Below are 57119 nucleotides of genomic sequence, written 5' to 3'. Positions count from 1 at the left end.
CATGCCCGCGGCGAGGCCGTCCAGGCCGTCCACGAAGTTGACGGCGTTGATGGTGATGACGACCAGCGCCACCGTCAGCAGGGTGCCCTGCCACTGGGTCAGCGCGACCGTGCCGACCAGCGGGATGGGCAGCCACAGGATCGTCAGACCCTGCATGACCATGACGCCGGCGGCGATCATCTGGCCGCCCAGCTTGATCAGCGCGTCGATCTCGAACTTGTCGTCCAGGACGCCGATCAGCCAGATCAGCGCCGCCCCGGAAAGCAGGGCGCGCGGCTCGTTCGACTTCTCGAAGACCTCGTTGAGGTTGGTGAGATGGTCGGCGACCAGCAGTCCGGCGCACAGGCCGAAGAACATCGCGATCCCGCCGAGCCGCGGAGTCGGTTCCCGGTGCACGTCACGGGCCCTGATCTCCGGCATCGCTCCGGCCACGATCGCGAACTTACGTACCGGCCCTGTCAGCAGATACGTCACCGCGGCCGTGATGCAGAGCGTCAGCAGGTATTCACGCACGGGCTTCCCCACAGGTCTCGCTGGCCATCTCAGTCCCACACCCTAGCGATCGACTCCTACTCAGCGCATATGTCTCGCATATGTGTGAGGACTTCCGGGTAGTGACGATGGTTTCACGTGAGGCTGTGCGGAGCGGCGCGAGGGGGGTACGCGCCGGGGCGCGTACGGGGTACGCCTGCCCCGGTTCGGACCGGACAGGGCGGGAATGGTCACGCCGGACAGGGCGGGAACGCCAGGGTCAGCTCACGCACTTCCTCGCGGGCCTTCTTGCCCTCGATCTCCTCCCGCAGCACCCCCGCGAGCAGCGCCGCGATCCGCCTCATCTCCTCCTCCCGCATGCCCTGGGTGGTGACCGCGGCGGTGCCCAGGCGCAGGCCACGGGTGTGTGCGGCCGTGACGTATACGGCTCCGCCGTGTGGCAGGGCGCAGCAGTCCAGCACCATCCCGGCGGCCGCGAGCAGCCCGCGCGCGGTGCGCCCGTCCACGCCTAGGGGCGCCGGGTCGGCGGTGATGAGATGGGTGTCGGTGCCGCCGGTCGTGACGACCAGCCCCGCCGCCTCCAGAGCGGCCGCCAGAACCCTCGCATTGGCGACCACCTGATGGGCGTACACGCCGAACGCCGGCGTCGCCGCCTCGCCGAACGCGACGGCCTTCGCGGCGATGGTGTGCATCTGCGCGCCGCCCTGGGTGAACGGGAAGACGGCCCGGTCCACCCGTTCGGCGAGGTCGGCGCCGCAGAGGATCATCCCGCCGCGCGGCCCGCGCAGCACCTTGTGCGTCGTGGCGCAGACGATGTCGGCGTACGGCACCGGGCTGGGCGCCGCTCCCCCGGCGACGAGCCCGATGGGGTGGGCGGCGTCGGCGATGAGATAGGCGCCGACCTCGTCGGCGACCTCCCGGAAGAAGGCGTGGTCGAAGTGGCGGGGGTAGGCGATGGACCCGCACACGATCGCCTTGGGCTGGTGGCTGCGGGCCAGGGCGCGGACCTGCTCGTGGTCGACGAGCCCGGTCTCGGCGTCCACCCCGTAGGGGACGAAGTCGAACCAGCGCCCGGAGAAGTTCGCCGGCGAGCCGTGGGTGAGATGGCCCCCGTAGGGGAGCCCCAGCGCGAGGACGGTGTCGCCGGGCCGCAGCAGGGCGGCGTAGGCGGCCAGCACCGCCGAGGAGCCCGAGTGGGACTGCACATTGGCGTGCTCGGCGCCGAACAGCGCCTTGGCGCGGTCCACGGCGATGCGCTCGGCGACGTCGACGATCTCGCAGCCGCCGTGGTGTCTGGCCCCCGGATACCCCTCCGCGTACTTGTTGGCGAGCGGCGAGCCCAGTGCGGCCAGCACGGCGGGCGAGGTGAAGTTCTCGGCGGCGATCAGCTGGAGCGTGGTGGCCTGCCGCTCCCGTTCCCCGAGCAGGATCTCGGCCAGCTCGGGGTCCTGCCGGCGCAGGACATCGGCCTCGGGGACATGGGTGACCGACATGATGCGCTCCGGGCGTCGACGATGACGTACGTCCAATGTAGGCCCGGCACGGAAGCGGCGCTCCGCTGAGCGCTGCGCTGGTAGTGCCGCGATGTGACGTCGTTCGGCTGCGGCGCCGTCGTGGCTGGTCGCGCCCGCGCGGCGGAGCCGCACATGTCAGCGCCGCGCGCCTCTTTGGGGCGCTGCCGCGTCACATGCGCGCGGGCACACCCGTAAGGGCCGTGACCACCGGGTCCAGGGCCTCGTGTATCTCGTCGCCGATCGAGCGGAAGAAGGGGAGGGGCGCGCCGTAGGGGTCGTAGACCTCGTCCGCCTCCAGGGTGGGGGCCAGGAGCCACCCGCGGAGCGCCGCCGCGGCGCGGACCAGGGCGCGGGCGCGCATGACCACGCCCTCGTCGAGCGGCGGGAGCGTGGTGGTGTCGATGGCGTTCACCAGGCGGGTGAACTCCTTCAGGGTGAAGGTGCGCAGGCCCGCCGAGTGGCCCATGGAGATGACCTGGGCGCGGTGGTCACGGGTCGCCGTCAGGACCAGGTCGGCCATGATGACGTGCTCGTCGAGGAGCTCGCGGCCGATGAAGCCGGTCGCGTCCGCGCCGAAGTCGGCCAGCACGGTCTCCGCGTTGGCCTCCATCGGCGCGCCCTCGTGGCCCCAGGTGCCCGCGCTCTCCACGATCAGCCCGCCGCCCAGCAGGCCGAGCCGCTGGGACACGAAATGCCGGGTCAGCCGCTCGGTGATGGGCGAGCGGCAGACGTTTCCGGTGCTGACGTGGAGGATGCGGAAGGTGTCGCGCGGAAACCCGAACGTCGTGGTCTGTTCCGCGGCACGTTCCCCGTTGCCTATGCCACGCCCCGCGTCAGGGGCTGTCAATTCGCCACCTCGAGGTCGGGTACGACCTTCCGCAGCTCGTCGACGGTGATCGCGCCCTCACGCAGCAGCAGCGGCACCTCTCGGCTGACGTCGACGATCGAGGAGGGGACGTTGCCGGGGGTCGGGCCGCCGTCGAGGTAGACGGAGACGGAGTCGCCGAGCATCTCCTGCGCGTAGTCGCAGTTCTCCGGCGCGGGGTGGCCGGTCAGGTTGGCGGAGGAGACCGCCATCGGGCCGACCTCCGTCAGCAGCTCGATGGCGACCGGGTGCAGGGGCATGCGCACGGCGACCGTGCCCCGGGTGTCCCCCAGGTCCCACTGCAGGGACGGCTGGTGCTTGGCGACGAGCGTCAGCGCGCCCGGCCAGAAGGCGTCGACCAGCTCCCAGGCCAGCTCGGAGAAGTCCGTGACGAGGCCGTGCAGGGTGTTCGGGGAGCCGATGAGGACCGGAGTGGGCATGTTGCGGCCCCGCCCCTTGGCCGCGAGGAGGTCGACGACGGCGTCCGAGGAGAACGCGTCGGCGCCGATCCCGTACACCGTGTCGGTCGGCAGGACCACGAGCTCGCCACGGCGGACGGCGGACGCGGCCTCGCGCAGACCGGTCACTCGGTCGGTCGCGTCGTTGGTGTCGTATCGCCGAGCCATTTAGCGGGCCTCCTCGTACACGTACTGCTGCGGGTCACCAGTGTGGGGCGCGCTCACGGCATCGCCCGGCGGGCGGTGGCGAAGCGCGGACGGTTGTTGAGGTCGGGGTGGTCGGCCGCGTCGGCCCACCCCCGTTCCTCGGTGAAGATCCACGGCACCTGGCCGCCCTGGGTGTCGGCGTGCTCGATGACGACGACACCGCCCGGACGGAGGAGCCGGTGCGCGGTGCGTTCGATGCCCCGGATCAGGTCGAGGCCGTCCTCGCCGGAGAACAGGGCGAGTTCGGGGTCGTAGTCCCGTGCCTCGGGAGCGACGTACTCCCATTCGGTGAGCGGGATGTACGGGGGGTTGGAGACGACCAGGTCGACCTGGCCGTCGAGGTCGCGGAAGGCGTCCAGGGCGTCGCCCTGACGCAGGTCGACCCTGGACCCCTGCATGTTCTTGCGCGTCCAGCGCAGGGCGTCCTCGGACAGCTCCACGGCGTGCACGGCGGAGCGCGGGACCTCCTGGGCGAGGGCGAGCGCGATGGCGCCGCTGCCGGTGCACAGGTCGACGATCCGCGGCTCGACGACGTCCATGGCGCGTACGGCGTCTATGGCCCAGCCCACGACGGACTCGGTCTCGGGGCGCGGCACGAAGACCCCGGGGCCGACCTGGAGCTCCAGATACCGGAAGAAGGCCCGCCCGGTGATGTGCTGCAGCGGCTCGCGCTGCTCGCGCCGGGCGATGGTCTCCCAGTAGCGGGCGTCGAAGTCGGAGTCCTTGACGGAGTGGAGCTCACCGCGCTTCACGGCGTGCACGAACGCGGCGAGCTCCTCCGCGTCGTTGCGCGGCGAGGGCACGCCGGCGTCGGCCAGCCGCTGGGTGGCCTGGGCCACCTCTGCGAGCAGCAGGTTCACGCAAGTCCTCCGTGTCGTACTGGTGCGTGCGTTGCCTTACGCGGCCGCGAGCTTGGCGGCCGAGTCCGCGTCGACGCAGGCCTGGATCACCGCGTCGAGGTCGCCGTCCAGGACCTGGTCCAGGTTGTACGACTTGAAGCCCACGCGGTGGTCCGAGATGCGGTTCTCCGGGAAGTTGTACGTGCGGATCTTCTCGGAGCGGTCGACGGTGCGGACCTGGCTGCGACGGGCGTCCGCGGCCTCCCGCTCCGCTTCCTCCTGCGCCGCTGCGAGCAGCCTGGAGCGCAGGATACGCATCGCCTGCTCCTTGTTCTGCAGCTGGCTCTTCTCGTTCTGGCAGGAGGCGACGACTCCGGTGGGAATGTGCGTGATGCGCACCGCGGAGTCGGTGGTGTTGACGGACTGGCCGCCGGGGCCGGAGGACCGGTACACGTCGATGCGCAGATCGTTGGCGTTGATCTCGACGTCGACCTCCTCGGCCTCGGGCGTGACGAGCACGCCGGCGGCGGAGGTGTGGATCCGCCCCTGCGACTCGGTCGCGGGCACCCGCTGCACCCGGTGCACGCCGCCCTCGTACTTCAGCCGCGCCCAGACGCCCTGTCCGGGCTCGGTGGCGCCCTGGCCGCCCTTGGTCTTCACCGCGACCTGGACGTCCTTGTAGCCGCCCAGCTCGGACTCGGTGGCGTCGATGATCTCGGTCTTCCACCCCACGCGCTCGGCGTAGCGCAGGTACATCCGCAGCAGATCGCCGGCGAACAGCGCCGACTCGTCGCCGCCCGCGCCGGCCTTGACCTCGAGGATGACGTCCTTGTCGTCGTTGGGGTCCCGCGGGACGAGCAGCAGGCGCAGCTTCTCGGTGAGTTCCTCGCGCTGCTTCTCCAGCTCCTTGACCTCGGCCACGAAGTCGGGGTCGTCGGCGGCGAACTCGCGCGCGGTCTCGATGTCGTCGCCGGTCTGCTTCCAGGAGCGGTAGGTGCCGACGATGGGGGTCAGCTCGGCGTAACGCTTGTTCAGTTTGCGCGCGTTGGCCTGGTCGGCGAAGACCGACGGATCGGCCAGCTTCGTCTCCAGGTCGGCGTGCTCACCGAGCAACTCCTCGACGGCCTCGAACATGGTGGGCTCCTAGACGTGCGTGGGGGAAGGCGGGCGACCAAAAACGCCGGTCCCGGCGTGCCCCCGGGGCGGGGACACGACCGTGGACCGGCGAAAAGGGGCTCGCTACTTCTTGGAGCCGGCGGAAGCCTTGCCGAAGCGGGCCTCGAAGCGGGCCACACGGCCACCGGTGTCGAGGATCTTCTGCTTGCCCGTGTAGAACGGGTGGCACTCGGAGCAGACGTCGGCGCGGATGGAACCGCTCTCGATCGTGCTGCGGGTGGTGAACGACGCGCCACAGGTGCAGCTGACCTGCGTCTCGACGTACTCGGGGTGGATGTCGCGCTTCAAGGTGTCTCCTAGTTTCGGGAGGGCGCCGGGTCGCTGTCGCGGGACACGACCAGCGTGAACCGGGGCCGACGTACCAGTCTGCCAGGACTGGCCGCATCCCCCAAAACCGGGGGTTGCCCCGATCTATTCCCCGCGGGCCTGCGGGGGCCTGTCGCGCACCCCTACGACGCCGTCACGACCCCTGCCGCCTCGCCCTTCGCATTGCCCTCGACGGCCGCCTTCGGGATCGGCCGGTCGTTCTTCAGCGCCGTCCAGACCTGCTGCGCCTTCGCCTCGGCGACGAGGACCCGGTTGGGGTTGGCCGGGTCGTACACGACCGGCATCGTCACCATGTTCATGTTCGCCGCGCTGATGCCCTTGAGGCCGTTGGCGAAGGACATCAGGGAGTTCAGCGAGCCGAGGTCGGAGTCGGTCGTGACGGCCTTGGTCGCGGTGTCGGCGAGGTTGTACAGCTTCGTGCCACCGGTGAACAGGCCGACGTGCTTGACCTGCTCGACGAGGGCCTTGATGAAGGCCTGCTGGAGCTGGATGCGGCCGAGGTCCGAGCCGTCGCCGACGCCGTGCCGGGTGCGGACCAGGCCGAGCGCCTGCTCGCCGGTGAGCGTGTGGGTGCCCGCCTTGAGCTTCAGATGGCTGTCGGGGTCGTCGATGGCCTTGGTCGTGGTGACCTCGACCCCGCCGAGTTCGTCGACGAGCTTCTCGAAGCCGGCGAAGTCGACCTCGAGGTAGTGGTCCATCCGGACGCCGCTGATCGACTCGACCGTCTTCACCGCGCAGGCGGCGCCGCCCGTGGAGTACGCCGAGTTGAACATGACGTCGGACGCGGCGTCGTGGCTGACGCCCTGCGTGTCCGTGCAGACGGGGCGGTCGACGAGGGTGTCGCGCGGGATGGAGACCACGCTGGCCTGCTTGTGGCCCTCGTACACGTGGATGATCATCGCGGTGTCGGAGCGGGCGCTGCCGTCGTCGGCGCCGCCGCCTAGCTTCTTGTTGGCGCCGGAGCGGGTGTCCGAGCCGAGGACGAGGATGTTCTCGGAGCCGTTGTCGACCTTGACGGGCCGGTTGGTGCCCAGCGCGTGGTCGATGTCGACGCTCTCGATGTTCCCGTTGAGCTTGAAGTACAGGTAGCCCACACCGGTGCCGCCCAGTACGAGGATGCCCGCGGCGGTCCACGCGGCGATCAGCAGCCCCTTGCGCCTGCCTCGCTGCTTGCGATGGCGCGGCCCGTTGCTGCCGGCCGCGCCGCTCGTCGTTCCGGCCTCACCCGGTATGCCGGGCTCCGGCGTGCTGTCGGCGGACATGTGCTCCTCTGTTCTCGTGCATCCTCACCATCGTCGCTCCGCCGGGTCAGACGGGGAAACTCGGGACAGGGTTGCACAAACGCCCCGTGCCCGATCCGCTGCGGACCGAACACGGGGCGTTTCGCAAGTGGGCGGGGAGCACACCGCTCACCTGCGTCTTCGGCCTGACTCAGCCGAGAATGTCGTACTGCTTGAACGACGTGCCGAGGGACAGCGCTGCGGAAAAGATCACATTTGTGGCGCCGCCGTTGCCCCGGTACAGGACCAGCTTGCCGGCGGGCGTGCGGGCCAGCAGGTCGGCCTTTCCGTCGCCGTTGACGTCGCCGACCGTGGCGAACGCGTTGTACGTGCTGTTGCTCCAGGTCGCCACCTTGAGACCGGGCGCGAAGGCGCCCGTGCCGGTGACGCCGCGACCCCGGTACAGGTAGACCGCGCCGCTGGTCTTGTTGCGGGCGAGCAGGTCGGCCCGGCCGTCGTTGTTGAGGTCGCCGTGGCCGCGCACGAAGTTGAAGCTGTTCCAGCCCGTGCCGGCCTTCGAGACGGCGCCGAAGCTGCCGTTGCCCTTGCCCGGGTAGATCCACAGCGCGCCGGCGGCGTCGACGGAGACCAGGTCGGGCAGGTAGTCGCCGGTGACGTCACCGGGGGCGACGATCGCCAGGCGGGTCTTCCAGTTGTCGCCGATGAGCTTGTTCGCCCAGGTTCCGCTGGCGGGCACGAAGTGCTTCCAGAAGACGTCCCCGTCGGACGTGCGGCGCACGATCAGGTCCTGGTAGCCGTCACGGTCCAGGTCGGCCTGCACGATGAGGTTGTAGCCGCTCCAGTTGCCCCAGGACAGCCGCGCGGCCAGCGAGGTGCCCTTGGAGTCCAGCTCGTAGCCGGTCTGGCTGCTGGAGTTGCGCACGAACAGGTCCGCGTTGTGGTCACCGCTGAGGTTGGTGTCGTCGATGCGCGGATAGACCGTGCCGACGTACGAGGTGACCTTGCTGAAGACGCTGTACGCGCCGCTCGCGACGCAGTCCGTCACGCCCCAGGAGACGACGCCCACGAGCCGGCCGCCGTAGACCAGCGGACCGCCGGAGTCGCCGTTGCATGCGGAGGTGGTGCCCTCGTCGCTGCCGGTGGCGGGGGTGCCCGCACACACCATGTGGCCCTTGACGAAGTCGGCGCTGTAGTAGTTCGAGCAGGTGCTGTCCGACTGGATCGGCAGCGTGGCCGTCTTCAGCGTGTCGGAGATGTCCTGGCTGGTGGAGCTGGTGCGGCCCCAGCCGTAGACGGTGGCCTTGTTGCCCGCCACGTACGACCCGGTGTTGGCCGCCGGGATCATCGGGATGGGCGTGGCCTTGATCGGGTTCGGCAGGGTCAGCACGGCGATGTCGTTGTCCAGCGACGACGCGCTGTACGACCAGTGGTTCCACTGGAGCCACACGCCGCTGACGGTGCCACCGTGCACATCGCCCTCGGACGGCAGCTGCGACGTGCCGGTGACGATCGCGCCGTTGGCCTTCCAGTCGTAGCCCTTGACGCAGTGCGCGGCGGTGAGGATCTTCGTCGGCGACACGACCGCGCCGCCGCAGAAGAAGCCGATGTCGTCGTTGGTGTTGTCGGGGGTGCCGCGATCGTCCCCGTACCAGAGCTGCGCCATCCAGGGCGCCTTGGCGATCGTGGTGGTCGTACCGCCGATGATCTTCGGGTCGATCGTGGTGGCGGCCGTGCTCGCGCTCAGGGACGCCTTCGACGTCTTGCCCGCGATGTCGTCACCGGCCACGGCGATGTCGAGCCGCTTCTGCAGCTCCTTCGCCGACGGCGCGCTGGCCTTGGGCGTCGGCGGCGCCTCGGCCGCCTGCGCCGACGAGGTCAGCAGCGCACCGGCCACCGCGGCGGCGAGGCCGGCCGCGGCGACCGGCAGAACAATCCGCATCCGACGTCTGTGACGCCGTCCCCCGGACGTGGGTGTACCCACTCAAGTCCCCCCTCGGGATCTGAAGTTGGTGGTCGAAAATATGACCGAAGGCGAGATAGTACCCCGTCGAGAAACAGCGGAAAGGGCCGCCTCCCGAGAACGGGGGGCGACCCTTCCTTTCCAGCCTTTTGCGGACCGATGTCAGTCGTTGTTGCCCGACGTCGGCGTCGTCTTCTGGATCTGCATCAGGAACTCGATGTTCGACTTCGTCTGCTTCATCTTGTCCAGGAGCAGTTCGATCGCCTGCTGCTGGTCGAGCGCGTGCAGCACCCGGCGCAGCTTCCAGGTGACCGCCAGCTCCTCGTTGCCGAGCAGGATCTCTTCCTTACGGGTGCCGGACGCGTCGACGTCCACCGCCGGGAAGATGCGCTTGTCGGCAAGCTTGCGGTCGAGCTTGAGCTCCATGTTGCCGGTGCCCTTGAACTCCTCGAAGATCACCTCGTCCATGCGGGACCCGGTGTCGACCAGCGCGGTCGCGAGGATGGTCAGCGAGCCGCCGTCCTCGATGTTGCGGGCCGCACCGAAGAAGCGCTTCGGCGGGTAGAGGGCCGTCGAGTCGACACCACCGGACAGGATGCGGCCGGAGGCCGGGGCGGCGAGGTTGTACGCACGGCCCAGACGGGTGATCGAGTCGAGCAGCACGACCACGTCGTGGCCCAGCTCCACCAGCCGCTTGGCGCGCTCGATGGCGAGCTCGGCGACCGTGGTGTGGTCCTCGGCGGGGCGGTCGAAGGTCGAGGAGATGACCTCGCCCTTCACCGACCGCTGCATGTCGGTGACCTCTTCCGGACGCTCGTCGACCAGGACGACCATCAGGTGGCACTCGGGGTTGTTGTGCGTGATCGCGTTGGCGATCGCCTGCATGATCATGGTCTTGCCGGTCTTCGGCGGGGCCACGATCAGACCGCGCTGGCCCTTGCCGATCGGCGACACGAGGTCGATGATCCGCGTGGTCAGCACGCCCGGGTCCGTCTCCAGCCGGAGGCGGTCCTGCGGGTAGAGCGGGGTCAGCTTGTTGAACTCCGGGCGGCCACGGCCGTGTTCGGGCGCCATGCCGTTGACGGAGTCGAGGCGGACCAGCGCGTTGAACTTCTCGCGCCGCTCGCCTTCCTTGGGCTGCCGGACCGCACCGGTGACGTGGTCGCCCTTGCGCAGGCCGTTCTTGCGGACCTGGGCGAGGGAGACGTACACGTCGTTGGGGCCCGGCAGGTAGCCCGACGTACGGATGAAGGCGTAGTTGTCGAGGATGTCCAGGATGCCCGCGACGGGGATCAGGACGTCGTCGTCCGTCAGCTGCGGCTCGGCCGTGCCGATCTCGTCACGCCCACGACGGCCACGGCGGTCGCGGTAACGGCCGCGCCGGCCACGCCGGCCGCCCTCGAAGTCGTCGTCGTCCTGCGGCCCGTTGTCGCGCTGCTGACGGTCCTGACGCTCCTGGCGGTCCTGACGGCCACCGCTCTGCTGCGAGCCCTGCTGCTGGCCGCCGCGCTGCGGCTGGCCGCCCTGCTGGTCCTCGCTCTTGCGGCGGTCGCCACGCTCACCGCGGTCGGTGCGCTCGGTGCGCTCGCCACGGTCGCGGCCACGCTCACGGCGGTCGCGGCGGCGGCCCTCGCCACCGTCGGCGTCGCCCTGCGGCTGCGCGGGGGCCTCGGTCTGCACCGCGGCGGGCGTCTCGGCCTTCGGGGCGCTCTTCGCCTCGGCGACGACCGTCTCGGGGCTGCCCGCCTCGGCGGTGGCGCGGCGGCGACGGCGCTCGGTGGGGGCGTCGTTCCCGCCGGCCGGCTGGCCGGGGATCTCGATCTGCTGCTGGGCCGTGGCCTTCTCGGCGGGGGCCTCGGCCGGAGCGGCGGCTTCCGCCTTCTTCTCGGCGGCTTCGCCCGTACGGCTCTTCGAGGTGGCGCGGCGCTTGGGCTTGGTCTCGGCGACCTCCCCGGCGGGGGCGGCGGCCGCCTTGGGGGCCGCGGAGCCCCCTCCCGCCTGCGCCTCCTTGATGACCTCGATCAGCTGGCTCTTGCGCATACGCGCCGTGCCCTTGATGCCGAGGCCCGATGCGACCTGCTGCAGCTCGGCCAGCACCATGCCCTCGAGGCCGGTACCGCGGCGCCGCCTGGAGCCGGCACCGCTGGCAGGCGCGGAGGCGTCCGTGGCGGGCGCGGCAGCTGTCTCCTCGACACGTGCGCCCATCAGATCGGTGGTGTCGCTCACGAAGGGTCCTTCCCTGGAGCGGACGTCGGCCTGTCTGGCTCGGCGACCGGTTGTGCTGTCCGACTTCGGTCCTTGCTGAGGCGAAGCCGGGGCGGTTGTCCGCCGGAGCGGCGGAAGAGTTTTCTGGTGATGGCGCTTCCTCGACGAGCCGTGACACCCAGTGTCACGTGGCGTGGTCGCACCGATTCCGGAGCGTGCCCCGCGGACCGCTCAGCGCCGTTGCACGGCGTACTGCCCAGGTACGACATGCGGAACGCAGTGCGGCTTGGGGAGCTCCCGGAAGAATGTCTGTCCCTGACGGGGACACGAAGCACCTCGCCATGGTGGGGTCGGGTGCAGACTTGAGGTTAACACTACCGGATCCAACAAACATTCCCCCTCTCGAAATCCGGCAACCGTGTGCTTGTTAAATGTCGCCGGAGGGTGCACCGGAGGGTGCGAGAGGCAGCACGCACGCCCCCTGCACGTCCATGGCCAGGCGGTTCGCGGCCCAGTCCGCACCGGCCGAGGCCTCGACCTTGTCGGCCGTGGCCGCGTCGGCCAGCGCCATCACGGTGGGTCCCGCGCCGGAGATCACCGCGGGAATGCCGTCGGCGCGCAGCCGTTCCACGAGCGCCGCGCTCTCCGGCATCGCCGGTGCGCGGTACTCCTGGTGCAGCCGGTCCTCGGTGGCGGGCAGCAGCAGTTCGGGGCGCCGGGTGAGGGCCTCGACGAGTAGTGCGGCCCGGCCCGCGTTGGCCGCGGCGTCGACGTGCGGGACGGAGCGCGGGAGCAGTCCGCGCGCGGTCTCGGTGAGAACCGGCTTCCCGGGCACGAAAACCACCGGAACGATGGAATCGGCAGGGTCCATCCTGATCGCCCGCGCGGCGCCCGACTCCATCCAGGACAGGGTGAACCCGCCCAGCAGACAGGCCGCGACGTTGTCCGGGTGCCCCTCGATCTCGGTGGCGAGTTCCAGCAGCGCGGCGTCGTCGAGCTTGCTCTCGCCGCCTATGGTCACCGCGCGCGCGGCGACGATGCCGGCGCAGATCGCGGCGGAGGAGGAACCGAGGCCCCGGCCGTGCGGGATGCGGTTGGCGCAGACGATCTCGAGCCCGCGCGGCTGGCCGCCCAGGACGTCGAACGCGGTGCGCAGGGAACGGACGAGAAGATGCTTCTCGTCACGCGGCAGCGTCTGACTGCCCTCCCCCGCGATGTCGATGTGCAGCCCGGAGTCGGCCACCCGGACGACGACGTCGTCGTAGAGCCCCAGCGCGAGGCCGAAGGCGTCGAAGCCCGGGCCGAGGTTGGCGCTGGTGGCGGGGACGCGCACCCGGACGGGGGCGGCTCGGAAGGCGGGACCGGCCATCTCGCGATGACTCTCCTTGAGCTGCGGGAGTGTCGAATGACATTCGATGCGTATGGGAGAACCCTGGAACCGCGACGGCGACTGGCGACGGCCACTGGCTGGCGGCGACGCGACTCTGCGGCATATGCGGCGGGCGGGTTCAGTACAGCCTATCGAAGGAAGGTTCCGCGGCGACATAGGGCGCACAGGAGGCGCACGATGCGTGTCGCAAGCCCCCCGTGCACCCCCACTACGCAAAGCCCCCGGCGGGTCGCCTTCCCAAACCGGAAGCCCACCCGTCGGGGACTCAATCACGCGTCGACGGTCACGCGCAGGCGGTCACGCTTCGGCCGTCATGCGTGGCCCGTCATGCGTGGGCCGTCATGCGTGGGCCGTCATGCGTGGCCCGTCATGCGTGGGCCGCTGACGCGTCGACGGTCACGCGTCGGCCGTCGTGCGTTGGTCGCTGACGCGTCGGCGGTCGCGTGTCGGCCGCTGTGGTGTCGGCGTCACGCGTCGGTTGCCCGGGCGCCGGTCGTCGTGCGTCGGCCGCTGCGGCGTCGGCGGTCGCGCGTCGGCCGCCCGGGCGTCGGTCGTCATGCGTCGGCTGCCCGGGCGTCCGTCGTCATGCGTCGGCCGTCATGCCTCGGCCGCTGAGGCGACGGCGTCACGCGTCCGCTGCCCGGGCGTCGGACGTCATGCGTCGGCTGGTCGGGCGTCCGTCGCCCAGGCGGAGCCGAGACGCGTCCGTCGCCCAGGCGGAGCCGAGACGCGTCCGTCGCTCAGGCGAGGCCGAGGCGCTGGGCTGCCGTGGCCGCGTCGACCGGGACGGTGACCGGCTGCGGGGCGCCGGCGACGGCCCAGTCGGGGTCCTTCAGACCGTTGCCGGTGACCGTGCAGACGATCCGCTGCCCCGGGTCGACCTTGCCCTGCTCGGCGGCCTTCAGCAGACCGGCCACGGACGCGGCGGACGCGGGCTCCACGAAGACGCCCTCCTGAGCGGCCAACAGCCGGTAGGCGCGCAGGATCTCACGGTCCGTCACCTCGTCGATGAAGCCGCCGGACTCCTCCTGCGCCGCCAGCGCGAACTTCCAGGAGGCGGGGTTGCCGATGCGGATCGCGGTGGCGATGGTCGACGGGTCCTTGACGATCTCGCCGCGCACGATCGGGGCGCTGCCGGACGCCTGGAAGCCCCACATCCGGGGCGTCTGCGCGGCGATGCCGTCGGCGGCGTACTCCCGGTAGCCCTTCCAGTACGCGGTGATGTTGCCCGCGTTGCCGACCGGCAGGACATGGATGTCGGGGGCGTTCCCGAGCATGTCCACGATCTCGAAAGCGGCCGTCTTCTGGCCCTCTATGCGCACCGGGTTGACCGAATTGACCAGCGCCACCGGGTAGTTGTCGCTGAGCTCGCGGGCGAGCGTGAGGCAGTCGTCGAAGTTGCCGTCGACCTGGAGGATCTTCGCGCCGTGGACGAGCGCCTGCCCCATCTTGCCGAGCGCGATCTTGCCGCGTGGCACGAGGACGGCCGAGACCATGCCGGCGCGCACCGCGTAGGCGGCGGCGGAGGCAGACGTGTTGCCCGTAGAGGCACAGATGACGGCCTGCGCCCCTTCCTCCTTGGCCCGCGTGATCGCCATGGTCATGCCGCGGTCCTTGAAGGACCCGGTGGGATTCGCGCCCTCCACCTTGAGGTGGACCTCGCAGCCCGTGCGCTCGGAGAGCACCTGCGCGGGCACGAGGGGCGTGCCGCCCTCACGGAGCGTCACGACGGGCGTGCTGTCGGATACCGGCAGCCGGTCCCGGTACTCCTCGATGATTCCGCGCCACTGGTGGGTCATTGCTGGTTACTCTCCTTCAACCCGCATGATGCTGGCGACACCCCGCACGGTGTCGAGCTTGCGCAGCGCCTCGACGGTCCCGGTCAGGGAGGCGTCGGACGCGCGATGGGTGACGACGACGAGAGAGGCCTCGCCGTCCTTGCCCTGCTGGCGAACCGTATCGATGGACACTCCGTGCTCGGCGAACACGGTCGCCACCTGGGCGAGAACGCCCGGTTTGTCGGCGACGTCCAAGCTGATGTGGTAGCGCGTGACGACATCGCCCATCGGCGACACCGGCAGGGCGGCATACGCCGACTCGCCGGGCCCCGTCGCCCCGCTGAGCCGGTTGCGGCAGACGGCGACGAGGTCGCCGAGCACGGCGGAGGCGGTGGGAGCACCGCCGGCGCCGGGACCGTAGAACATGAGCTGCCCGGCCGCGTCCGACTCGACGAACACGGCGTTGTAGGCGCCGCGCACCGAGGCGAGCGGGTGGGTGAGCGGGATCATCGCCGGGTGCACGCGCGCGGTGACGGAGCCCCCGTCGGCGGCCCGCTCGCAGATGGCGAGCAGCTTGATGGTGCAGCCCATCGCCCGCGCCGAGGCGAAGTCGGCGGCGGTGACCTCGGTCATGCCCTCGCGGTAGACGTCGTCGAGGCGCACGCGCGTGTGGAAGGCGATCCCGGCGAGGATGGCGGCCTTGGCGGCGGCGTCGAACGCCTCGACGTCGGCGGTCGGATCGGCCTCGGCGTAGCCGAGGGCGGTGGCCTCGTCGAGGGCCTCCTGATAGCCGGCGCCGGTGCTGTCCATCTTGTCGAGGATGAAGTTGGTGGTGCCGTTGACGATCCCGAGCACCCGGTTCACCTTGTCCCCGGCGAGGGACTCGCGCAGCGGGCGGATCAGCGGGATGGCGCCGGCGACGGCGGCCTCGTAGTAGAGGTCCTCGCCGTGCTCCTCGGCGGCGGCGTGCAGCGCGGCGCCGTCCTGCGCGAGCAGCGCCTTGTTCGCGGAGACGACGGACGCGCCGTACTCGAAGGCGGTGGTGATGAGCGTACGAGCGGGCTCGATGCCGCCGATGACCTCGACGACGACGTCGATGTCGCCGCGCTTGACGAGCGCGGTGGCGTCGGTGGTGACGAGGGAGGGATCGATGCCGTCCCGGACCTTCGAGGGCCGCCGCACGGCCACGCCCGCCAGTTCGACGGGGGCACCGATCCTCGCGGCGAGGTCGTCGGCGTGCGTCGTCATGATGCGCGCCACCTCTGAGCCGACCACTCCACAGCCCAGCAGCGCCACCTTCAGCGGACGCGTACGCATCATCCGACCTCGTTTCCTCATACCGTCTACGGTTGTTTCCGGTTGACCCAGTCTCACCCACCGGACCGGAGTTTCTATCCCCGGTCCGGATCGTGAGACATCTATTTCATTTTCGCAGGGGCGGCAGACAGAAGATTCTCCGCCCACGCTTTCCGTTTCTTTTTGTTCCCCTGCGGCGTTCACCAACGGGCTCAGCCGACGTCGAGCCGCAGCAGATCCTCCTCGGTCTCCCGCCGCACGACGACCCGCGAGGCCCCCTCGTGCACGGCGACGACGGGCGGCCGCAGCACATGGTTGTAGTTGCTGGCCATGGACCGGCAGTAGGCGCCGGTGGCGGGCACGGCGATGAGATCGCCGGGCGCCAGGTCGGAGGGCAGAAACGCGTCCTTGACGACGATGTCCCCACTCTCGCAGTGCTTGCCGACGACACGGCTGAGCATCGGCGCGGCATCGCTGGTCCGGGAGACGAGCGCGACGCTGTACTCGGCGTCGTACAACGCGGTGCGGATGTTGTCCGACATGCCGCCGTCGACGGAGACGTACGTCCGCAGCCCGTCGAGGGGCTTGATGGTGCCGACCTCGTAGAGGGTGAAGGCGGTCGGCCCGACGATGGCCCGCCCGGGCTCGACGGAGATGCGCGGCGTCCGCAGCCGGGCGGACTCACACTCCCGGGTGACGATCTCGGTGAGCGCCTTGGCGATCTCGTGCGGTTCCCGCGGATCGTCGTCACTCGTGTAGGCGATGCCGAGCCCGCCGCCGAGGTCGATCTCGGGCAGTTCGACGCCGTGCTCGTCGCGGACGTCCTTCAGCAGCCCGACCACCCGGTGCGCGGCGACCTCGAACCCCGACATGTCGAAGATCTGCGACCCGATGTGGGAGTGGATCCCGACCAGCTCCAGCGCGTCGAGCTGAAGCGCGCGCCGCACGGCCTCCGCGGCCTGCCCGCCGGCGAGCGGAATCCCGAACTTCTGGTCCTCGTGGGCGGTGGCGATGAACTCGTGCGTGTGGGCCTCGACCCCGACGGTGATCCGGATCTGAACCCGCTGCCGCTTCCCGAGCTCCTGCGCGATGTGCGCGACCCGGACGATCTCCTGGAACGAGTCGAGGACGATGCGCCCGACACCGGCGTCGACAGCCCGCCGGATCTCTTCCTTCGACTTGTTGTTGCCGTGGAAGGCGATGCGATCGGCGGGCATCCCGGCGGAGAGCGCGGTGGCCAGCTCCCCACCGCTGCACACATCAAGATTCAGCCCCTCTTCATGCAGCCACCGCACGACGGCCCGGGAGAGGAACGCCTTGCCGGCGTAGAAGACGTCGGCGTCGGCCCCGAAGGCGGTACGCCAGGCACGGGCGCGGTCGCGGAAGTCGGCCTCGTCGAGGATGTAGGCCGGGGTGCCGTGCTGCTCGGCGAGGCTGAGGACGTCGACCCCGCCGACGGTCACGACACCGTCGGCGTTGCGCGCGACGGTCTGCGCCCAGACCTTCGCGTCGAGGACGTTGAGATCGGCGGGCGGCGCGGAGTAGTGCCCTTCGGGGAGGACGTCGGCGTGGCGGGGCCCGGCGGGGTGGGCGGAACGGCTCATCTGTACGTGCTCTTTCAGAAGTCTCAGAGATGTCAGAGATGTCAGAGATGTCAGAGATTCGGAGATGTCAGAGGTGTCGGAGGTTTTAAGGGCGCGGTGTCGGAGGTTTTTGAAGGCGCGGTGTCAGAGATGGTCGGGTGCGTCGATGCCGAGCAGGGACAGGCCGCCGGCCAGCACCACCCCGGCAGCTTCGGCAAGCGCCAGCCGGGCACGGTGGGCGGCCGAGGGTTTCTCCTCACCGAGCGGAAGCACATCGGAAAGGAGAGGAAGAACGGCATCGGCGACCGCGACGAGCTGACGACTGACCCGGGAGACAGCGCAGACGTCAGGGACGGGGAGGGGGGCAACGGCGGGAACGGCGGGAACGGCTGTCGCGAGGACGCGGGGGTAGTCCGCGAGAAGGGCGACGAGATCACGTCCGTCCACGGGACCGGGGTGGGGGTGCGGGTCGGGATCGGCGGCAAACCCGAGGTCGGCGGCGTTACGACGTACGGCCTGGACACGGGCGTGGGCGTAGCGAACCCGGAAGAGAGGGTTGCTCTCGCGCTGGACCAGGTGGTCGGCGGTGATCCGGGGCCGATCATGCGGCGCAGGATGAAGCAGAGCCCACCGAGCGGCATCGAGCCCGAGGAAGGCGGGATCCTCGGGAGCGGGGACGGCGTGAAGGGCGAGGACGGAAGGGGCGAGGACGGGAGGGGCGCCGGCCCGTTCACCCCCGACTTCAGGCGGGAATGAATCCAGGAATCCATGCGGGACTCCGTGCCGAACGTCGACACGACCGCCTTGCGCCCCGACGATCCGCGCAAGCACATCAGCAAGAACCTCGGCCCGCACCTCGTAGGGCACCCGCACCTCGAACACCCGCCCGGCGAGACGATCGCCGTGCCCGTACCGCATTCCCTCGCCAAGGATCCGCCGGACGAGGTCGGAGACGGCAGAACCGTCGAGGCTGATGTTGAGGAACCCGGGCCCGGTGATCTCGACTCCGGCGACGCCTTCGGCACGCGCAAGATACGAACGCAGCACCTCGGCGACCCGCAGCGGGGGCTGCCCGGCGTACCGGGCGAGCTGCAGGGCGATGCCGGTCGCGTAGTCCCCCCGCCCGCCGCCCCCCGGCGGCCCGACCACGGCCCGCGCAGGAACAGCCACGCTGAGCTCCCCGTCGTCGACAGCACAACGCACCGCGCGCAGCACGGTCCGAGACAGCTCGACGGGAGTCACGGCACAAGCGTATGGGAGGAGGGGGGTGGGTAGGCGAGCCGGTTTAGGGAGGGTCCGGGATACGGACGGACGATCGGACCAAAACCCCGCGAACGAGACAACCGCGCCACGCAGCCCGCACCAAGCGCGACACACCAGCAGACGCAACGGCGGACCGGTTCAGCAGACGACGGCAACGCTACTCGGCGCCCGAGGCCCCGCCACCCGACCCGTTCCCAGCCCCAACACCTTCGCCCACGCCTTCCCCCGCCCCAAGCCCATTCTCAAGCCCCAACCCAAGCCCAAGCCGAAGTCCAAGCCCCAGATCCAACGCGCCGGCAACCGCACTCCCCTCCTCACCACCCACGCCCCTCGCCCTCTCCATCAACGTCTTGACGACGGAGATGAGTTCGTCGGGCTCGAAGGGCTTGGCGAGGAAGGCGTCGACGCCGACGTCGAGGCCGGCCTCGACCTCGTACTGCGTACAGGCGCTGATGATGACAAGGGGAAGATCACGCGTCCGCGGATCGGCACGCAACCGAGCGGCGGTCCGCAGCCCGTCCAGCCGGGGCATGACGACATCGAGGGTCACAAGATCGGGCCGCACCTGATGAACGACATCCAGACACTCGGCACCATCGGAGGCGGTCACGACCTCGAGGCCCTCCAGCTCGAGATTGACCCTGATCAGCTGCCGGATGACCTTGTTGTCGTCCACAACAAGCACCCGGCCCGACGCGCCTGACACAAGTCGAGAGTAGGTCGGGACCGGCCACCGCGTCCGGGTTTTCCCCACTTCCACCCCGTGCGGGCGACCCACACACCCTCATCCACCCCCACAGAAACCCGTTCATGAACACCCCGAACGAGCTGGTAGTGTTCTACCCGTCGCCGCGAGCAACACCCTCCCGGCCGATACGCCCCCGTAGCTCAGGGGATAGAGCAACGGCCTCCGGAGCCGTGTGCGCAGGTTCGAATCCTGCCGGGGGCACCTTGTACGAGGTGCCCAAAGACCCCGCCACCAGCACTTTCGCTGAGGACGGGGTCTTGGCGTATGTGCAGCCGTGTGCCGCTCGGAGCGGCCGTATGTCGGAGCCCGCGGCCTATTCGCGGCCAGGCCGCAGGGCATAAATCCGCAGGTAGAACCCCGAAAACGACGAGGCCCCCGGACAGGAAGTCCAGGGGCCATCATGCCGCGTGTGGGCGGTCGTAGGTGTGTCGGGATCAGGTCTCGTCGCCGGGCTCGCCCTCCTGGTCGCCATGCTCCTCCAGGAGCTCAGCAATCCGACGGTTGGCGACGTCCTGCCGACCGTCGAGGCACTTGGCGTAGCGACTCAGAAGCACCTCGACGCTGTTGCCCGCCCGCTCGGCGACCTCGGTCGGATCCACGCCAGCGTTGAGCCACGAGGAGAGCGCGGCGTGCCTCAGGTCGTACGGCCGAGCCGCCAGCGGTGACGCCGCCTGCTCGGGCGTGAGCGCCAAGTGCCGCGCCTCATCCCAGACACGCCAATACGTAGTGGAGGCGACCACTCCCCCACGTTCGTTGGCGAACAGCCGGCCATCCTTGGCGGTGCCGAACTCCTCGATGTGCGCGAGGAGCATGCGCACGAGGCGGGACGGAATCGGAACGATGCGGGTCTCATTCGCCGCCCGGTTCTTCAAGCCGCGGTCGTCGTGAACGGCACCAGTCCCGGTCCAGCGCTTACCGACGGTCGGGCGGCTCTTCTCCAGGATCAACGAGCCCCACCCACTGTCCGGCAGCGCGCAGTCCTGACGACGCAACGCCACCGCTTCAGCCGGACGCAGGCCGCCGAAGTACATGCAGGCGAACAGCGCGACCAGCCGACGCCCACGAGCCCGGCCGTACCCACCCACATACGAGACAGCGGCCAGGAGCTCCCCGGCCTGCCGGGGGTTCACGACGACACGGCGGTCCACTTCCTTGGTCACCTTGGGCGGCTTCCACTTCACCAGCGTGACCGGGTTCTCGGGGAGCTCCCCCAGCTCGACCGCATAGGCGAGGGCGTTGAAGAGGACAGCCCGCTTGCGCCGTACCGTCTCGGCGGCGGCCGTGGCACCGGACAGCGTGAGCTTGAGCGAGTCGAGGATGCGTCGGATGTCCGCCGGGTTCTTGAGCGTCGCCAGCGGCAGCGATGCCTTGGCCACCCAGCGCAGGGCATTCGCGATGTCGACGGGCGGCGGTTCCTCGTCCGCGCCCTGGACGACGAAGGCCCAGCCTCGCAACGCACGTCGGAGCACGTCATCAGCCGGCCGACCCGGCCTGTCGTCGAGCAGCTGTGTCGTGACGAGCGTCATCGTCTCGTTGGCACTGTCACGGGAGTTCGGCGCGGCATGCGGCCACTTCATGGCGATGTACGCCCGTGCGAAGTCGTACCAAGTGAGGGACGGTTTGGCCGTCGCCATCGAGTCCGGCAGACCGCTTTCCGAATCGAATGCCTCCCCGTTCTGCACGGCCCTGAGCAGTTGCGCGCGAAAGTTGTCGGCAAGTGCCTTGGTCCGGAAGGTCTCGGAGAACGGCAGCGTGCTGGCGACCCTCCAGCGCACCTCATACGAAGCCTTCTTTGTCGGCCTCTTGCGGATGCTCCAGATCCGCACGTCGTAGGACTTCACGCCGCCTCCCCAAGTCCGTGAAGCCAAGAGGTGAAGTCACTGCGCCAGAAGCGGAGTTCACCGTTCGGAAGCTTGATCGCTTCTGGGGCATGCCCCAGTTCGCGCCATCGGTAGAAAGTGCGGCGGGAGACTCCGCCCAGCTCGGCGAGGATCTGCGGGACGGTCATCAGTTCGTCTCGTCGGCGGTCCACGACGAGTCTCCTTCCGTGTCCGGGGTGTCGGGTCGCCGTGAGGTGGCGAGCCAGGATTCGGCGGCGGTCAGCCCGGTACCGGCGAAGCGCCAGTGCGAGAGAACGAGGACGGTGTCCGGGTCGGGCAGCGGGTGACCCGCAACGGCCGCACGCTCGCGGGTGAGCGCTTCGTTGTGGTCGGAGCGTTCCTGGCGGAGGGCGCCGAGGGTGACGGAATATGCGCGGGACTTGGTGGAGAAGTGGCCGCGGAAGCCGAGCATGTGAGCCCACTTACGCAGGCGCAGGTCTTCGAGTTCGGGGAGCGCCCCGAGGTGCCAGCAGGTGAGGATCATCTGTCGGGCGTGGTCGGTGACATCGGTGCCAATGAGATCGATGACGGGGTTGCGGATCGGACGGTCGAGAGTGCCCGTCGCGCTCTCCGCGCCTTTGGTGGCGTACTTGGCGATGTAGGCGGCGACAGCTCGACTGGTCAGGTTGGTGGGCCCGGTGAAGTCGGCCGAGGCGATGGGGCGGATGTCAAGCTGTTCGCCGAAGCGGAAGGTGTGGGCGCGGCCATCGAGGGTCGGGCCGGGTGCCTCGGCGAGCCGGGCTGCAGAGCGGATCGAGTCGCTGAGGAGTTCTGTCGTGGCCCAGACCGGCGGGGTGTCCTCGGCACCGTCCGGACCGTCGAGCCGGATCACAGCGTGAAAGTGGACGGCCCCGCGCCGCTGATACTCGGCGACCTTGGCGTACGACACCTTGAGGCAGTCGCGCAGCGCCGAGCGGCCGATGCCCGCGCGGGAGGCGAGCTGTTGGCGCAGGTAGGTGGTGAACCGGGCCCAGAGGGCACCTGCGCGCGCGTTCCAGAGGACGGCCGCGCGGTAGTCGTAGCGCTCCGGGTTCAGCGGAGTGCCGAGTGCGGGGTCGTCGTCCGGGTGACTACGTCCGCAGCGGCAGCGACCACCGCCGGGCCGGTTGTGGACAGGCCCGAAGGAGGGAGCGGTGAAGGTGGCGAAGACGCGAGGGTGTCCGGCGACGGCCGGGCCGATTCCCTTGCCGCCGCTCAGGCCGGCTGTGACGAGGTGGAAGGTGTCCTTGCGGTAGACCTCGGCGCAGGCCGCGCACCGAGTGGCCCGACGGTTGTTGCAACGGATGAGGAGCTGTCCGGCAGGAAGGTCGCGGTCGAAGATCTCGCGGACGATCTCGCCGGTTGCCGCGTGGACGTCGAGGCGGTGGCCCTCCATCCGCACGGGCCGCTCGCAACCGCCGAGGCGCTGAACCTGGTGTGCGTAGGTGCTGAGGTCGCCGTACTGGGCGAGGGTGGCCAGTTGGCGGATGGCTCCAGCAGGAGCCTGGGGGCGCATGTGCGGGTTCCTCCTTGGAGGGGTGGGAGTTCGGGACGGACACCCCGGCTCGTCCAGGGGGCTAGACAGTGTGGGCAAGCCGGGATGCAGAGCAGTTGAGTTCAGCGGCGGTCGCTCTTGAGGATCGAGCGGATGACAACGGCGCAGACGGCCACGGAAGCGGCGGTGATAGCGACGGCGAGGAGCATAGAGACCAGGACCGCGCCGACGACCAGGACCAGGGCTCCCCCACCGGCGGCGAGGGTGAGCACGCTGCCCGGGGTGAGTTGGACCGTCGGCCGGTTGGAGGCGGGGGCCGCCGGAACCGGGGCCGGGGCATAGGCGGTGGGGTTGTAGACCGACGGGCTGTAGGTCACCGGAGGCGGGCTGACGGCCATCGGTGCGGTGTCCGGGCGGGGGTACTTGGGGGTGAACACAGGACAGTCCCTTCTGTGGTCAGTCGAGGAGCGAGGCGACTGCAGGGGCGAGAACGCTGTTGGCGACGAGGTAGCCGCCGAGGATGAGCAGGGCGACCAGCCACCACGGCGGACGGGCGAGTTGGATGCCGAGGACGGCGACGACGAGCACGGCGAACCAGAGCGGGACGGTCATGGCAGCGGTCTCCTGTCAGGCCTTGCAGCGGTGGGTGCGGGCGGCGAGTTCGGCGGCGGCGCGGCTGTCGTATTCGGCGGAGAAGTCGCAGCGGGGTGCGGTGCAGGTGGCGAGGTGGCGGTTGCGGCCGCGGGCGATGTAGGAGGCGACCTGTACGGGGCCGATGCGGCGGACGTTGCGGAAGCGCGGAGACATGCCAGACGGTCCTTTCTCAGAGGTGGGCGGCGACGGACGCGGTCATGGACGGAGGCAGGCCCAGCCGCACGCGGACGTGGTCGGGGTCGGCCGGGCGGCCGGTGGTGGCGCGGTGTTCCTCGGCGAGGCCTCGGACGCGGTCGACCAGGGCGGGTGGCAGGGAGACGGCAGGAGCAGAGGGCCGGACGGGAACGGTGATCGGTTCGGCAGCGGGCTGCGAAGTCGGCTCCGGGATGGGGGAAGGCACCGGGAGGGCATCACGGTGGTCTTCATCGACGGCGGCCGGGGGCGTCTCCGGTACCGATGTCACCGCGGGCGCCGGGGTTCGGGGTGTGTGGGCGAGCAGTGTTCCGCCGAAGAAGGCGACGGCGGGCCAGCCGGCCACCACGACGCGGAGCGACGCGGGGACGTCGTCCAGGTCGAGGAGTCCGGCGGTCGCGACGTTCGCGCCGAGGGATGCGGCCAGCGCGACCAGGAACCACAGCCGCGCTCCCCCGGCGGGTTGTCCAGCGCGCTGCTGTTCGCGCATCCGACGCCAGGCGGCGACCAGCAGCAGGTCGACGGATACGGGGTAGGCCCATGCCTTCCAGCCGCCCTGTCCGGCCGCCTCCGCCAGGTCGTGAAGGTGCGCGAAGGACAGGGCACCGGCAATGACGGCTTGGACGATTACGGCGTCCACACGGGCCAGTTGGGCGCGCATCGGTTCGACTTCCTTCCTGTTCGAGGCATGGGAGGGGTAGGGACTCGGCGCGAGGCGGTCACGCCGGCCGTGGGGAGAGGGGGTGCGGCTACTCGGTCAGCGGGCGAGCGACAGGCACGGCGGTCACCGAAGAGACCGGCCCAGCAGATTCGACGGCGGCGACGGGCCGGAAGGAGTCGAGGCTGGGCAGTTCCGGCACGAGGGCGGAGGTGGCGCGGCAGACGGCCGCCGCTTCGTCGAGGGTGAGGTGTGGCGAGCGGGCGCGGGACCAGCCGCCGGAGGAGTCGCCGACGATCGCGACACCGGGCCGTTCGGCCGGGATGGACGTTGCGGCGAGCGCCGCTTCCGGAGAGATGTCGGCCAGCGCCATGTTCGCCGAGGACTCGTCGTTGACCCGGTGGCAGATGCGGCCGGTGAGCTGGGCGCGGAGCATGGTCGCGCCCTTGCCTAGTTCGGAGCCGAAGCGCTGCCCGCACACTTCGAGATAGATGCCGGCCGCGCGACCGAGCTGGGCGATACGGATGAGCTTGGTGACCATGGCGTCGCGTCGCTTCTCGTCGTCCCGGCTCGCGGCGAGGAAGAGTTCAGCCACCTCGTCGACGACAACCACGACCGGCACCGGCCGCACCGCCTCAGGCAGTCCCCACACGTCCGAGGTGAGGACGGCATCCGCACCCGCCCCGGACCGGAGACCGATCAGCCGGAACCGTGCCTCCATCTCTTCCAGCAGGACGTCGAGGAGTTCGTTTGCCCGGTCCGAGGTGTCGGCGAGCGCGGACAGCCGGGGTGCGAACGGGGCGAGTTCGACGCCCCATTTGCAGTCGATTCCGACGAGGACGACCCGTTGCCGGGCCAGGCCGCACAGCAGGTTCCGCAGGTACACGGACTTGCCGGACTGCGTTGCCCCGAGGATGAGTTCATGCGGCACGGCACGGAAGTCCCGTACGTGCCAGCGGCCGTCATCGCGAAGCGCCAGGGGCAGGGCGAGAGGGCCGCTCTTGTGCTGCCGCCGGGCGGGCCGCACGTCGGCGAGCACGTCCCAGCCGATCAGCCGCAGTTCGAGCCAGCCCGGCTTGGTCGGGCGGATGTGCACGGCGTGCGCGGCCCAGGCGTGCCGCAGCCGGTCAGCCGACGCCATGAAGTCTTCAGGAGCCTGGCCGGTAGCCATGCGCAGCCGCATCACGAGCCCGGACCCCGTCGGCCACGGCAGCGACCGCCGAGGCGGGACGGGGGCGGCCTCCCGTCCGATCACCCGGGCCGTGGCCCGACGGACAGCCGAGGCCGGAACCGTCAGACCACAGGCGTCCATCGTGGCCCGGTAGGTGGTGAGCACGCGCAGCGCGACGAACGGATAGCCCACGAGCCACCAGAACGCGACCGGCAGACGACGGCGGAGAACCAGCAGCGCAGCCACGGCGAGCAGGCATACCACCAGTGCCCAGAGGGAGTCGGTCATGGTGATCAGCCCTGCACCGGAGCGGGGGCGTTGACCATGACGGCGTCCGCCCGGTAGGCGATGCCATGACGCACCCGCCCGCCGAACTCGCTCTCCCAGGGCCGGGCGATGAGGCCGGACATGATGACCGGAGCACCCATCACCAAGCCCTCGCCGATGCCCTGCTCGGGGACGGTCACCTTGATCATGTCCGAACCGCCCTGCGCGATGAACACCAGCTCCAGCACCATGAGCCGCTGGTTGGTGACCGGGTCCACGGCGACCTCACCGGTCTGACGGTCCTTCACCTTGACCTCAGGCAGCTTGGTGACGAGCAGCGTCGCGGTAGAGACGTCTACGGGGATGACACGCATTTCTTGAACCTCACTTATTGGCAACGCGTTCGGTCCGCGCCGCTTCGGTTTGAATACCCCCCTAGACAGCACGGGGAGCGACCCGCCCTAACTGTCTAGGGGGGTTGACGATTACGTTAGACCGACGACCCGTCAACTGTCTAGGGGGGTATGCAAGTCGAGTTCCGGGCTGCCGTTTCTCCAGCGCCTCAACCAGCCGTACCGGGTAGCGTCCGCCTGGTGAATCCGCACCCCTACAACGACGTCTCCGGTGGACTGACCCAAAGAGCCCGCACCTTTGTCAGTTGTCACGGCATCAAGGTCGACATCAAGTCGGTCAACAGGCAGTGGTGGCTTGAGCGAAACATACCCGCCGCAGTGATCGACCGGATGGCGGCCTACCAGCAACGATGGGGCGGCCTGGTCTTGCCGCCCGCACCGCAGTACGACGGGGGTCCCAAGTACTTTTACCCTGACGTGCCGGAATGCTCGCCCTCTGGAGGGTGGTCGTTCGAGGCAGGGGATCAGCGGAGCGCCGTCCCCTACTCGTTCATGATCGGGCCGGCAGACGAGTTCGGCATCCACTCACATCAGTGGACACCCCTTCATGCAACCGTCGAAGGGTGGGTAGAGTCGCTCGCCCTGACCCACCATGCATCCATGTTTGCGAAGCAGATCACCAAGATCACCGGCGACGACGTCGACAGCATTGCGCTGGACGATTACGAGCCCGTGCGAGAAGTGAAGGGGCTGGCAGACACCTGGTGGCGAGGAGCCGACTCGCTGGTGGCGGTCTATGCAGGGGAGGCCGAATGTCTGTCCTTCCCAGCAGCTCGCACTGCCCTGATCTACTCCGGCCTTGACCAGTGGGGGTTGGGAGGATGAGTCGCGGACACAGGCGACTCAAAGCGCTGGAGAGCGCTCCCCGACTCCTCGCCGATCTCGCTTCAAGCGTGCCAAGCTGCTTCGCTTCAGCTGGCCACCCCGCGTCCGCATGAGGCAACCACAGGCCTAGGACAACACCCATTGCAGGACCGTGGCGTCGTCCTGCGCCTTACCCCGGGGCCAACGCCGACCGTCAGGATCGTCAGCCTCCGCCGCTCGTACGCGGCGGATCAATTCATCAGGCCCGGACGAGCCGAGAACTGCCAATACCCCTTCCCAGGTGACAAGTTCGAAGGAGTCGACGAGTCTCGTCGCACCATCGCTCAGCAGCGTCACGGACGCCAGCGATTCCAGCGGCACAGTCCCGGTAAGGGCATGTTCGGCCGCTTGCAGATCGGGCCCGGCGATCCAGAAGCCGCGCGGCCGGTTGCGGAGCCCCGTCAGGGCGTCGCGGTACCGCGCCAGCGCAGCAGCGTGCTCGGGCGTGCCGGTGGGCAGTTCGTCGACCGGTGCGCGCAGTCGCTTGCCGGCCTCGTCCAGGCGCTGGTCGGTGACGGCGGTCGTCTTCCCGTCCTGGTCGGCGAGGAGAAGCGTCGAGTCACCGAGCACGAGGTATTCCAGAGCTCCCGTGCTGGCCCGGACAACGACGACCGTACTCGTCGGACTGGCCCGATGGGTCAGGTCGCAACTGCCCTCGTGCAGGGACCGAACGACGCGGATCGCGTCGGCAAGGCAGTCGGCGAGCGACCGGGCGGGATGCGCGGTGATGGTGCTCAGCAGCAGCCCGCCCAACGTCGAGGAGAACCAGGCGATGCCGTGCGTGCACCCGGTGTCGGCCCCGGCCACGCCGGCCCCGTCCAGGAGAACGGCCGCCCCAGCCGCAGCAGCGGCGAAGTCCTCGTTCTGCTGGCCGGTTTCGGAGGGAAGCGAGGCGAGGGCGACGTTCACGCCGTCGTCTCCTCGTCGTGCAGGTAGAGGGGTGTGAGCAGTTCGACGGACTGCGGTTCGTCGGTCCCAGGGTCGCACTCGACGCCCACCAGTGCGGAGAAGTTGCGCTCCCCCACCTGTCCCCACAGCGCGCTGAGGTCGGAGGCGAGCAGCTGCACGACGCCGAGGGAGCCCGCGGTGTGGATTCCCGCGATGGCGAGCACCGAGCCGTTGCCGTCCGGGCGGGGCAGCCGGCCGAGGTATCCGACGTCGTGCGGGCGGTACGGCTCCGTGTCCGCTCCCGCGCGGTACGACGTGCCGGTACGCCGGTCCGCCAGAGCCCATGGCTCACCCTCCGGGTGTTCCCAGCCGAGTACCGGGTCCTGGGCGTACAGGTCGCTCATGGCCTGGGACATGCCGGGCCCGCAGACGACGACCAGGCCGTCCCGGTTGAGGTCGACCTCACCACTCACCTGGACGTGGCCGGAGCTGACGTCGAGCCCGTACGACTTGGCCAGCTCTTCGAGCCGCTTCCCGGAGTTGACGTCGGCCATGGCGACGACCGGCCGCTTCTTCTCGCCGTCCCAGCGCAGCGGGGTGACGATCGTGACGGCCCCCGCGCCGAGGAACGCCCCTTCGGGCGCCGGACCGGTGTGCCGGATCTGATGGATCCGCCCGCGGCTCAGGCCGGCCTTTTCGGCGATCTGCGCGTACGACAGCCCTTGGGCGTGGAGGTCCTGGACCACACGGCGACGGAGCCGGGCGAGTTCGGTCACCTCCTGCTGCGCGTCGGCCAACCGCGTCGTGACCTCACGCAGGAGCAGGTACGGATCATCGATCGCCATGATCCGCTGCAACTCGTCCGACATGACCACACCTCCTAGAAGTACCCAGGAGTCTAGGGCCCTAGACGGAATGGGCGGGAGTCGCCTGCCCGAATGAACTCCGATCACATAGAAGCCAGCCCGCCGCCGAGGCACCCCACGAGGACTCACCCTCCGCTGCCCGCGAGGCAGCCACGGCCACGGATCACCACCGGAGAGGAGGTCATGCCGCTCCATTCCGCGGCAGCTCTGCCCAGACGCAACGCCCACCGGCGGGCCGGTCCTTCACGCCCCAGTCCTTGGCGCAGGCGGCGACCATCATCAGCCCACGGCCACCTTCCTCCACCTGGCTGTTGACGCTGCGGAGCAGGGGCTCCTCGTCGCCGCCCTGGTCGGTCACCTCGATGCGGACCATGTCGTCGTCGAAGCAGACGACGACGAGGAACCATCCGCGGTACCAGCCGCTTCGCGTGTGCCGGACGGCATTCGCCGCCATCTCGCCGACTACCAGGACTGCGTCATCCACCAGGCCTGAACCCTCATCCTCAAGCAGGGCGGCGACGAAGTGTCGGGCCTCCGCGACCTGCCAGGCCAGGCCGGGAAAGATGCGGCACCACTTTTTGGGCATGGAAACTCTCCTCTACGTCTAGGGGGCTAGACAGCATTGCGAGCAGCGTATTCCTACGCACGACCGATGAGCCAGGCATCTAGAGGAATTATTCCTCTAACGGGTGGTGAAGTCCGCCAACTCCCGGAACTCCTGCATCACCCGGAGCAGCATCTCCCGCGCCTCGATCCCGAAGATCGCAGCCTCTTCGAACCGGGCGAAGGTCTCCTCGTACGCGGCAACCTCAGCGGAGTCGTCCAGGACCCGCTCACCTCGGAAGGTCTCGACGACGACCGCCCGCCGGTCGCACAAGGTGAACCCGTGACGAGGCATGACCGGCACCGCCCGACGCCACGGGATGACCCCGAGGCGCACGGTGCTGAGACTCTCGACGGCCAGGAGCCGGTCGAACTGAGCGAGCATCAGCGAAGGGTTCCCGGGCCAGGTCCGCAACACGGCTTCCGTCAGCACGAACACTGACTCCCGCCCAGGCTCATACAGGAGGCTCTGCCGCTCCACACGGGCAGCGACAGCCCGGCCGACGGCCTCAGGGGTGGAGTTCGGCGCGCTGTCGAAGACGTGCCGGGCGTACTCCGCGGTCTGGAGCATGGCGGGCAGCACGACGCATTGGAACGAACGCACCAGCCGTGCGGACCGCACCGCGTCATCGAGGGTCGCCCCCACGGGGGCCTCATCGCTGGCTGCCTCGTCGACATCCGGAGCAGTCTCGACAGCAACCAGGAGGTCAAGCACGCCACGAGTGCTCGACTCGTCGAGGTCGAGGGCAACCGTCAAGCGCCGCAGGACGTCGAGGCTGGGAACCATGCGCCCGTTCTCGACCTTGGACACGGTCGGTTGTCCCACCCCAGCACGCTGCGCCAACACGGCACCCGTCAAGCCGGCCTCTGTACGAAGTCCCCGAAGACGCACCCCAAGCGCCTTCATCTGCTGCTGCCGCTCACTCCCCATACCCAGGGTTCTACACCACGAGGCAGCAGACACCGGGCACGCCAAGTGACCGCCTCTCAGACCATGACTAGACAGCGTCGTCTTCCGACCGCACCCAAGCCAGTTGAGCATCGCTGAGAGGAGGGGCGAATCCCTCGGGAAACATCAGCATGAGGGGTTGGGGCCACATGCTCTCAGGCCCGTGCTCTTCGCAGTGCAGGGCGATGAGATGTTTCCCTTCCCCGCAAGCCTCGTGTTGGTAGTGACGGTCATGGGTCTGGCAGAAGTACCAGAACGTCCAGCAGTCGTCCTCTTCGGCCGGCTCGTAGAAGCCGGGATCACGGACGATCAGCGTCACTGGCTCCTGCCGGTTGAAACGGGGGATGGGCCGGGGATCACACCACAGGAGTCGCGAAGGAAGCACGCGACCATCTTCCCTCCAAGGCCGGTGCTGCCACGATGCTCCACTTGACCAACCGAGACAGGAAAGACCCGGCAGTCGGAGCATGATTCAAACTTTCTCTACTGGTTCAAGCCGGCTCGCTCCGCTCCCCGCACGCGGCCCGACCCCCGGCCGGGCCTGCGCTCCTGTCTCCGCCCCGCTCCAGCCCGGCCGGCGCCCGTGCCGCGCGCACAGCAATCAGCCACCCAACGTCAGAGAAGGGGTACGCCGTGGCTGGGGCGGTCGGCTCCGCGGCTTTACGGAGCCACTTTGGCGCGAGCCTCGAAGATCATGGCCCCAACGTCGTGCTTTACCGGGCAGGTCCACAGACTGCCCGACGCGCCGGAAGCTTACGGGGCCATGATCACTCGCGCCAAAGCAGCGCCACCCCAAAGCCGCTCCGCCGACCTTCGCGTGATCCTTTTGCCGACAGGCACAGCTCCTCTTACCCTCAAACACACAGATGCAGCAGCAGAAACCCCCACCAATCACTGCACAGATCGTACGATCGTCACGAGGTGAGGGGGCTCGTGGACATCTCCAAGGTGCGCAATCCATACGACTACCGGAATCCGGTACGTGAGGCCGCTGTCTTCGCTGGTCGGGACAGAGAAGCCGCAACCATTGCGTATGAACTCGACCAGGCTGGCGTCGACCGGCCATCTGTCTGCGTCGTCTTGCACGGTCCGCGGGCTGTCGGAAAGACAAGCCTGCTCTACGCCGCCGAACGGATGGCTGCAACACGCGGCCTTACGACCGTGCGCGTAGACCTTGTCGAAGGCGACGGGGAGCCGATCATTTTCTTCCGCAAGTTGTACGACGAGTTGGTATCAACGATTGCGGAGGAGGCCTCCCGAGTAGGGAAGGAGCTTCCCTTCGTCGTGTCCGACGTCCGTCGTGTGATGGCGGGAGCCCAGGACGCAACCTCTGTGACACCGCTCCAGTTCCCGGAAGCAATGGCCCTCACCGGGCCGGACGGCAGAGTGCCGGAAGCGGCGCTGCGCGCCGACCTCGCCTCCTTTGTACGCATGTTCGGTCACCCGGTAGCTCTGCTTGTGGACGAGGCGCAGCTGATCGCTCATGACGGCCGCGCTCTGTCGGTCCTGCGCTCCCTCACCACGCGCGTCGACGGGCTGATCCTGGTGCTCTCGGGCACATCCGGGCTCATCAAGCGAATCATGGACGTCCACTCGCCAATTCTGCGGCAGTTCAAAGAGATTGAGGTCCGCGCATTCCTGGAGTGGGAGGACGTCCAGACCTGCGTGCTGCGGCCCCTGCATAACGCGGGAATCTTTGGTGGAGTCTCACGAAGTGTCGTTTCTTCCTTGCGGCAGCTCACGGATGGAAATCCGTACGAGATCCAGCTGTACTGCCACGAGATATTCGCCCGCTGGCAGCAGGGCGTCACTGACCGTATGAAGCTCACTCCCGAGGTACTCGAAGGCATCCGATCCCGCATGGAATCGGGTCGTAACGTGCTAGATCGCCCGCTGGTCCGCGCCGTGCGGGCCATGAAAAGGCAAGAACTCATTGCCTTCAACGTTCTCACTTCTGCCCTGGGGCACGCGACACCGGACGAGGCCTGGTTCGCCTACTGTCTCCCCGGCCAACCGGAGATCACACGCGCGCAGTACGACCAGTCCAGAGAAAAACTGGTCGCACAAGGCATCCTCGCGCCCGAGGACACCGTCCGATTTGCCGTACAGACGGAGCTCTTCGACGAGGTTTACGCCCGCCTGTGGACAGCCCGCACCATTGAATCTCGGCCGCACGCTCAGGTCACCAGCCGAGGTGACCTCCGGGCCATGATGGTCAATCGGCTCTGCTACTTGCTGCACGGATTCGCCCGAAAACCCCTACAGATCTTCCAGACGTGCTGTCCCCAGATGAATGGGCGTCACGTGGAGAAGATGATCAATGCCTTGGACAAGATGCCCGGCACAGGCCCCAACGCCATCGCGCGAGTTACCTACCTACACTCCGCCATTCTGCGCGCGGGTGAACCCTCGGCTCTCGATCTCACGACTGTCACCTGTACGTACGGCGGCCACACGGTCGAACGCTGGCTGTACTCGGCGGACACAGACGACATCTCCGTGGCTGACACCGCCGGATTCAAGGCGGCAGCAGAAAGGGTTGCGGGACTTGGCGGGCGGCTTGCGGTCAGTCGGGTACGCCTGCCGCTGCGAACGTGGCCGGCTCACGCGTGGTTCCAAAAGGCCACCGGGGAGTTGCGCACTGAACTTGCAGACAATCATTACACTGCTGCTTTCAACGCCTATGGTTCCGGAGACGTACCCGCTGCCTACAGGAACTTCCGATCGTCCTTCGAATTGAACCCGGGCTGGAAGCAGGCTAATAGTCTGACATACCTTAGCTTGGCAAACGGCTTTAAGGAGGACGCTCTTAATTGGTCACAGCATGCTCTCGAACGGGCCAAAGATGCCTATCGGCGCACATTGAGCCGCTACAACGCGGCCATGGCCCACCTCCTGGCCAGTGACCGAGATGCCGCCGCCGAACATCTACTGGCAGCCGCCGCTGAGGTGGAGAACGTGGCGTTGATCAATAGAATCGACTTTCTCCTACTTCCGAATGCAGATGACGCTACACATCTGCACGAGGAGACGGATGTCGATCTTGTGGAGGCGGTACAACGGGCCCAAGCCGTAATTGGCATCGCTTCTAGCGACGCCCCTGCGGAACTGAACGGAGGAGCGACAGAAGATGGGTGGGCCGCCGCGCAGCCGCAGACATCCAGTCACCCCAGGGGCCAATCTCGACGGACGCCAGTAGTTCTGTCTATGGCCACCGAGTGGACTTCCTCCCACGGCGGGCTCAGTACATTCAATCGCGACCTGTGCCAGGCCCTGGCTGCAGCTGGCGCACAGGTCTTCTGTTTGCTACTCGACGCTACCGCTGTGGAGATCGCCGCTGCCGACGAAGCAGGCGTCACTCTGCTTCCGGCCCCGGAAATTCCCGGAGCTTCCGAGGACATGCGGCTCACCAGCCGTCCAAAGCAACTCGGCGGAATCGTGCCCGACCTCATCCTGGGGCACGGTCGGATCACCGGACCTGCGGCGCAAAGACTAGCCGAAGACTTTTTCCCCACCGCCCGGCGCCTGCACTTCATACACATGGCGCCGGACGAGATCGAATGGTATAAGGCAGACCGCGGAAACGACATGGGCTTGCGCGCTGAGGAACGGACCACTATCGAGCGCACTCTCGGGAGCACAGCACACCGTGTAGTCACGGTTGGGCCTCGGCTACACAAACAGTTCCTCGACGAATTCAGAAGCCCACAGGGCCTTCCCCCTTTGCGGCTCGATCCTGGATTCGACTACGCCGCCCCAAGTACAGATCTCACTCCGCCGCAGGGATCCCCGTCCCGGGTCATGCTTCTGGGTCGCGTGGAGGATGCCGAACTCAAAGGCGTCGACCTTGCCGCCGCCGCCTGTGGTCGGGTCGCGAGGTGGCTACGCGAGGATGGCCTCAGGGGCCTCCGGCTGCTGGTGCGCGGCGCACCCGCAGCCGCCGTAGACGAAGAACGGAGCAAGATCATTACCTGGGCTGCAAGTCCTCTGCTGGATATCGTGGTCCGTGCCTACACTTCGGTGCAGCCCCGCATTGACGACGATCTGAAGACCGCCAGTCTGGTGATCATGCCGTCACGGCGGGAGGGGTTCGGCTTGGTTGGGCTTGAGGCGATCACCCAAGGCATTCCAGTTCTGATCAGCTCGGAGAGCGGATTGGCCGATCTACTGCGCGAGACGCTGGGGCACGAGCAGGCGAGCCAGTTTGTGGTCGAACTGTCAAGAGACGATGAGAGGGACACTGACAAGTGGGCTCGGGCTATCGACCGGAAACTACGGGACTGCGATGGCGCTTTCCGGCAGGCAGCCGATCTCCGTAACGAGTTGGCACAGCGGGTTCCCTGGAATCGTGCAGCCGCCGTAGTACTCGGTGAGATGCCGGACCAATGACCGGACTCACTCTCCAAATGCCGCTGCGGTGACTTCGCATTCCAGTTCCGCACGGTAATGCTCGTAGGTCTCAATGTTGCTGACCTTAACAAGCACGCAGAAGCGCTCCACTGAGGACAACTGTTTGGCTACCTGTGCGTACTCGCGCCGCAGGAAGTGAATCGCAGCCAGGTTGGCCACCGACGTCTGCCCGGCCACCAGGAAGACCGGGCATGAGGACTCCTCAGGTGTGAACTTCGCGACGAGGGCGTACTCCTGATTACCCCGGTCAAACAGGTACTTTTCCCTCCCGACTTCAATGGCGACCGAGTCCTGCCGAGTGTCGTCGTAAGGATGGATGAAAACCCCGGGCAGGTGGGCAGCGAGATGACCACCAGTGCGGTTGTTCGCGCCGCCGGTAGGCCCACCAACACAGAATTCAGTACGGCCATCGTTGCTGCCACGAAAGTTGCCGGACTCCACCGAGACATGACAGCCCAACTCTCCAGCAAGCAAGGCCAGTTCCACGACTGCCCTTATGTCCCGGTAGTGGGCGGTAGCAGGCGAGTTGTACTTGTTGCCCAGCACGATCAGACACGTCTGGCCGGGCCGGACACCAAAGAATGCCGCTCTCCTATTCACCGCCCGAGCACGCTTTGCCCTTTCCTGCAACCAGACGAACCCACCACCGAGCAGGCTGGTCACGAGTCCGATTGCGATGTTCACGAGCACCGACTGAATGGCGTCCCCCTCCCTCTGACAGTCATCGTTTCACGGCCGAGCGAACGCACGCCACTGCACCACAAGCGCACGAGATCGAGCGGGGTACCACGGTGAAAGCCACCGAGACCGAGGGGCAGCAACCCAGGCGTTACCCCAGGTCATCAGCCTAATCGTCTGCAAGTGATCGCAGCTTCCCAAGCTGGTGGCTCGCGCACCGTCGTAACGGACCAGCCGTCGCGGCTTGCTCTGGTCGACGTCACAAGCCGGTAGCGTGGCTGAGGCGGGTGGGAGTACAGCGAGGCATACGCGTGCGTGATCGGCCGGCGCACCCGCCGTCGTGGCTGACTGTCGTCGGCTGGGCTTCGTGCCACTGCCGTGCCAGATGCAGGGGTCAGCCACGGTCAATGAGGGAGTCTCGCGGTCGAGTTCTCAGCAGCTAGAACAGGTATCGAAGCCCCAGCTCAGCGGCATGATCCCCCCGCCTCTCTCCTAAAGCGGTGCTTGCTTCACGACCATCAAAAGGGCAGTTAAGTGAGGTCGGCCGGCCAACCGAGGTGAGCGGGAGTCCCAACTCAGGCCTGCTGCCGTTGCCGACGCCCGATAGCGACGGGCTGCGAGCGCCCTGTCCACGGGGACCGCACTCTCGTACCTTGCCGACATGGATTGGACACCGCTTCTGGCCACGCTCCTCGGTGCCGCGATCGCTACGGGCTCCGCCCTGCTAGTTGAGCTTCGAAAGGATCGGCGTGAAGCAGCCACGGAGTGGAGGCGAAGCAAGCGAGAGTTGTATGGCGCCTATCTCGGGGTGCTGTCCCAGGTGCGAAGCGAACTTCAGCTCATCATCTTGGATCGCGGCATGTCGGAAGCTGAGCGCAAGATCGCAGCCAGGCAAAGCTTCGCAAGGTGCTACGAGATTCGCTACCAACTGGAGGTCTTCGCACCACGAGCCGTTGTTGAGCCGGCGCTGGACTACTTTCGTAGCGTCCGTCGGGCGCGGGATGCAACCATCAGGGGGATGTCGAACGGTGACGAGGGGTACGAGATCGCATTTCAGGAAGTGATGGAAGCCCTGACCGCTGTGCGCGCTGCGATGCGTCTCGACATGGGTACAGACACGCTTCCTACCGACTGAGACGGGGCGGTCACTCCAAACTTCCAGCTCTGCGGGGGAGGCTGAAGACTCCCCCGCATCCTCTCATCCAGCCGTGGCCTATCCGTGGACTCGCCCCGCCCGATCTGCCAAATGCAGAGCCCCTGACCTGCTGCTTCGTCTAGGACCCAAGCGGCCTCCGGAGCCGTGTGCGCAGGTTCGAATCCTGCCGGGGGCACCTTGAATCAGGTGCCCAAAGACCCCGCCACCAGCGCTTTCGCTGAGGACGGGGTCTTGGCGTATGTGCAGGCAGATGCAGCCTGGAGCGGCCGTATGTCGGCGTCTGTGGACGAGGCGTGGACGGGATCTTGGAGCATCGCCGCAGGTCGCCGACTACTTCCGACGACAGGGCGACTAGCACGCCCCCAGCCGCGAAGTCTGCGGCGCCCGACTGCTTAGATCGCTGGCATGACGGACTGGTCGCAGCTCAACCACGCCTACGGCACGGCAGAAGACGTTCCCGGTCTGCTCGACAAGGTGAGCCAAGCCCCGAATGACTCAGACTGGACCGAGCTCTGGTCCCGACTATGCCATCAGGGCACCGTCTACTCGGCGAGCCACGCGGCCTTGCCGGCCCTACGAGACATGGCGCGCCAGTGGTCGCCTGCGGACAGACAGGCACCACTCTTGCTGGCCGGCGCGATCGCGGCCAGCACTGACCAGCCATACGGCGAGCAGGATCCCCACGTGGCCTACGCCTCGGAGATGTCCGACCTGCTGCAACTGACTGAGGAAGCTCTTCGGGATCCGAGCCTCAGCGATGATCCCGGAACTTACGTCTACTTGCTCGCCGCACTCCTCGGCTTCGAAGATGTCGAGGTTTGGGGCGAACAACTCGACGGCCTGAACGACGACGAGTACGAAGTGCCCTGCCCCGCGTGTAGCGCCGAGAACTTCATAGCCTTCGGTGAGTACGGCTTCTTCTCGACTACGGACAGCATGTACATGAACGAGACCGCGGCAAAGAAGAACCCTCTTCAGCCCGCAGACTCCTCAGCACTGGAGGGGCTTGCCCAAAGACTGCACAGTCGCGCGCTCGCCGACAACCAGGCTGATGTCGCGGTCAAGTTGACTTATCTTTTCGGCAAGGCGCAATGCGCCGACTGCGACGCTGTCTTCAACGTCGCGGATGTCATTGCAACCCGTTGGAACGGGTGAACCACTTCCGGCGGGGATGACTGACCCCTCGCTGAGGCGGGCTGGCTCAGGCCTGGCTCCAAGCCTGGCGATGACGAGCGACGCTGTACACCTGCTCGACCTGCTCGGCCGTCAGCACCCCGGAGAGCGGCGCCAGTGCTGCCACCTGACGCTCCTGGTACACGCGCACGCTGAGCTGTGTGGCAACCACCTTCAGATCGGTCACGCCGACGAAGACGAGCACCGGCTCCACCGGGACGGGAAAGCCGCAGTAGCGCTCAAGCACTCGGGCTACACGCTTGGCCTCAGCCCTGCTCTTACGCGCATAGGGCGCCGGCTTTCCGTGATCCACCTTCACAGAGTCGTCGCCGACCCATACAGCCCTTTTGTGATGGTGTTTCGTATTGATGCTGAACACGCCACCGGGCCCGATCAGCAAGTGGTCCACGTCCACCTTGTCGGCCAAGAGGATGGAATGCAGTACGCGCCAGCCGTGCCGCTCCAAGCGGTTCAGCTCGGCTCCCACCCGCTGCTCCCCCGCCAGGCCCTTCCGCCAGGAGTCCCACTCGGCGGGGCGCCGCAGGAGCTGTAAGACGACTCGCTTGATCAGGCCTGGCCCGGATTTGTCGAGCAGAGACTCACCGGGACGGTTGGTGGACAGGTCGTCGGCCGCCGTCAGAGGCGGCAGCAGCGGGGGCCCCTCAGCCTTGGGCGTCCTGGGCGTCTTCTGCGGCGCGACCGGTTCGGGGTTGTTCCGTAAGTGATCAGTCAGCACGGCGATCACGTCGTCGCGATACTCGGCGACCAGGACCGTGATGTCCCCCGTCTTCACATCCGCCCAACCGACCGCTGCGCCTTCAGGCAGGTTCGCGTACAGGCGATCATGTCCGTATCGCTTCCAGCGCGTGACCTTCAGCTCCACGAGTTCCCCCTCGTCCGCTCTCGGCTCAAAGCGTCGCAGCAGGTGGGGCTCATGACGAGAGAGGCCCCGGACAAGTTGCCCGGGGCCTCGGTGGGGTGCAGGGTGCCTCACTCGTATTCGCGGAGCAGATCCTCGATACGTCGGTTGGCGACGTCCTGCCGTCCGTCGAGGCACTTCGCGTAGCGAGTTAGCAACACCTCGACGCTGTTGCCGGCGCGCTCGGCGACCTCGGTCGGGTCGACGCCGGCGTTGAGCCACGTGGACAGCGCGGAGTGGCGGAGGTCGTACGGCCGACTCGCGAGCGGCGAGGAGGCGGCGGCCGGCGGAAGCGCGAGGAGCCGGGCCTCCTGCCACACGCGGTAGTAGGTCGAGGACGGGACGACCGAACCTTTCTCGCTGAAGAACAGGCGCCCGTCGTCCGCCGTGCCAAAGGTGGCCAGGTGCTCACGGAACACGGCGACGAGGTGAGGCGGAATGGGTACCCGCCGGACGTCCTCGGTCGGCCGGTTCTTCAGCCCACGGTCGTCGTGGGTCTCCCCAGAGTCGGTCCACTGCTTGCCGACCGATGGGCGGGTTCGGTGGAGCAGCGCCGAGCCCCAGCCCTGTTCCGGCAGTATCAGGTCCGTCTCGGCGAGGCCGACCGCTTCAGCCGGCCGGAGGCCACCGAAGTACATCGCGGCGAACAGACCCACGAGACGACGGCCGCGGGCACGTCGGTATCCGCCCACATAGGAGACGGCCGCCAGGAGGTTGCGAGCCTGCTCCGGGTTGGCGACTACGCGCGGGTCCACCTGATTGGACACTTTCGGTTTCTGCCAGCGAACCGCCGTGATGGGGTTCTCGCGCAGCTCCCCCAGGTCGACCGCGTAGTTCGCGGCATTGACGAGCGTCCGACGCTTCCGCCGCACGGTCTCTGCAGCTGCCGCCGTGCCGTCGAGCTTGAGCTTCAGCGAGTCGAGGACCGCGCGGGCTGTGGCGGGCTCAGCAAGATCGGCGAGCGGTCGGGAGGCCTTGGACACCCAGCGCAGAACGTTCCGCACGTCGTCCGGGACTTCCCGATCGTCGGGCCCCGGCAACACGAAGGCCCAGTTGCGTAATGCTTTGCGGATCACCTCATCGGACGGCCGTCCGGCACGCTCGTCGAGGAGCTCCAGCGTCACGCTGGTGAGGGATTCATTGATGCCGTCCCTCGTATTGGGGGCGGCATGGGGCCACTTCATGGCGAGGTATCTGAGGGCGAAGGCGTACCAGGACACGGCCGACTTCTTCTCTTCCAGCGAGGCCGGAAGGCCCGACTCGGTGTCGAACTCTTCACCGTCGCGCATCGCTCGCATGAGCTTCGTGCGGAAGTGGTCGGCGAGCGCCTTCGTGCGGAATGACTCCGAGAGCACGTTGCCGGCAACGGACCAGCGGACACCGTACGAGGGCGTCTTGGTGTCCCGCTTGCGAACCGCCCAGACCTTCACGTCAAGGGACTTCACGCCGCCGCCTCCAGCTGTCGAAGCCACGTGGTGAAGTCGCTCCGCCATACCCGGAGCTCTCCGTTGGGCAGCTTGAACGCGGCCGGCCCGTATCCCAACTCCCGCCAGCGGTAGAAGGTGCGGCGAGAGACGCCGCCCAGCTCGTCCAGGACCTGGCGAACGGTCATCAGCTCGTCGCGACGGGCGTCCATGTCGGTTCTCCTTCCGTTCCGGCAGCGGGTTCGAGGGATGCGGACAGCCAGGCTTCGGCGCGGGAGAGGCCGGTTCCGGCGAAGACCCAGTGCGAGAGGACGAGGGTCGTCTCCGTCGGTTCTGTCTCGACCACCGCGGCAACCTGTGCGCGTCGCCAGTCGGCGCGGGCAGTACGCAGGGCGCCGAGGGTGGTGGAGTAGCGGCGGGATTTGGTGGAGAAGTGGCCGCGGAAGCCGAGCATGTGCGCCCAGGCCCGTAGGCGGAGCTCGGCGAGCTCGGGGCGTGCGCCGAGGGCCCAGGCAACGCGGATCATGCGTCGGGCGTGTCCGGAGATGCGTGCCTGGGCGAGTTCGGCGAGGAACTTGAGCGGGCGGTCGAGCGTGCCGGTCGCCGTCTCGGCTCCCTTGGTCGCGTACTTCGCGATGTAGGACGCTACGGCTCGTTCGGTGAGCTCCTGGCCGTCGTCGAAGTCGGCGGATCGGATCGTGCGGACGTCGAGTTGGCGGCCGAAGGCGAAGGTATGGGCGCGTCCGTCGATGGTCGGGCCGTCGACGCGGGCGGCGGAGGCTGCGGCCTGGATGGCGTCGGTCAGGAGCTCTGCCGTCGCCCAGGCGGGCGGTGGGGTGTCGCCGCCTTCCGGGCCGTCGATGCGGATGACCGCGTGGAAGTGCACGGCACCGCGCTTCTGATACTCGGCGACCTTGGCGAAGGAGATCCGGGCGTGGTGGCGGAAGGTGCGTTGGGTGAGGCCGGCGCGCTTGGCGACCTCCCGGCGAAGGTAGATCGAGAAGCGCCGCCAGAGGTGCCCGGCGTGGGCGTTCCAGAGGACGGACGCTTCATAGTCGTACCGGTCCGGGTCGAGGGGCGTGCCTAACGTGCTGTCGTTCTCGTCGTGGCGGGCACCGCAGCGGCAGGGGCGTCCGTCGGTACGGCGGTTGTGGACGGGGCCGAAGCCGGGGGCGGTGAAGGTGGCGAAGACGCGGGGATGGGTGGCGACCTGGTCCGAGGTGCCTTTGCCGCCGCGTAGTCCGGCTGTGATCAGGTGGTAGGTGTCGCGGCGGTAGGTCTCGGCGCAGGCCGGGCAGCGGGTTGCGCGGCGGTTGTTGCAGCGGACGAGGAGTTGGCCGGGAGGGCGGTCGAGTCGAGGTGGTGCAGGGTGCGGCCGATTTCGCCGGTTGCCGTGTCGACGGCGTATTCGGTGCGGTGGCCGTCGAGGCGGATGGGGTGGGTGCAGCCGCCCAGGCCGGAGAGTTGGCGGGCCAGCTCGGGCATGGTTCCGAGGGAGGCCAGCATGGAGAGTTCCGCCAGCGGGGGCGGAGTCTGCCGGGTGATGATGGTGGTTCCTTTCGGCTGTTTCTGCGGTTGGGAGGGACGGCCCCGGGGCGGCGGGATGCTTGGCGGCGTTTGCCGCCCCGGCGGCCGGTCAGCGCCTGTTGGCGCTGTTCAGGAGCGAGCGCAGGACCACGGCAGAGATGGCCACGGAGATGGCCGTGATGGCGACCGCCGCCAGGAGCGCGGTGAGGACGACACCGCCAACCAGGACAGCGGCCACCTGGCCCGCGTAGGGGCTGAGCGAGCGGCCGGCCCTGGGCGCCGGGACGTGGTGCTGCTCGTGGTGAGTCAGGGCCGACGGCGGAACAGGAACGTCGGGCAGCTTGGGGCGGAACATGGCGGAGCTCCTTTCAGCGGTTGTCGCCGTTGACGACCCCGACCCCGGAGCGGGTGCCGGACTCGATGGCGGGTGCGAGGAAGGTGTGCGAGAGCCAGAAGCCGAACAGGGCGATCACGATGGCGACCCACATGCGGACTCCCAGGAACTTGATCGCTGCCCAGGCGATGACGCCCAGGACGAAGACGAGCGGGAGCGAGACGGTCACGGGATCTCCTCAGCGGACGCGGCAGCGGTGGGTGCGGGCAGCGAGCTCGGCGGCGGCGCGGGTGTCGAAGTCGTGGGAGAAGCCGCAGCGCGGGGCGGTGCAGACGGCGGTGTGCTTCTCGCGGCCGCGGCCGTCGTAGGCGGTGCCGACCTGGACGGGTCCGATGCGGACGACGTTGCGGAAGCGGCGGTTGGCGGGCATCAGGGGAGCTCCTCAGGGTTCTCGCCGGTGAAGTCGGCGACGTGGTCGGCAAGCCAGCGCAAGATCTCGTCGCCCTCGTAGCTGTCGGCGGTGAGAATCACCGGTTCGGCGATGAGCACGGCTTCGGTGAGGCGGTTCTGACGGGTCAGCTCGGCGGCGCGGTTGAGCGCGCGGAGCGTGGACGGACGCAAGATGGAAAGTCCTCCGGAGTCAGGCGAGTTGGGCGGCAATGGCTTCGGCGAGCGGGAGCGGAACGCCGAGGCGGGTGGGAAGAGTTGGGGTGTCGATGTCAATCCCGGTCCGGGTCCGGTGGTCGTCGGCGACCTTGCGGGCGAGGGCGACGAGGGCGGGCGGGACAGGGGCGGAGGAGGGCTGTGCGGCCGGTTGCGGGTCGGCGGCGGGCAGCGCAGGGGCGGTAGTCGTGACTGGTGTGGCCGGAGCCTCGTCCTGATCCAGGACCGGTACCTCGTCGCCGTCCGGGGCCGGGGCACCGTGCGCGAGGAGCGTTCCGCCGAGGAAGGCGACCGCGGGCCACCCGGCGACGAGGATGCGCAGCCAGGCCGGGACGTCCTCGAGGTCGAGCAGGCCGGCCGTGGCGACGTTCGCGCCCAGCGACGCGACCAGGGCGACGACGAACCAGCACCAGCCAGCGGCTTTCGCCGTACCGGAGCGCAGCCGTCGCCAGGCCGCTACGAGGAGCAGGTCAACGCTGATCGGGTAGGCCCACGCCTTCCAGCCGTCCTGCCCGGCCGCCGCAGCGAGGTCGTGCAGATGCGCGAAAGAGAGCGCGGCGGCGATGGCCGCTTGGACCAGTACGGGGTCGACGCGGATGCGGTGGGGGCGCATCGCTCAGTCCTCCGGTGTGGAGGAGGCGAGACGCGCGGTGGGTACCGGTTGGGAGCTGTCGAGGACTACGGGCGGGACGTACGGCCGGAAGGGCGTGAGCGCCGGAACGTCCGGGGCGAGGTGAGCCGTGTCCCGGCAGGTGGCCGCAGCGGCGGCGAGGGAGAGGTACGGAGTACGGATGCGGGACCAGCCGCCCGAGGTGTCACCGGCCACGGCCAGGCCCGGCAGCTCGGCGGCGATGGCGCAGGAGGCGCAGACCGCTTCGGGGGCGATGTCGCCCAGTGCCATCTTGGCCGAGGCTTCGTCGTTGACCGGGTGGCAGACACGGCCGGTGAGCTGGGCCCGCAGCATGGTCGCGCCCTTGCCGAGTTCGGCGCCGAAGCGCTGCCCGCAGACCTCCAGGTAGATGCCGGCCGCGCGGCCCAGCTGGGCGAGGCGGATGAGGTGGGTGACCATCTCGTCCCGGCGTTCCTCGTCCTTGCGGGTCGCGACGAGGAAGAGTTCGGCCACCTCGTCGACGAACAGCACGATGGGTACCGGGCGTTCGCTCTCGGGCAGTCCCCAGATGTCTGAGGTGATCTCCTCGTCGGGCATGCCGGGGGCGATCCCCTGTCGAGCCTTGATCAGGTCGTATCGGTCCTCCATTTCCTTGACCAGGACCGGGAGCAGCTCGGCGGCCTCTCCGGGATCGGTCGCCAGCGCGGCAAAGCGGGAAGCGAACGGAGCCAGCTCCACGCCCCGCTTGCAGTCGACGCCGACCAGGGCGACGGACTGTCCGGCAAGCCCGGTGATCAGGTTCCGCAGATACATGGACTTGCCCGACAGCGTTGCTCCGAGGACAAGTTCATGCGGGACGGCGCGGTAGTCGCGTAAGAACGCCGTGGCGTCCTCCCTCAGCGCCACCGGCACTTCGAGGAACCCGCCCTCGCTCCTGCGAGGCATCCGGACCTTGCGCAGGACGTCGAAGCCGATGAGCCGCAGCTCAACAACGCCTGGCTTCACGTCCTTCACGTACACGGCGTGCACGCCCCAGGCATGGCGGAGCCGTTCCGCCGAGGCAGCGACGTCAGCGGGTTCCTGGCCCGGCGCGAGCCGCAGACGGACGCGCAGGCCGGTCGAAGTGGGCCGGATGATGCCCCGACGAGGCGGGACGGGACGGATCTCCCGTCGGCTGGTCGCCTTGATGGCCAACACCCGCAACCGCGACGGCTCAACGGTCAGGCCGCACGCGTCCATGGTCGAGGAGTACGAGGCCAGCAGCCGGGCCACCGAGACCGGCAGCCCGACCGTGGACCAGTACGCGGCCGGGTCGGCGTGCCGGACGTAGGCCGCGCCGCCTATCGCAGCGAGCGGTGCGCCCAGCTCGGCCAACGTGATCAGGTCCGTCACGACGATCAGCCCGCCTGAGCGACCGGGACCGGGAAGGCACCCGGCGCGATCGCGGTGGCGCGGTAGGCGATGCCGTGCCGCTGCTGCCCGTTGAACACGCTCTCCCACGGCCGGGCGATGAGCCCCGGCAGGGACACCGGAGCACCGACGGTCAGGCCCTCCGTCACACCGCTTTCGGGAACCGTGACCTGGATGAGCGACGAGTCCCCCTCGTCGATGAAGACGACGCCGACGGTCATCAGCGCCTCACCGCTCACGGCGTCCTTGGCGATCTCACCGGTCTGCCGGTCACGCACCTTCGGGGTCGGCGCTTCGGTGAGCAGGATCGTCGCGGTCGAGGCGTCAACGCGGATCACACGCACAGAGATTTCTCCTTTGAAGTCGACCAACTCGCCACCTGATAAGTTGACTTAGCAAGTTCAAAGTTAGAGATGCCAGGTTGACTTGTCAAGCCATTCCGGTGCCTGCCAACGAGCGCCGCCGGTACCGCCAGCGCACCATGAAGCCAGCCGGCACAGAGGAGGCGAGACGTGGGCCGAAGACACCGTGCTCAAGATCCACAGCCATGGGATCCACGCGACTCGCAAGGGTCCACACCGCCACCGGGTGCCTGGCCGACACCGCCACAGGGGCCCCCGCCAAGCAGTCCCTACCAGGGCGGGACGCCGCCTAGGCCGAAGAAGCGACGACGCGCCTACCTGTGGCTCTTCCTTGCCGTCCAGCTCTTGTTCCTGATCTGGGTGATCACGGGTGCTTCGACCGCCAGCGGCACCCCCGAAGACTGCCGAAGCCTGACAGGCGACGACCTGAAACTGTGCGAGGACGCGAGCGAGGTCGGAACAACAATCGGCGTGGGCCTCATCATCGGCCTATGGGCGGCCGTCGACATCATCCTCGGCTTCATATACGTGGTCTACCGGCTCGCCAGCCGACGCACCTGAGACGAGCCACCGCACTACGCGGCGCACCCGACCCGCACATCCGGACAGATCAGCCGAGTCGGTAGGTCTCTTCGAGTTCCTGTCCATCGGCAGGAAGCAGCACGTCAGAGACCTGCAAAGCTTGGCCGGACGCGTCGCGGGCGACGACCAGGACGCTGAGGACGGGCACGCCATCAGGAAGGCCGAGGAGCTCGGCCTCACCGGCATCCGGCATCCTGGCCGAGACGCGCTCCGTCACATGGTCGAAGCGGACCTTCTTCCGGCCCTCGATGTGTTCCCGGACGCCGACGCCCAGCGGTTCGGAGTTCCCGAGTTCAGTGCCTTCGACGAGGCCGGCCGGGAAGTATGAGGACGCGAGTTCAACAGCCTCGCCATCCACCGCGACCAGGAATCGGCGCATCAGGACCTTGGCCCGCTTGGGCAGCCCGAGCACGGAGGCCACACGCGCCGGAACCGGCACCTGGTCCACTAGAACCAGGCGTCCAGGAGTCCGCGACTCATCCCGCTCCAGCGCTTCGCGCCCGCGGCGTTCCTGGCGCTCGACGTCAGCCGGCCGCCCGCGCACGATGGTGCCGTAGCCCTGTCGGGACTCGATCCAACCGTCTCGTTTCAGCAGCTCAAGGGCGCGCACGACGGTAGGGCGGGACATTCCGAACGCTTGGACCAGCTGATTTTCACTGGGGACCTTCGTGCCCGGCGGGTAGGTGCCGTCCTCGATGCGCTGCTGGATCGTCTGCGCGAGGCGTACGTACTTCGGCGCCTCTACTTCATACGCCATTCACGCCGCCCGTCAGGATTGGCCAAGTCAACTGGTCAACCAGACTAGCGACAGTGCATATAGAAAAGAACCCGGCTCCGCCTTCAGGTCGGCCAGGCATCGGCCATCACGAAGGAGACGACCGTCCCGCCGAAGCGACTGGGCCCCGAGTGCCAGGACTCGGCAATGGAGTCGACGAGGAGCAGTCCGCGCCCGTGCGCGTCGACAGCGTCAGGCTGCCGCAGCCTCACCCTGGCTGGGAAGCCGGCGTTGTGCACCTCGACCTTGAGCGAGGCCCCGTCCCGGAACCACTCCACCCGGACACGCCACACCTCATCGGACCGGCCGTAGACGATGGCGTTGGTCACGAGTTCCGAGATCATCAGTACGCAGTCGTCGACCGAACAGGCCGGGTTGTAAGGGGCGATGAACTTCCGGAACCAACGCCTGGCCAGGTGCACGGACTCAGCGACGGGATACAGGGTCATCGCCCCGAGTCGCGGCGAGTCCTCAGAGGGATAGCGATCGATCGTAAAGGCCATCCGTGCTCACTCCTTGCCGCTGCCGTCACAGTCGAGGCAGCGCCGTTTCGATGCGGCACGGGCACGGTCGTCGACGGTGGACAGCGCCAGGGCCGTGCGCGAGCTGACGCGTTTCCAGCCCCGCCCACGGCATCCCCGGCAAGCTAAGTGCGCGCCTTGCTCCGGCCGCTGACCCGTCACAACGTGCCCCCTTCATGAAGTGGCCTTAGCCACTTAATGGATAGTGGCATTAGCCACTCACGCTGCGCAAGCGAAACTGCCAAATGACGATCCATCAGGTGCGCTCAGGTGAGGGGGTAGCCCTGCTCGAACGCCCAGCGCTGCGGCGGGTACGTGGCTTCGGCGAACTCCAATGGCCCGTCCTGGAGGTCGAAGACGACGTGGTGCACGATCAAGACCGCAGATCCGGAGTCCAGTTGCAGGTCAGCCGACTCCTCGTCGGTCGCCTGTCGGGCACACATCCGGTCCTCGGCGTAACTCGCCTGCCGCCCCGTCATGTTCTCGACGTACATCAGGGTGCCCTCCTGGATACGCTCCGGCTCCAGGAGCTTGGGCGCCCGCTGCCCGACGTCCGGCGCGAACCACGAGGTGGACAGGGTGATGGGCCCGTCCTGATTGTTCGTCACGCGCCGACGATGCACGGCCCGCCGATCCTTCACCAGGCCCAGCGCCTCAGCGACATAATCCGGAGCATCCAACCAGCCAGCCGAGGTGATGACCGCGTACTCACCAGGGGTGTAGATCTTCCCCGTCTGTCGCGCCCGCCCATACAACTCCCTTGCCCGGCGGTTCACTTCAAGGCTGCGCACGTACGTGCCGGAACCCTGACGCTTCTCGACGAGCCCCTGGTTGCTCAGCGCCTCCAACGACCGCGCGGCCGTCGGCCTGGACACCTTCCAGCTCGTCGCAAGCTGCCTCTCCGAGGGCACCTCGTCGCCCGGCCTGAGATCGCCCCGAAGGATCTGATCGCGGATGTAGTGAGCGATCTGGAGATACTTCGGTTGCGCCTCTTCGATCTGAGGCATGTCCCCTCCTCGTCCAAGTGGCTATGGCCTCTAGCCACTATAGGGTGGGTGGCCAGACCCCGAACCCGTAATGTTGAGCACATGACGCGGTTGATCGTCGCAGCAGGAGGAGGGGGCGACGCAGTCGCCGCCGCAATGCTTGACGCCGCCTTGTACGGCGACGACGACCAGGCGGTGATCCTCACCTACGCGTGGGACCGCCTGTTGGTCGACCCGATCCCAGGCCCCCGCGGCCCCGCCGACTTCACCGGACTCGAACCACTCACCCCGTCTGTCTGGTCGGTGCCGGCCGAAGCCCGCCCGATCGCTCCAGCAGGCTCCACCCTCCCCCGGCTTGCGGCAGAGCTCCCGCACACCTTCGCCCTGATCGGTCCGCACCACGGCACCGAGGGCGTCACACGCCAACTCGGCGAGCTGATAGCCCTGCTGAGGCCGTCGTCGATTGACCTCCTGGACGTGGGCGGTGACATCCTCGCGCGAGGCGATGAGTCGACCCTCAAGAGCCCGCTTGCCGACGCTCTGACACTGGCCGCGTGCTGCCAAGTGAACGCTCCCGTGCGGCTCTTGGTCGCAGGTCCCGGCCTGGACGGTGAACTTCCGATCGACGAGGTACGCAGCCTGCTTGGTCCCCTCGTCCACACATTCACCGCGGAGGACACTGAGCCGGTCAGCGCAGTCCTGGAGTGGCACCCGTCCGAGGCAACCGGGATGCTCGCAGCGACAGCACGAGGGATACGCGGCATCTGCGAGGTCCGGGATGCAGGACTCCCCATCCCACTCACGGACGCCGGCCCGACGGTCCACGAAGTCGACCTGGACGACGCCCTGAACCGCAACGAGCTGGCCCGCGCCATCCTCTCGACCACCACCCTGGACGAGGTCGAGGCGCACAGCCGCGAGATCTGCGGCTACTCGGAGATCGACTACGAGCGCAACAAGGCCGCATGGCTCAAGGACCAGCCGGCAGTGAAGCTCGATCCTGCGACCGTGCTGCCGCAGCTCGACGAGTTCGAGAACGAGGCCCGAAGCCGCGGAGTCACCCACACGACGTTCCGTCGACTCACCGAGGCTTTGGGCATGCCCGGCAGCCAGCGCGAGGACCTCCGCGCACTGCTCATCCATAGCCGACCGGATCGATACGCAGCCCCCCTCTGGGAGCTGACAGCCGTCGAGGACGAGACGCAACCACGATGAGCGTCTTCAGAAGCGATCTCAACCTGGAGGCACGGGACGTCACCGGCACCGGGGCGGAGGCCGACGTAGCCCTGAATCTCGCGACCGGCAACATCAGGCTGTCGATCCTCTGGACGCAAGACATCCAGCTCTCCGCCGACGACGCCGACCAGGTAGCCGACGCCCTCCGGCGAGCAGCCGCGGGAATCCCGAAGCCTCGCGATGACCAAGGAAGCTCAAGCCACCGAGGACCCGTCAGGCCCACCAAGAGCCTGAGTTACAACCTTCTTCACGGGTTCAAGGCTCGCTGCGCTCGCTCGTCCGGCGGTCAACGGCGCTCATCGATCATCGCCAACCCGACCGCCGCACACTCCGCCCAAGCGCATCAACGGCCGCATACGGCCCGTATGCCACCGCCACCACGATCCGGCCTCAGGAGGGGAAAGCACAACTGCGGCTGGACCTCAACGCCCCGCTTCCGGGGCCATGCCGCGTCCCTTCCACGTGGTTGCCTACATAAGTAGGTCGGATCAACCGAGGGCCGCACCAAGCGCGGCGGCGCCGGCCGGTCGCCGCCGCGCCGCCTCAATGTCTCCGCCACCGGCCGCACGTCGCCGCCCGCCCGTCGCCGCACACAGCGGCCACATTCCAACACGGGCACGGGGACGAACCGTGATCCCCAACGGTGCAGGTCAAAGACGCTTTGTGTTCCCGAAAGAGGCCGGATCGTGGTGGCGGTGGCATGCGGGCCGACGCTGCCAGATGCGCGGGCGTTCGTACGGCCCGCTGATCCCGCACCAGGCTGCTGACCGGACGGCGAGCGCGGCCATGAGAGGGGAGAACCCCGCTGTGGCTGGGGCGGTCGGCTCCACGACTTTAGCCAGCCACTTTGGCGCGAGCCTCGAAGATCACGGCCCCAACGTCGTGATTTACCGGGCAGATCCACAGACTGCCCGACGCGCCGGAAGCTTACGGGGCCATGATCACTCGCGCCAAAGCAGCTCCCGGCCAAAGTCGCTCCGCCGACCGAGTGCGCGCCTTAACCGTTCGTCTGGTCAGGCACTCAATGTCCACCCCGGCAGTTCTATAGCCTCGGCGTCTCGTCTTGTACCTGCCGTGAGCATCTCGCGCCCCCGCTCATCTCCTTGGCTCACTAGGGCACCTCCCCCGCCGCGTACCCGCTGGTCAGGCCCAGAGACGATAAGCGAGACTGCGGCCAGCCGACGGCGCGGTGAAACGCCTGCGGCCCGGCACCCTGTCTTCGGGATCGCCTACCCTGCCAGCGCAGATCCACCCTCAGGTCAGGCATGTCGCCCCGCTCCTTGGCATCCAAGGCGACGTATCAGCCGCGCCACTCGTTCGTCCGGCGAACGACAGGCCTGACAGACGCAGCGTCCGCTGGCAACGATCACGCCGGGATCCACCAAGCGCTCGCATCAACGACGCTCCATTCCAACCGAGCGGCGAGTCCTGCAGATCACTTCCAAGAGTAGATCAAGACCAGCTAGCCTATATCATGAGGATGCTGTGCGACCCGGAAGACCATGACGGCACCTGGAGTCTCCATCAGCCAGTACTACACCATGGAGAACAATGACTCTCGATGTCGCGGCGGGCACACAGCTACGGATCCCGGACCCGGACTACTTCACAGACCTCTCGGCCCTTCCTGCAGCACGGACTTCGCTGATTGAAAAGTGGTTCCCAGCTCGGGAGCTCTCGCAACTGATCGCTAAAGACCGGCGCGTACGTGACCCAGCTTACGCTGCTCACCGATGGTGGGCTCGTCGACCGCCAGCTCTCCTTCGAGCTCTTCTCCTGGCTACTGCTCTTCCCGCGGACATAAGTGCGCAGGAGTTCTGGGACAGGTACGCGTCCGAGGAACATCATCTTGCTGGCTTGACCGTCTACGACCCCTTCATGGGTGGGGGCTCGACCCTCGTCGAAGCTCAACGCCTGGGCGCATCCGTAATGGGTTCCGACGTGGATCCTATGTCTGTACGAATCGTGCAGTCAGAACTTACGCCGGTTGACGGCAAGAAGCTCCGGGCGTACGGCCATCGTCTCCTACGTCATCTCCGCGAAAACTTGTCGTGGCTTTACCCGACAGAATCTCGCGACGAGCCCCTACATTATTTTTCGATTGCCGAAGTTCAGTGTCCAGCGTGCGATGAAGTCGGTCCGCTCTACCGGAATCTAATCCTGGTCCGAGACCCCAAAAAGGCGGGAGCCGTCGTTCGCGATCACGCACTCACAGTGTTCTGCCCACACTGCTGGAAGTTGCATGACCTCGACTCGACGGAACGGAAGGAGATCGTTTGTTGCGGTAAGCGATCCCGCATCGCGCACGGAACATTCAGGTCCTTTGCGTACCACTGCTCATCTTGCAGTAAGAAGTCCACCCACCGCGAACTGAAAACCGGTGTTGCTCGGCGACGCATCGTCGCCGTAGAAGAGACTCAGTCCAATGGCCGCCGCCGTCTTCGGATGCCGAACATCGAAGATCAAGCCAGCCAGTCCCGGGCTAGCCAGGAATGGCAGGAGAACCGTACTGCCCTTCCGCGTCCCGAAGGAGAGATTAGGGCCACACGCTCGGATGAGCGTCCTCGTAGTTACGGAATCACTCAGTACGAGGAACTTTTCACTCCGCGACAGCTTCTGGTGCTCGGGCACGCCTTTCAATGGATCCGGGACAACGTCACGGAGAGAGAAACTAGAAGGGCACTTGAACTCGCGATTTCTAATTGCCTTTCAACCAACAATAAGCTGTGCGGCTACGCCACCGACTATGGACGACTGTCCGCCCTATTCTCCGTGCGCGGATACTCCCTCCCTGCACTGACGGTAGAACTAAATCCTTTGCACGAAACCGGCGGGCGTGGAACCATCGCAGCCTGCATCGAACGCGTGGCTAAGTCAGATACGAGGCACATCCGTCGACACATCTGGGATTCACACACAAACCGGCCAGTGCCCAACCAGTTCTCCTTCCAGCGAAGCACAGAAGCATGCTGGGTTGGCCTAAAGAATGCCGCCTCTGCCTCCACCATTGAAGCCATAAGCAAAATCGACGTCGCCGTATTCGATCCGCCCTATTTCGACTTCATTGCTTATGATGAGCTATCCGAATTCCATCGCGCATGGTTCGGAGAGCTGGAGCTTGCGGGCGAGCCACTACTACCAAGGGTGGAGGATCCTGTCCGATCCTTCGCTGCACAGTTCGCAAAATCCTTGAGGGAGATGGTAAATCGTGCGCGAGGTGATAAACCTTTCGCCTTTACCTATCATTCCGCCAATCCGGACGCTTGGAAATCCGTCGGACTCGCCTTGGATAGTGCTTCGCTCGCCGTTACGGCAATTTGGCCCATTCGCAGCGATGGACACATGGGACACCATAGCAACCCTGGCAACTGTGAGTGGGACGTTGTCGTCGTCTGCCGTCCGGAGGCAGGAACTAGAAAGCAACAATTCAGGCATGACGTCGCCTCCTGGGTTGCAATGCTGGAACCCCTGAACGTCAACGAAGCCGACATCAAAAACTTCGAATTCGCGATCAGGATGGCTCAGCAGCGATTTGCTGAAGCCACGTGAACTTAGCAAGCTGCCGCCCTGGGGGGGACCATGCTTAATTCTGCGGAGCGGGCTCACCGTATTGAGCAAGAGAAGCTCACCACTGACGACAAGGCTCGACTCTGGGTCCAAGATCAGTGGCGTAACTACGACGTGTACCGCGTCCCTGTGGAAGCGCTCCTACTGAATGTGGACAACCGGCGTTTTCGGGCTGAACGAATGTGGGCTGAAGCGCATTTGGGCCGGCCGCTAGACCCAGAAAACAACCCGGCCGATGAATTTTCCATCGAGTCTCTTTTGCTAGACACCTCTCACCGCGTCGAGGGCGATCAGATCGTTGGAAAGCCCACCGGTAATTCAGAGGCTCTGAAGAAAGACTGGCAGCGGCGGAGACAGGGGTCACCGCTGTGGATCAGGCCAGACGGGACTGTCCGCAACGGCAATCGCCGCCTCTCCATGATCAAAAGGTTGCAGCGAGAAGAAGGCGCTGACGGGTTGGGATGGGTTGACGCCATTATCCTGCCCATCAATAAGATCAACGAGGCGACGCTGCTCGAGATGGAGCAGAAGGAGCAGCTCACCGAAGACTTCAAAGTTCGCTACAACGACATCGACTACTTGCTTGCTCTGCGTGAGGCTGCGGAGAACCGCGGCATCGAGTGGTACGACCCTGAGTCCATCGAGTCGGTTGCTGGCGTTCTCCAAAATATGGCGGAGAAGTCGAAGAACGAAGTCCAGCGTGATCTGTACGCCGTCAAGTACATGGACATCTTTCTTGATGAGTCCGGGCATAAAGGGCAGTACCACAAGGTATTGAAAACCCTGGAGAGATTTCGCGACATCGGTCGCATGATGCAGCAGATCGAGGGTCAGTATCCGCTGGAGGAAGCTGAAATCCTCCAAACGCTTTTCGCTGCCGTCCGCGCAGGTAAGGGCCATCTAATCATTCGCGACATGCGAACGATGTTTAAGAAGGAGAAGCCTCGGTTCGACAGTCTGAGTGCCGCAGTACTCGAAGCAGAGTCCGACTGGGAGCCAGAAGGACCATCGCTTTCAGACCCTGGACCCTCAGCACTTCCCGAGAACGATACTGGCGATGAAGAGCTCGATGCAGATCCTGAGGAAGAAGGGCCAGGACCGGATGTAGAGAACTATCCAAAGGGCGAGGTAAGTAGCGCTATCGATCTGGCCCTTGATAGCTTCAAAGCATCGCGACAGGACGATGTCGTGAAAGTGCTGCAGGAAGTCTGCAACCGTCTCGAGGCTCTAGGCGACGGGGATCGTCTCAGCGCCGCACTCGCTGGCGAGGATGGCGCCCTGGTCAGGAACAGTCTGACCAAGGTATTCCAGTGGGCCGACGACACCAGGCAGTTGACTGACCGGCGGACCGGACGTGAATAGTTCCAACGAGGTTACCCTCGAATTTGAGGGCGATGCCCTGCTCGTGCTAAGCGCAGCGCTCCACACTGATCGCCGAGCCCGCCTGTTCTTCCGAAGTATCCTTGGGGCCGAACAAGTCGATGATGGTTACCGCTGCCCGCGGAGAAGGGTGAGCCTTTCTGCGTTGGCTCTCAGAGTCTACGACTGGCTCTTCGCTCACGGTTGGGAAGCGGTAGGTGCGGGGGACGCCAAGACAACGGTGAGCTTGGAGCTGGAGCGCCGGCGCAGCTTCGTCAGAACGAAAGAGGCTGCTCAAGCGCAGAAGAGCGAAGGGGCAGAGTTTGATTTCTCGCCTGTCGACCTCGCACTGCGGCAATTTGGGTGGTCCGCCCAACGTGAGCTCCGACCCCACCAGCGTGCGGGTGTAGCTCATGCACTGACTGCGATTAACGTCGGAAACTTCTCCGTTCCTGGAGCTGGCAAAACCACCACTACCCTTGCCGCGGCTGTGACGCATTTACAGTCGAAGACAGTCAATCTGATTGTGGTAGTTGGCCCATTGGCATGTTTCGATCCCTGGGAAAGCGAGACACGTGCTGCGGTGGGCTCGCTGATCCGGACCCGGCGGGTGCGGGGTACAGCACGTCAACGGCAAGTCACGTATCAGCAGACTAAAGCGAACGACTTGCTGCTGATCAGCTACCCAACTGCCGCAGCCGACCAAATGCTGCTGCTGGACTTGTTCGACAGCCACGATGTCATGTTGATTGTCGATGAATCGCATCGCGTCAAAAGATTTCGCGGGGGAGTTTGGGCGCCAGCTCTGGTAGAGCTAGCCAAGCAGGCCAAGGTACGTATGGTCCTTTCTGGGACGCCGATGCCTCAGTCTGGGCGAGACCTCTACAGCCAGCTCAATATCCTCTGGCCTGATGGGCAGTTGACTGGCACGAGAGATGCCTTCGCTGCACAAGTTGACAGCAGGTTTGATGATGTCGTTCGCGAGGTCATGCCTTTTGTCTCGCGAACTCCTAAGTCAGCCCTAGGACTCCCGCCTTACACCATCCAACATCACGCAGTAGAACTGTCGGGCACCCAGGCTGAAATTTACGAGCTGATCGAAAATCGCTTGCGCCAGCGCATTTCCGATGCAGCTACGTGGCAGGACAAGATTGAAAGTCTCCGCCGTGGTCGCCCGATTCGACTACTGCAAGCAGCATCAAACCCTCTGACTTTCTCATCCAAAGACACATACTTTCGTCTGCCCGAATTGAAAGACAGGGCCCCAACCCTCATGGAGCGCCTGATAAGCTACGGCTTTTCAGGCGAGGTGCCAGCGAAGTCCGCCGCGGCTATCGATCTAATTAGGGAGATAGCCGAGAGAGGCGAGAAGGTGGTGTGCTGGAGTAACTTCGTTGTCAATCTGGATCACTTCAGAAGCCTCGTCACTGAGCTGCTAGGTATTCCTTGCTACCAGATTGACGGCCGGGTTCCAGCAAGTCAGGACGCCTTGCATTCCGGACGAACGTCCGTGGCAGAGACGGCTGGAGATGAAGATACTCGTGAGGCGGTAATCCATAGGTTCCTGCAAGAACAGGGTCCAGCCGTATTGGTTACAAACCCAGCATCGTGTTCAGAGTCCATTTCTCTGCACACCTCGTGCCGCAATGCCATCTATCTCGATCGCACCTATGACTGCGCCATGTTCTTGCAGTCTATCGACCGCATCCATCGACTGGGTCTACCGGCGGATGCCAGAGTGAACATCCATATCATGGATGCCTTCTTGGGTGGCCGAGAGACAGTGGACGCACTTGTCGAGGCTTCGCTTACGTCGAAGTCTCGTCGAATGCAAAAGCTCTTGGAAGGGGCGGAGATTCTCCCGATTGAGCTTTCAGAGGATCCATCCGTCGATGCTGAGGGCAACACGGAGGACCTGGAGGCCTTGCTCCGCTACCTGTTGGGTCAGGAAGAATGATGACTCGGGATCTGAGTAGCTGGATGACAGCAGCCAGAGTTGATCGAATGCCGATCATCCTGACCTGTATTCGCAAATATCCTCCACCGGGAATCAGCTCAGCAGACGCTCATAGATATCTGTGGCGTCATTGCGGGGGTCCGATGAGTGAGATCTCTACGCTATTGGAGATCTTGACTCAAGTGGGACTTGTGGAATACGAGGACACTTGGCTGCGAATCACTCGGAGCGGAGTAAAGATTGCCACGCAGGACCACCAAGTTGGCGGGCGCATTCTCGGGAAGACCTTGATCCAGGCAGGCATCTTTGGCGGTCAAGTCCGCCGCCTGCTTGAAGTGAGTCAAGTCGATGACGCTGGCACTCTTGTGTGCCCGAGGGATCTCGCGTTGCGAGTTGCTCCTCAACTCACTGGAATCCTCCGTCGTTTTTCAGCAGTCACCTTGAGCATGGAGCTGCGCGTAGAGGCCAGCATGGTGGCTGACATGGGTGACGTCTGGTCGTTGCTGCCAGCACCCGCGAGTCCGAAAATCGACACCAAAAAGGATATGGGTAACCGGGGAGAGCTGTACAGCTATCAATACTGCCGCATGAATTCATCCGATAGTTCCAAAGTCCGATGGGTGGCGAGAGACGATGAAACCCTTGGGTACGACATTGAGGACCTCAACTATACGCCCAGACGCCGGATTGAGGTAAAGTCGAGTGGTGACGGGAAAGTTCGTTTCTTCCTCAGTCGGAACGAATGGAACGTAGCACATGAGCTTGGAGAGCACTATGAAGTGCATTTCTGGGGTGACGTATCGCTAAAACTTCCAGTGCAGCAAGAATTCGAAAAGCTAATGAAACTGGGATACCCGATCATACTCCGAGGGATCAGTGACTTGCTGGCCTCTGGTCGTCTCGCTGTTACCCCCACCCAGTATCTCGTAACGCACTCGGACAACGATTGATGCATGATCCGTAGCGCAGCAGTCGAACTCATCAGGCGACGAGAAGTGGCCAGTGCTGCGATCAGACGACTACATAGCCGAAAAAAAGCCACCTCAGTCTGTCGCCGATCTCCGAGCCATAACCACGCTTCCTGGCGGCGAATTCTGTCGCAACGCCGACGGTTGTTGCGGACTATCCGTGGACGAGCGAGCTGCTCACAGCAGCTAGGACTTGTCCGGCCGATCATGGCTCTGGATAGTCGGGCATGATGCCCAGGTGAGCATCATCGTGAAGTTCTTCGTGGCGCCGGACGACACGT

54 protein-coding genes, 2 tRNA genes and 2 pseudogenes (1 of these 58 running past the window's edge) are annotated in these 57119 nt (G+C 66.9%); 13 read left to right on the top strand and 45 right to left on the bottom strand.

Annotated features, from left to right (window positions below; all coding sequences use genetic code 11):
- From ACWCPF_RS30775 to ACWCPF_RS30700, 16 genes are all read right to left on the bottom strand, one after another.
- Nucleotides 1-513, bottom strand: partial view of an MraY family glycosyltransferase gene (locus ACWCPF_RS30775; protein WP_451048364.1) — the start only. 840 nt of this gene lie to the left of the window's left edge; 513 of the gene's 1353 nt are visible here — the first part of the coding sequence; it begins with the start codon at nt 511-513; the stop codon falls past the left edge of the window.
- A gap of 209 nt (nt 514-722) precedes the next feature.
- Entirely contained in the window at nt 723-1985 is a 1263-nt protein-coding gene (locus tag ACWCPF_RS30770) for a serine hydroxymethyltransferase (protein ID WP_451048363.1), read from the bottom strand.
- Nucleotides 1986-2175: 190 nt separating this feature from the next.
- Nucleotides 2176-2853, bottom strand: coding sequence for an arsenate reductase/protein-tyrosine-phosphatase family protein (locus ACWCPF_RS30765; RefSeq protein ID WP_451048362.1), 678 nt, complete (start codon nt 2851-2853; stop codon nt 2176-2178).
- Nucleotides 2850-3497, bottom strand: coding sequence for an L-threonylcarbamoyladenylate synthase (locus ACWCPF_RS30760; RefSeq protein WP_451048361.1), 648 nt, complete (start codon nt 3495-3497; stop codon nt 2850-2852). Before ACWCPF_RS30760 ends, ACWCPF_RS30765 begins: the two co-directional genes overlap by 4 nt.
- 53 nt (nt 3498-3550) lie before the next feature.
- On the bottom strand, nt 3551-4396 hold the full coding sequence (gene prmC, locus ACWCPF_RS30755; RefSeq protein WP_451048360.1) for a peptide chain release factor N(5)-glutamine methyltransferase: 846 nt from the start codon (nt 4394-4396) through the stop codon (nt 3551-3553).
- 36 nt (nt 4397-4432) lie between these two features.
- Complete coding sequence (gene prfA / locus ACWCPF_RS30750; protein WP_451048359.1) at nt 4433-5509, bottom strand: peptide chain release factor 1; 1077 nt, start codon at nt 5507-5509, stop codon at nt 4433-4435.
- A gap of 105 nt (nt 5510-5614) precedes the next feature.
- Nucleotides 5615-5839, bottom strand: a complete 225-nt coding sequence (gene rpmE, locus ACWCPF_RS30745) for a 50S ribosomal protein L31 (protein WP_351903514.1) — start codon at nt 5837-5839, stop codon at nt 5615-5617.
- Nucleotides 5840-6000: 161 nt separating this feature from the next.
- Nucleotides 6001-7140 (bottom strand): LCP family protein, encoded by a 1140-nt coding sequence (locus tag ACWCPF_RS30740; protein WP_451048358.1) that lies wholly within the window; start codon nt 7138-7140, stop codon nt 6001-6003.
- A gap of 169 nt (nt 7141-7309) precedes the next feature.
- The gene (locus ACWCPF_RS30735; protein ID WP_451048357.1) at nt 7310-9058 is read right to left on the bottom strand and encodes a trypsin-like serine protease; all 1749 of its coding nucleotides are present in this window, start codon (nt 9056-9058) and stop codon (nt 7310-7312) included.
- A gap of 183 nt (nt 9059-9241) precedes the next feature.
- Entirely contained in the window at nt 9242-11305 is a 2064-nt protein-coding gene (rho, locus tag ACWCPF_RS30730) for a transcription termination factor Rho (RefSeq protein ID WP_451048356.1), read from the bottom strand.
- Nucleotides 11306-11711: 406 nt separating this feature from the next.
- A complete protein-coding gene (gene thrB, locus ACWCPF_RS30725; protein WP_451048355.1) occupies nt 11712-12653 on the bottom strand; it encodes a homoserine kinase in 942 nt (313 codons plus the stop codon).
- A 761-nt stretch (nt 12654-13414) separates the two neighbouring features.
- Nucleotides 13415-14473, bottom strand: coding sequence for a threonine synthase (gene thrC, locus ACWCPF_RS30720; protein ID WP_451048354.1), 1059 nt, complete (start codon nt 14471-14473; stop codon nt 13415-13417).
- Between the two features lie 6 nt (nt 14474-14479).
- Nucleotides 14480-15772, bottom strand: a complete 1293-nt coding sequence (locus ACWCPF_RS30715; protein WP_451048353.1) for a homoserine dehydrogenase — start codon at nt 15770-15772, stop codon at nt 14480-14482.
- Between the two features lie 188 nt (nt 15773-15960).
- A complete protein-coding gene (lysA, locus tag ACWCPF_RS30710; protein ID WP_451048352.1) occupies nt 15961-17352 on the bottom strand; it encodes a diaminopimelate decarboxylase in 1392 nt (463 codons plus the stop codon).
- 123 nt (nt 17353-17475) lie between these two features.
- The gene (gene nrtL, locus ACWCPF_RS30705; RefSeq protein ID WP_451048351.1) at nt 17476-18573 is read right to left on the bottom strand and encodes an ArgS-related anticodon-binding protein NrtL; all 1098 of its coding nucleotides are present in this window, start codon (nt 18571-18573) and stop codon (nt 17476-17478) included.
- 178 nt (nt 18574-18751) lie between these two features.
- Nucleotides 18752-19270 (bottom strand): response regulator, encoded by a 519-nt coding sequence (locus tag ACWCPF_RS30700; RefSeq protein ID WP_451048350.1) that lies wholly within the window; start codon nt 19268-19270, stop codon nt 18752-18754.
- A 201-nt stretch (nt 19271-19471) separates the two neighbouring features.
- Here ACWCPF_RS30700 and ACWCPF_RS30695 point away from each other — a divergent pair.
- Nucleotides 19472-19543 (top strand) — tRNA-Arg (locus ACWCPF_RS30695).
- Between the two features lie 233 nt (nt 19544-19776).
- Here ACWCPF_RS30695 and ACWCPF_RS30690 read toward each other — a convergent pair.
- The 9 genes from ACWCPF_RS30690 to ACWCPF_RS30650 all read right to left on the bottom strand — a co-directional run bounded on the left by ACWCPF_RS30690 (nt 19777) and on the right by ACWCPF_RS30650 (nt 26012).
- Nucleotides 19777-21183, bottom strand: a complete 1407-nt coding sequence (locus ACWCPF_RS30690; protein ID WP_451048349.1) for a tyrosine-type recombinase/integrase — start codon at nt 21181-21183, stop codon at nt 19777-19779.
- Nucleotides 21180-21350, bottom strand: a complete 171-nt coding sequence (locus tag ACWCPF_RS30685; protein ID WP_328436064.1) for a helix-turn-helix transcriptional regulator — start codon at nt 21348-21350, stop codon at nt 21180-21182. The genes ACWCPF_RS30690 and ACWCPF_RS30685 overlap by 4 nt, the downstream gene beginning before the upstream one ends.
- On the bottom strand, nt 21350-22717 hold the full coding sequence (locus ACWCPF_RS30680) for a replication initiator (protein ID WP_451048348.1): 1368 nt from the start codon (nt 22715-22717) through the stop codon (nt 21350-21352). Before ACWCPF_RS30680 ends, ACWCPF_RS30685 begins: the two co-directional genes overlap by 1 nt.
- Before the next feature lie 101 nt (nt 22718-22818).
- Nucleotides 22819-23133, bottom strand: coding sequence for a SpdD protein (locus tag ACWCPF_RS30675; RefSeq protein ID WP_451048347.1), 315 nt, complete (start codon nt 23131-23133; stop codon nt 22819-22821).
- A gap of 19 nt (nt 23134-23152) precedes the next feature.
- Nucleotides 23153-23308 carry a hypothetical protein gene (locus tag ACWCPF_RS30670; protein ID WP_451048346.1) on the bottom strand — a complete coding sequence of 52 codons (156 nt, stop codon included), beginning with the start codon at nt 23306-23308 and terminating at the stop codon, nt 23153-23155.
- A gap of 15 nt (nt 23309-23323) precedes the next feature.
- On the bottom strand, nt 23324-23503 hold the full coding sequence (locus ACWCPF_RS30665) for a mobile element transfer protein (RefSeq protein WP_451048345.1): 180 nt from the start codon (nt 23501-23503) through the stop codon (nt 23324-23326).
- Nucleotides 23504-23519: 16 nt separating this feature from the next.
- Complete coding sequence (locus tag ACWCPF_RS30660) at nt 23520-24203, bottom strand: DUF2637 domain-containing protein (RefSeq protein WP_451048344.1); 684 nt, start codon at nt 24201-24203, stop codon at nt 23520-23522.
- Between the two features lie 88 nt (nt 24204-24291).
- Nucleotides 24292-25659: an FtsK/SpoIIIE domain-containing protein gene (locus ACWCPF_RS30655; protein ID WP_451048343.1), complete on the bottom strand. Its 1368-nt coding sequence runs from the start codon at nt 25657-25659 to the stop codon at nt 24292-24294.
- Between the two features lie 5 nt (nt 25660-25664).
- Nucleotides 25665-26012, bottom strand: a complete 348-nt coding sequence (locus ACWCPF_RS30650) for an SCO3933 family regulatory protein (protein ID WP_451048342.1) — start codon at nt 26010-26012, stop codon at nt 25665-25667.
- A 219-nt stretch (nt 26013-26231) separates the two neighbouring features.
- On the opposite strand from ACWCPF_RS30650, the gene ACWCPF_RS30645 reads away from it, so the two are divergent.
- Nucleotides 26232-26876: a hypothetical protein gene (locus ACWCPF_RS30645; protein ID WP_451048341.1), complete on the top strand. Its 645-nt coding sequence runs from the start codon at nt 26232-26234 to the stop codon at nt 26874-26876.
- Nucleotides 26877-27002: 126 nt separating this feature from the next.
- On the opposite strand, the gene ACWCPF_RS30640 is transcribed toward ACWCPF_RS30645, so the two are convergent.
- The 5 genes from ACWCPF_RS30640 to ACWCPF_RS30620 all read right to left on the bottom strand — a co-directional run bounded on the left by ACWCPF_RS30640 (nt 27003) and on the right by ACWCPF_RS30620 (nt 30540).
- Nucleotides 27003-27824, bottom strand: a complete 822-nt coding sequence (locus ACWCPF_RS30640; RefSeq protein ID WP_451048340.1) for an integrase — start codon at nt 27822-27824, stop codon at nt 27003-27005.
- On the bottom strand, nt 27821-28672 hold the full coding sequence (locus tag ACWCPF_RS30635; RefSeq protein ID WP_451048339.1) for a sigma factor-like helix-turn-helix DNA-binding protein: 852 nt from the start codon (nt 28670-28672) through the stop codon (nt 27821-27823). Before ACWCPF_RS30635 ends, ACWCPF_RS30640 begins: the two co-directional genes overlap by 4 nt.
- A gap of 178 nt (nt 28673-28850) precedes the next feature.
- Nucleotides 28851-29255: an ATP-binding protein gene (locus tag ACWCPF_RS30630; protein ID WP_451048338.1), complete on the bottom strand. Its 405-nt coding sequence runs from the start codon at nt 29253-29255 to the stop codon at nt 28851-28853.
- Nucleotides 29256-29351: 96 nt separating this feature from the next.
- On the bottom strand, nt 29352-30203 hold the full coding sequence (locus ACWCPF_RS30625) for a helix-turn-helix domain-containing protein (RefSeq protein ID WP_451048423.1): 852 nt from the start codon (nt 30201-30203) through the stop codon (nt 29352-29354).
- Between the two features lie 67 nt (nt 30204-30270).
- Nucleotides 30271-30540, bottom strand: coding sequence for a hypothetical protein (locus ACWCPF_RS30620; RefSeq protein WP_451048337.1), 270 nt, complete (start codon nt 30538-30540; stop codon nt 30271-30273).
- Between the two features lie 614 nt (nt 30541-31154).
- Between ACWCPF_RS30620 and ACWCPF_RS30615 the strand changes: the two genes are divergently transcribed.
- Complete coding sequence (locus ACWCPF_RS30615; RefSeq protein WP_451048336.1) at nt 31155-34610, top strand: glycosyltransferase; 3456 nt, start codon at nt 31155-31157, stop codon at nt 34608-34610.
- 6 nt (nt 34611-34616) lie between these two features.
- On the opposite strand, the gene ACWCPF_RS30610 is transcribed toward ACWCPF_RS30615, so the two are convergent.
- Nucleotides 34617-35315, bottom strand: coding sequence for a hypothetical protein (locus ACWCPF_RS30610; RefSeq protein WP_451048335.1), 699 nt, complete (start codon nt 35313-35315; stop codon nt 34617-34619).
- A 655-nt stretch (nt 35316-35970) separates the two neighbouring features.
- Here ACWCPF_RS30610 and ACWCPF_RS30605 point away from each other — a divergent pair.
- From ACWCPF_RS30605 to ACWCPF_RS30595, 3 genes are all read left to right on the top strand, one after another.
- The gene (locus ACWCPF_RS30605; RefSeq protein ID WP_451048334.1) at nt 35971-36444 is read left to right on the top strand and encodes a hypothetical protein; all 474 of its coding nucleotides are present in this window, start codon (nt 35971-35973) and stop codon (nt 36442-36444) included.
- Nucleotides 36445-36562: 118 nt separating this feature from the next.
- Nucleotides 36563-36640 (top strand) — tRNA-OTHER (locus ACWCPF_RS30600).
- Between the two features lie 230 nt (nt 36641-36870).
- On the top strand, nt 36871-37620 hold the full coding sequence (locus ACWCPF_RS30595) for a hypothetical protein (RefSeq protein ID WP_363189290.1): 750 nt from the start codon (nt 36871-36873) through the stop codon (nt 37618-37620).
- 46 nt (nt 37621-37666) lie between these two features.
- Here the strand turns inward: ACWCPF_RS30595 and ACWCPF_RS30590 are convergent, their stop codons facing one another.
- The 11 genes and pseudogenes from ACWCPF_RS30590 to ACWCPF_RS30540 all read right to left on the bottom strand — a co-directional run bounded on the left by ACWCPF_RS30590 (nt 37667) and on the right by ACWCPF_RS30540 (nt 44869).
- Nucleotides 37667-38521: a nuclease-related domain-containing protein gene (locus ACWCPF_RS30590; RefSeq protein WP_451048333.1), complete on the bottom strand. Its 855-nt coding sequence runs from the start codon at nt 38519-38521 to the stop codon at nt 37667-37669.
- Nucleotides 38522-38628: 107 nt separating this feature from the next.
- Complete coding sequence (locus tag ACWCPF_RS30585) at nt 38629-40002, bottom strand: tyrosine-type recombinase/integrase (protein ID WP_451048332.1); 1374 nt, start codon at nt 40000-40002, stop codon at nt 38629-38631.
- On the bottom strand, nt 39999-40193 hold the full coding sequence (locus ACWCPF_RS30580) for a helix-turn-helix transcriptional regulator (protein ID WP_132888890.1): 195 nt from the start codon (nt 40191-40193) through the stop codon (nt 39999-40001). Before ACWCPF_RS30580 ends, ACWCPF_RS30585 begins: the two co-directional genes overlap by 4 nt.
- Nucleotides 40169-41487: pseudogene (locus ACWCPF_RS30575) on the bottom strand (replication initiator). The gene ACWCPF_RS30580 and the pseudogene ACWCPF_RS30575 overlap by 25 nt, the downstream one beginning before the upstream one ends.
- 130 nt (nt 41488-41617) lie before the next feature.
- Nucleotides 41618-41863 (bottom strand): SpdD protein, encoded by a 246-nt coding sequence (locus ACWCPF_RS30570; protein ID WP_451048331.1) that lies wholly within the window; start codon nt 41861-41863, stop codon nt 41618-41620.
- 13 nt (nt 41864-41876) lie between these two features.
- Complete coding sequence (locus ACWCPF_RS30565) at nt 41877-42071, bottom strand: hypothetical protein (protein WP_451048330.1); 195 nt, start codon at nt 42069-42071, stop codon at nt 41877-41879.
- Nucleotides 42072-42080: 9 nt separating this feature from the next.
- A complete protein-coding gene (locus ACWCPF_RS30560; protein ID WP_350818302.1) occupies nt 42081-42272 on the bottom strand; it encodes a mobile element transfer protein in 192 nt (63 codons plus the stop codon).
- Entirely contained in the window at nt 42272-42463 is a 192-nt protein-coding gene (locus ACWCPF_RS30555; protein WP_451048329.1) for a hypothetical protein, read from the bottom strand. The genes ACWCPF_RS30560 and ACWCPF_RS30555 overlap by 1 nt, the downstream gene beginning before the upstream one ends.
- A 19-nt stretch (nt 42464-42482) precedes the next feature.
- On the bottom strand, nt 42483-43118 hold the full coding sequence (locus ACWCPF_RS30550; RefSeq protein WP_451048328.1) for a DUF2637 domain-containing protein: 636 nt from the start codon (nt 43116-43118) through the stop codon (nt 42483-42485).
- A gap of 3 nt (nt 43119-43121) precedes the next feature.
- Entirely contained in the window at nt 43122-44507 is a 1386-nt protein-coding gene (locus tag ACWCPF_RS30545; protein WP_451048327.1) for an FtsK/SpoIIIE domain-containing protein, read from the bottom strand.
- Between the two features lie 5 nt (nt 44508-44512).
- Nucleotides 44513-44869, bottom strand: coding sequence for an SCO3933 family regulatory protein (locus ACWCPF_RS30540; protein ID WP_451048326.1), 357 nt, complete (start codon nt 44867-44869; stop codon nt 44513-44515).
- 363 nt (nt 44870-45232) lie between these two features.
- Here ACWCPF_RS30540 and ACWCPF_RS30535 point away from each other — a divergent pair, with 363 nt between their 5' ends.
- The gene (locus tag ACWCPF_RS30535; protein ID WP_451048325.1) at nt 45233-45448 is read left to right on the top strand and encodes a hypothetical protein; all 216 of its coding nucleotides are present in this window, start codon (nt 45233-45235) and stop codon (nt 45446-45448) included.
- 49 nt (nt 45449-45497) lie between these two features.
- Here the strand turns inward: ACWCPF_RS30535 and ACWCPF_RS30530 are convergent, their stop codons facing one another.
- From ACWCPF_RS30530 to ACWCPF_RS30520, 3 genes are all read right to left on the bottom strand, one after another.
- On the bottom strand, nt 45498-46226 hold the full coding sequence (locus ACWCPF_RS30530) for a GntR family transcriptional regulator (protein WP_451048324.1): 729 nt from the start codon (nt 46224-46226) through the stop codon (nt 45498-45500).
- Between the two features lie 83 nt (nt 46227-46309).
- Nucleotides 46310-46747: an ATP-binding protein gene (locus ACWCPF_RS30525; RefSeq protein WP_057603433.1), complete on the bottom strand. Its 438-nt coding sequence runs from the start codon at nt 46745-46747 to the stop codon at nt 46310-46312.
- A gap of 284 nt (nt 46748-47031) precedes the next feature.
- On the bottom strand, nt 47032-47772 hold the full coding sequence (locus ACWCPF_RS30520; protein ID WP_451048323.1) for a GntR family transcriptional regulator: 741 nt from the start codon (nt 47770-47772) through the stop codon (nt 47032-47034).
- Between the two features lie 81 nt (nt 47773-47853).
- On the opposite strand from ACWCPF_RS30520, the gene ACWCPF_RS30515 reads away from it, so the two are divergent.
- The 6 genes and pseudogenes from ACWCPF_RS30515 to ACWCPF_RS30490 all read left to right on the top strand — a co-directional run bounded on the left by ACWCPF_RS30515 (nt 47854) and on the right by ACWCPF_RS30490 (nt 56820).
- Entirely contained in the window at nt 47854-48966 is a 1113-nt protein-coding gene (locus ACWCPF_RS30515) for a DUF1152 domain-containing protein (protein WP_451048322.1), read from the top strand.
- 1572 nt (nt 48967-50538) lie between these two features.
- Nucleotides 50539-50733, top strand: a pseudogene (locus tag ACWCPF_RS30510) (hypothetical protein); the annotation flags it as partial.
- 699 nt (nt 50734-51432) lie between these two features.
- A complete protein-coding gene (locus ACWCPF_RS30505) occupies nt 51433-52536 on the top strand; it encodes a hypothetical protein (protein WP_451048428.1) in 1104 nt (367 codons plus the stop codon).
- A 30-nt stretch (nt 52537-52566) separates the two neighbouring features.
- The gene (locus ACWCPF_RS30500; RefSeq protein WP_451048321.1) at nt 52567-53916 is read left to right on the top strand and encodes a hypothetical protein; all 1350 of its coding nucleotides are present in this window, start codon (nt 52567-52569) and stop codon (nt 53914-53916) included.
- On the top strand, nt 53909-55870 hold the full coding sequence (locus ACWCPF_RS30495) for an SNF2-related protein (protein WP_451048320.1): 1962 nt from the start codon (nt 53909-53911) through the stop codon (nt 55868-55870). The genes ACWCPF_RS30500 and ACWCPF_RS30495 overlap by 8 nt, the downstream gene beginning before the upstream one ends.
- Before the next feature lie 143 nt (nt 55871-56013).
- Complete coding sequence (locus tag ACWCPF_RS30490) at nt 56014-56820, top strand: DUF3883 domain-containing protein (RefSeq protein ID WP_451048319.1); 807 nt, start codon at nt 56014-56016, stop codon at nt 56818-56820.
- Nucleotides 56821-57119 lie beyond the last annotated feature (299 nt).

This window comes from Streptomyces sp. NPDC001858 (assembly GCF_053594615.1).
The sequence above is the reverse complement of the archived record's forward strand: the minus strand, read 5'-3'. Positions and strand labels throughout refer to the sequence as shown.

Excerpts from the sequence above, each read along its gene's own strand:
- ACWCPF_RS30770 (WP_451048363.1), bottom strand. The coding sequence starts at position 1,985 with ATGTCGGTCACCCATGTCCCCGAGGCCGATGTCCTGCGCCGGCAGGAC.
- ACWCPF_RS30760 (WP_451048361.1), bottom strand. The coding sequence starts at position 3,497 with ATGGCTCGGCGATACGACACCAACGACGCGACCGACCGAGTGACCGGT.
- prfA (WP_451048359.1), bottom strand. The coding sequence starts at position 5,509 with ATGTTCGAGGCCGTCGAGGAGTTGCTCGGTGAGCACGCCGACCTGGAG.
- ACWCPF_RS30740 (WP_451048358.1), bottom strand. The coding sequence starts at position 7,140 with ATGTCCGCCGACAGCACGCCGGAGCCCGGCATACCGGGTGAGGCCGGA.
- ACWCPF_RS30735 (WP_451048357.1), bottom strand. The coding sequence starts at position 9,058 with ATGCGGATTGTTCTGCCGGTCGCCGCGGCCGGCCTCGCCGCCGCGGTG.
- thrB (WP_451048355.1), bottom strand. The coding sequence starts at position 12,653 with ATGGCCGGTCCCGCCTTCCGAGCCGCCCCCGTCCGGGTGCGCGTCCCC.
- thrC (WP_451048354.1), bottom strand. The coding sequence starts at position 14,473 with ATGACCCACCAGTGGCGCGGAATCATCGAGGAGTACCGGGACCGGCTG.
- ACWCPF_RS30715 (WP_451048353.1), bottom strand. The coding sequence starts at position 15,772 with ATGATGCGTACGCGTCCGCTGAAGGTGGCGCTGCTGGGCTGTGGAGTG.
- lysA (WP_451048352.1), bottom strand. The coding sequence starts at position 17,352 with ATGAGCCGTTCCGCCCACCCCGCCGGGCCCCGCCACGCCGACGTCCTC.
- ACWCPF_RS30685 (WP_328436064.1), bottom strand. The coding sequence starts at position 21,350 with ATGACCGTCCCGCAGATCCTCGCCGAGCTGGGCGGAGTCTCCCGCCGC.
- ACWCPF_RS30680 (WP_451048348.1), bottom strand. The coding sequence starts at position 22,717 with ATGCGCCCCCAGGCTCCTGCTGGAGCCATCCGCCAACTGGCCACCCTC.
- ACWCPF_RS30670 (WP_451048346.1), bottom strand. The coding sequence starts at position 23,308 with ATGACCGTCCCGCTCTGGTTCGCCGTGCTCGTCGTCGCCGTCCTCGGC.
- ACWCPF_RS30665 (WP_451048345.1), bottom strand. The coding sequence starts at position 23,503 with ATGTCTCCGCGCTTCCGCAACGTCCGCCGCATCGGCCCCGTACAGGTC.
- ACWCPF_RS30660 (WP_451048344.1), bottom strand. The coding sequence starts at position 24,203 with ATGCGCGCCCAACTGGCCCGTGTGGACGCCGTAATCGTCCAAGCCGTC.
- ACWCPF_RS30655 (WP_451048343.1), bottom strand. The coding sequence starts at position 25,659 with ATGACCGACTCCCTCTGGGCACTGGTGGTATGCCTGCTCGCCGTGGCT.
- ACWCPF_RS30650 (WP_451048342.1), bottom strand. The coding sequence starts at position 26,012 with ATGCGTGTCATCCCCGTAGACGTCTCTACCGCGACGCTGCTCGTCACC.
- ACWCPF_RS30635 (WP_451048339.1), bottom strand. The coding sequence starts at position 28,672 with ATGTCGGACGAGTTGCAGCGGATCATGGCGATCGATGATCCGTACCTG.
- ACWCPF_RS30630 (WP_451048338.1), bottom strand. The coding sequence starts at position 29,255 with ATGCCCAAAAAGTGGTGCCGCATCTTTCCCGGCCTGGCCTGGCAGGTC.
- ACWCPF_RS30625 (WP_451048423.1), bottom strand. The coding sequence starts at position 30,203 with ATGGGGAGTGAGCGGCAGCAGCAGATGAAGGCGCTTGGGGTGCGTCTT.
- ACWCPF_RS30605 (WP_451048334.1), top strand. The coding sequence starts at position 35,971 with ATGGATTGGACACCGCTTCTGGCCACGCTCCTCGGTGCCGCGATCGCT.
- ACWCPF_RS30595 (WP_363189290.1), top strand. The coding sequence starts at position 36,871 with ATGACGGACTGGTCGCAGCTCAACCACGCCTACGGCACGGCAGAAGAC.
- ACWCPF_RS30580 (WP_132888890.1), bottom strand. The coding sequence starts at position 40,193 with ATGGACGCCCGTCGCGACGAGCTGATGACCGTTCGCCAGGTCCTGGAC.
- ACWCPF_RS30570 (WP_451048331.1), bottom strand. The coding sequence starts at position 41,863 with ATGTTCCGCCCCAAGCTGCCCGACGTTCCTGTTCCGCCGTCGGCCCTG.
- ACWCPF_RS30560 (WP_350818302.1), bottom strand. The coding sequence starts at position 42,272 with ATGCCCGCCAACCGCCGCTTCCGCAACGTCGTCCGCATCGGACCCGTC.
- ACWCPF_RS30550 (WP_451048328.1), bottom strand. The coding sequence starts at position 43,118 with ATGCGCCCCCACCGCATCCGCGTCGACCCCGTACTGGTCCAAGCGGCC.
- ACWCPF_RS30530 (WP_451048324.1), bottom strand. The coding sequence starts at position 46,226 with ATGGCGTATGAAGTAGAGGCGCCGAAGTACGTACGCCTCGCGCAGACG.
- ACWCPF_RS30525 (WP_057603433.1), bottom strand. The coding sequence starts at position 46,747 with ATGGCCTTTACGATCGATCGCTATCCCTCTGAGGACTCGCCGCGACTC.
- ACWCPF_RS30520 (WP_451048323.1), bottom strand. The coding sequence starts at position 47,772 with ATGCCTCAGATCGAAGAGGCGCAACCGAAGTATCTCCAGATCGCTCAC.
- ACWCPF_RS30515 (WP_451048322.1), top strand. The coding sequence starts at position 47,854 with ATGACGCGGTTGATCGTCGCAGCAGGAGGAGGGGGCGACGCAGTCGCC.
- ACWCPF_RS30505 (WP_451048428.1), top strand. The coding sequence starts at position 51,433 with ATGCCGAACATCGAAGATCAAGCCAGCCAGTCCCGGGCTAGCCAGGAA.
- ACWCPF_RS30500 (WP_451048321.1), top strand. The coding sequence starts at position 52,567 with ATGCTTAATTCTGCGGAGCGGGCTCACCGTATTGAGCAAGAGAAGCTC.
- ACWCPF_RS30490 (WP_451048319.1), top strand. The coding sequence starts at position 56,014 with ATGAGTGAGATCTCTACGCTATTGGAGATCTTGACTCAAGTGGGACTT.